The organism is Vibrio ezurae NBRC 102218, from assembly GCF_000467185.1.
GTDB lineage: Bacteria > Pseudomonadota > Gammaproteobacteria > Enterobacterales > Vibrionaceae > Vibrio > Vibrio ezurae.
This window is the reverse complement of record NZ_BATM01000053.1, coordinates 1-54309: the sequence shown is the minus strand read 5'-3', so window position 1 is coordinate 54309 and position 54309 is coordinate 1. Positions and strand designations below refer to the sequence as shown.

At 42.3% G+C, this 54309-nt stretch carries 47 protein-coding genes, 3 tRNA genes, 1 pseudogene and 1 riboswitch; of the genes and pseudogenes, 27 read left to right on the top strand and 24 right to left on the bottom strand.

The genetic code is table 11. The annotated features are described in order from the left end of the window. A protein-coding gene (locus tag VEZ01S_RS15220) for an IS3 family transposase (protein ID WP_255209334.1) occupies nucleotides 1-1078 on the top strand; the annotation gives its coding sequence in 2 pieces (ribosomal slippage) (nucleotides 1-177 and nucleotides 177-1078; 1079 coding nt annotated over the 2 pieces). This gene is flagged as partial in the annotation. A 636-nt stretch (nucleotides 1079-1714) separates the two neighbouring features. Here VEZ01S_RS15220 and VEZ01S_RS15215 read toward each other — a convergent pair. Beyond that, nucleotides 1715-2872, bottom strand: a complete 1158-nt coding sequence (locus VEZ01S_RS15215) for a lysozyme inhibitor LprI family protein (RefSeq protein ID WP_040891150.1) — start codon at nucleotides 2870-2872, stop codon at nucleotides 1715-1717. Between the two features lie 359 nt (nucleotides 2873-3231). Here VEZ01S_RS15215 and VEZ01S_RS15210 point away from each other — a divergent pair, with 359 nt between their 5' ends. The 7 genes from VEZ01S_RS15210 (at nucleotide 3232) to VEZ01S_RS15180 (ending at nucleotide 12019) form a co-directional block, all read left to right on the top strand. Beyond that, entirely contained in the window at nucleotides 3232-3528 is a 297-nt protein-coding gene (locus VEZ01S_RS15210) for a hypothetical protein (RefSeq protein WP_021714943.1), read from the top strand. A 29-nt stretch (nucleotides 3529-3557) separates the two neighbouring features. Continuing rightward, the gene (locus VEZ01S_RS16440) at nucleotides 3558-3866 is read left to right on the top strand and encodes a lysozyme inhibitor LprI family protein (RefSeq protein ID WP_369371257.1); all 309 of its coding nucleotides are present in this window, start codon (nucleotides 3558-3560) and stop codon (nucleotides 3864-3866) included. Between the two features lie 728 nt (nucleotides 3867-4594). Then, nucleotides 4595-6037: a hypothetical protein gene (locus tag VEZ01S_RS15200; protein ID WP_021714941.1), complete on the top strand. Its 1443-nt coding sequence runs from the start codon at nucleotides 4595-4597 to the stop codon at nucleotides 6035-6037. Between the two features lie 65 nt (nucleotides 6038-6102). Continuing rightward, nucleotides 6103-7206, top strand: coding sequence for a hypothetical protein (locus VEZ01S_RS16435; protein ID WP_021714940.1), 1104 nt, complete (start codon nucleotides 6103-6105; stop codon nucleotides 7204-7206). A gap of 8 nt (nucleotides 7207-7214) precedes the next feature. Next, the gene (locus tag VEZ01S_RS15190) at nucleotides 7215-9725 is read left to right on the top strand and encodes an Hsp70 family protein (protein WP_021714939.1); all 2511 of its coding nucleotides are present in this window, start codon (nucleotides 7215-7217) and stop codon (nucleotides 9723-9725) included. Continuing rightward, nucleotides 9725-11224: an ATP-binding protein gene (locus VEZ01S_RS16430; protein WP_021714938.1), complete on the top strand. Its 1500-nt coding sequence runs from the start codon at nucleotides 9725-9727 to the stop codon at nucleotides 11222-11224. The genes VEZ01S_RS15190 and VEZ01S_RS16430 overlap by 1 nt, the downstream gene beginning before the upstream one ends. 252 nt (nucleotides 11225-11476) lie before the next feature. Beyond that, nucleotides 11477-12019, top strand: a complete 543-nt coding sequence (locus tag VEZ01S_RS15180) for a hypothetical protein (protein ID WP_021714937.1) — start codon at nucleotides 11477-11479, stop codon at nucleotides 12017-12019. 38 nt (nucleotides 12020-12057) lie between these two features. On the opposite strand, the pseudogene VEZ01S_RS17015 reads toward VEZ01S_RS15180, so the two are convergent. Further along, nucleotides 12058-12331 (bottom strand): annotated as a pseudogene (locus VEZ01S_RS17015) (IS5/IS1182 family transposase); the annotation flags it as partial. A gap of 42 nt (nucleotides 12332-12373) precedes the next feature. Between VEZ01S_RS17015 and VEZ01S_RS15175 the strand changes: the two are divergent. Next, nucleotides 12374-14068 carry a DUF262 domain-containing protein gene (locus VEZ01S_RS15175; RefSeq protein ID WP_021714936.1) on the top strand — a complete coding sequence of 565 codons (1695 nt, stop codon included), beginning with the start codon at nucleotides 12374-12376 and terminating at the stop codon, nucleotides 14066-14068. A 206-nt stretch (nucleotides 14069-14274) separates the two neighbouring features. On the opposite strand, the gene VEZ01S_RS15170 is transcribed toward VEZ01S_RS15175, so the two are convergent. From VEZ01S_RS15170 to VEZ01S_RS15145, 6 genes are all read right to left on the bottom strand, one after another. Beyond that, nucleotides 14275-14931: a tyrosine-type recombinase/integrase gene (locus VEZ01S_RS15170; protein WP_021714935.1), complete on the bottom strand. Its 657-nt coding sequence runs from the start codon at nucleotides 14929-14931 to the stop codon at nucleotides 14275-14277. A gap of 119 nt (nucleotides 14932-15050) precedes the next feature. Next, nucleotides 15051-16322 (bottom strand): site-specific integrase, encoded by a 1272-nt coding sequence (locus VEZ01S_RS15165; protein WP_021714934.1) that lies wholly within the window; start codon nucleotides 16320-16322, stop codon nucleotides 15051-15053. 80 nt (nucleotides 16323-16402) lie between these two features. After that, a tRNA-Ser gene (locus VEZ01S_RS15160) sits at nucleotides 16403-16493 on the bottom strand. 316 nt (nucleotides 16494-16809) lie between these two features. After that, nucleotides 16810-16886, bottom strand: a tRNA-Pro gene (locus VEZ01S_RS15155). Next, entirely contained in the window at nucleotides 16887-18686 is a 1800-nt protein-coding gene (locus VEZ01S_RS15150) for a DUF3413 domain-containing protein (RefSeq protein ID WP_021714933.1), read from the bottom strand. Nucleotides 18687-18711: 25 nt separating this feature from the next. Then, complete coding sequence (locus VEZ01S_RS15145; RefSeq protein ID WP_021714932.1) at nucleotides 18712-18927, bottom strand: YejL family protein; 216 nt, start codon at nucleotides 18925-18927, stop codon at nucleotides 18712-18714. Nucleotides 18928-19014: 87 nt separating this feature from the next. On the opposite strand from VEZ01S_RS15145, the gene yejK reads away from it, so the two are divergent. Both yejK and asd read left to right on the top strand, forming a co-directional pair. Further along, on the top strand, nucleotides 19015-20016 hold the full coding sequence (gene yejK / locus VEZ01S_RS15140) for a nucleoid-associated protein YejK (protein WP_021714931.1): 1002 nt from the start codon (nucleotides 19015-19017) through the stop codon (nucleotides 20014-20016). Between the two features lie 180 nt (nucleotides 20017-20196). Then, nucleotides 20197-21315 carry an aspartate-semialdehyde dehydrogenase gene (asd, locus tag VEZ01S_RS15135; RefSeq protein ID WP_040891154.1) on the top strand — a complete coding sequence of 373 codons (1119 nt, stop codon included), beginning with the start codon at nucleotides 20197-20199 and terminating at the stop codon, nucleotides 21313-21315. Between the two features lie 72 nt (nucleotides 21316-21387). Here the strand turns inward: asd and VEZ01S_RS15130 are convergent, their stop codons facing one another. Next, on the bottom strand, nucleotides 21388-22269 hold the full coding sequence (locus tag VEZ01S_RS15130) for an ion transporter (RefSeq protein WP_162889474.1): 882 nt from the start codon (nucleotides 22267-22269) through the stop codon (nucleotides 21388-21390). A 159-nt stretch (nucleotides 22270-22428) separates the two neighbouring features. Next, the gene (locus tag VEZ01S_RS15125; protein WP_021714928.1) at nucleotides 22429-23070 is read right to left on the bottom strand and encodes a YchE family NAAT transporter; all 642 of its coding nucleotides are present in this window, start codon (nucleotides 23068-23070) and stop codon (nucleotides 22429-22431) included. Nucleotides 23071-23661: 591 nt separating this feature from the next. Here VEZ01S_RS15125 and adhE point away from each other — a divergent pair. Beyond that, nucleotides 23662-26334 carry a bifunctional acetaldehyde-CoA/alcohol dehydrogenase gene (adhE, locus tag VEZ01S_RS15120; protein ID WP_021714927.1) on the top strand — a complete coding sequence of 891 codons (2673 nt, stop codon included), beginning with the start codon at nucleotides 23662-23664 and terminating at the stop codon, nucleotides 26332-26334. A gap of 87 nt (nucleotides 26335-26421) precedes the next feature. On the opposite strand, the gene VEZ01S_RS15115 is transcribed toward adhE, so the two are convergent. After that, on the bottom strand, nucleotides 26422-27099 hold the full coding sequence (locus VEZ01S_RS15115) for an SDR family oxidoreductase (RefSeq protein WP_021714926.1): 678 nt from the start codon (nucleotides 27097-27099) through the stop codon (nucleotides 26422-26424). A 324-nt stretch (nucleotides 27100-27423) separates the two neighbouring features. After that, nucleotides 27424-28008, bottom strand: a complete 585-nt coding sequence (gene sodB / locus VEZ01S_RS15110) for a superoxide dismutase [Fe] (RefSeq protein ID WP_021714925.1) — start codon at nucleotides 28006-28008, stop codon at nucleotides 27424-27426. Between the two features lie 607 nt (nucleotides 28009-28615). Between sodB and grxD the strand changes: the two genes are divergently transcribed. Continuing rightward, complete coding sequence (gene grxD, locus VEZ01S_RS15105; protein ID WP_021714924.1) at nucleotides 28616-28945, top strand: Grx4 family monothiol glutaredoxin; 330 nt, start codon at nucleotides 28616-28618, stop codon at nucleotides 28943-28945. Between the two features lie 116 nt (nucleotides 28946-29061). Here grxD and VEZ01S_RS15100 read toward each other — a convergent pair whose 3' ends face one another. The 11 genes from VEZ01S_RS15100 to VEZ01S_RS15050 all read right to left on the bottom strand — a co-directional run bounded on the left by VEZ01S_RS15100 (nucleotide 29062) and on the right by VEZ01S_RS15050 (nucleotide 38764). Beyond that, complete coding sequence (locus tag VEZ01S_RS15100) at nucleotides 29062-30387, bottom strand: Na+/H+ antiporter family protein (RefSeq protein WP_040891144.1); 1326 nt, start codon at nucleotides 30385-30387, stop codon at nucleotides 29062-29064. Between the two features lie 33 nt (nucleotides 30388-30420). Continuing rightward, nucleotides 30421-31065, bottom strand: coding sequence for a ribonuclease T (gene rnt, locus VEZ01S_RS15095; protein WP_040891141.1), 645 nt, complete (start codon nucleotides 31063-31065; stop codon nucleotides 30421-30423). Nucleotides 31066-31311: 246 nt separating this feature from the next. Further along, nucleotides 31312-31728, bottom strand: coding sequence for a lactoylglutathione lyase (gloA, locus tag VEZ01S_RS15090; protein ID WP_021714921.1), 417 nt, complete (start codon nucleotides 31726-31728; stop codon nucleotides 31312-31314). A gap of 44 nt (nucleotides 31729-31772) precedes the next feature. After that, nucleotides 31773-32408, bottom strand: a complete 636-nt coding sequence (nth, locus tag VEZ01S_RS15085) for an endonuclease III (protein WP_021714920.1) — start codon at nucleotides 32406-32408, stop codon at nucleotides 31773-31775. A gap of 20 nt (nucleotides 32409-32428) precedes the next feature. After that, complete coding sequence (locus VEZ01S_RS15080; RefSeq protein ID WP_021714919.1) at nucleotides 32429-33121, bottom strand: electron transport complex subunit E; 693 nt, start codon at nucleotides 33119-33121, stop codon at nucleotides 32429-32431. Beyond that, nucleotides 33121-33750 (bottom strand): electron transport complex subunit RsxG, encoded by a 630-nt coding sequence (rsxG, locus tag VEZ01S_RS15075; RefSeq protein ID WP_021714918.1) that lies wholly within the window; start codon nucleotides 33748-33750, stop codon nucleotides 33121-33123. Before rsxG ends, VEZ01S_RS15080 begins: the two co-directional genes overlap by 1 nt. 4 nt (nucleotides 33751-33754) lie before the next feature. Further along, nucleotides 33755-34804 (bottom strand): electron transport complex subunit RsxD, encoded by a 1050-nt coding sequence (gene rsxD, locus VEZ01S_RS15070; RefSeq protein ID WP_021714917.1) that lies wholly within the window; start codon nucleotides 34802-34804, stop codon nucleotides 33755-33757. After that, a complete protein-coding gene (gene rsxC, locus VEZ01S_RS15065) occupies nucleotides 34804-37158 on the bottom strand; it encodes an electron transport complex subunit RsxC (protein ID WP_021714916.1) in 2355 nt (784 codons plus the stop codon). The genes rsxD and rsxC overlap by 1 nt, the downstream gene beginning before the upstream one ends. 5 nt (nucleotides 37159-37163) lie before the next feature. Next, nucleotides 37164-37745, bottom strand: a complete 582-nt coding sequence (rsxB, locus tag VEZ01S_RS15060) for an electron transport complex subunit RsxB (protein WP_021714915.1) — start codon at nucleotides 37743-37745, stop codon at nucleotides 37164-37166. Continuing rightward, nucleotides 37745-38326, bottom strand: a complete 582-nt coding sequence (gene rsxA, locus VEZ01S_RS15055; RefSeq protein ID WP_021714914.1) for an electron transport complex subunit RsxA — start codon at nucleotides 38324-38326, stop codon at nucleotides 37745-37747. Before rsxA ends, rsxB begins: the two co-directional genes overlap by 1 nt. Before the next feature lie 362 nt (nucleotides 38327-38688). After that, nucleotides 38689-38764 (bottom strand) — tRNA-Asn (locus VEZ01S_RS15050). A 500-nt stretch (nucleotides 38765-39264) separates the two neighbouring features. On the opposite strand from VEZ01S_RS15050, the gene uvrB reads away from it, so the two are divergent. From uvrB to VEZ01S_RS15035, 3 genes are read left to right on the top strand one after another with little or no spacing between them, the layout of a single operon-like run. Next, nucleotides 39265-41310 carry an excinuclease ABC subunit UvrB gene (gene uvrB, locus VEZ01S_RS15045; protein ID WP_021714913.1) on the top strand — a complete coding sequence of 682 codons (2046 nt, stop codon included), beginning with the start codon at nucleotides 39265-39267 and terminating at the stop codon, nucleotides 41308-41310. A 35-nt stretch (nucleotides 41311-41345) separates the two neighbouring features. Continuing rightward, entirely contained in the window at nucleotides 41346-42749 is a 1404-nt protein-coding gene (luxO, locus tag VEZ01S_RS15040) for a quorum-sensing sigma-54 dependent transcriptional regulator LuxO (RefSeq protein ID WP_021714912.1), read from the top strand. Beyond that, complete coding sequence (locus VEZ01S_RS15035) at nucleotides 42742-43101, top strand: Hpt domain-containing protein (protein ID WP_021714911.1); 360 nt, start codon at nucleotides 42742-42744, stop codon at nucleotides 43099-43101. Before luxO ends, VEZ01S_RS15035 begins: the two co-directional genes overlap by 8 nt. Nucleotides 43102-43130: 29 nt before the next feature. Here the strand turns inward: VEZ01S_RS15035 and yvcK are convergent, their stop codons facing one another. Next, a complete protein-coding gene (gene yvcK / locus VEZ01S_RS15030; RefSeq protein ID WP_040891137.1) occupies nucleotides 43131-44015 on the bottom strand; it encodes a uridine diphosphate-N-acetylglucosamine-binding protein YvcK in 885 nt (294 codons plus the stop codon). A 173-nt stretch (nucleotides 44016-44188) separates the two neighbouring features. After that, a riboswitch (molybdenum cofactor riboswitch) is annotated at nucleotides 44189-44355 on the top strand. On the opposite strand from yvcK, the gene moaA reads away from it, so the two are divergent. The 11 genes from moaA (at nucleotide 44344) to VEZ01S_RS14975 (ending at nucleotide 54236) form a co-directional block, all read left to right on the top strand. Then, the gene (gene moaA, locus VEZ01S_RS15025) at nucleotides 44344-45333 is read left to right on the top strand and encodes a GTP 3',8-cyclase MoaA (RefSeq protein ID WP_021714909.1); all 990 of its coding nucleotides are present in this window, start codon (nucleotides 44344-44346) and stop codon (nucleotides 45331-45333) included. Its footprint overlaps the riboswitch before it by 12 nt. 71 nt (nucleotides 45334-45404) lie before the next feature. Continuing rightward, nucleotides 45405-45917 (top strand): molybdenum cofactor biosynthesis protein B, encoded by a 513-nt coding sequence (moaB, locus tag VEZ01S_RS15020; protein WP_021714908.1) that lies wholly within the window; start codon nucleotides 45405-45407, stop codon nucleotides 45915-45917. 6 nt (nucleotides 45918-45923) lie between these two features. Continuing rightward, nucleotides 45924-46403, top strand: a complete 480-nt coding sequence (moaC, locus tag VEZ01S_RS15015) for a cyclic pyranopterin monophosphate synthase MoaC (RefSeq protein WP_021714907.1) — start codon at nucleotides 45924-45926, stop codon at nucleotides 46401-46403. Further along, on the top strand, nucleotides 46400-46645 hold the full coding sequence (moaD, locus tag VEZ01S_RS15010) for a molybdopterin synthase sulfur carrier subunit (protein WP_021714906.1): 246 nt from the start codon (nucleotides 46400-46402) through the stop codon (nucleotides 46643-46645). The genes moaC and moaD overlap by 4 nt, the downstream gene beginning before the upstream one ends. Nucleotide 46646: 1 nt before the next feature. Next, nucleotides 46647-47093 (top strand): molybdopterin synthase catalytic subunit MoaE, encoded by a 447-nt coding sequence (gene moaE, locus VEZ01S_RS15005; RefSeq protein WP_021714905.1) that lies wholly within the window; start codon nucleotides 46647-46649, stop codon nucleotides 47091-47093. A 531-nt stretch (nucleotides 47094-47624) separates the two neighbouring features. Beyond that, the gene (locus tag VEZ01S_RS15000) at nucleotides 47625-49256 is read left to right on the top strand and encodes an ABC transporter substrate-binding protein (RefSeq protein ID WP_021714904.1); all 1632 of its coding nucleotides are present in this window, start codon (nucleotides 47625-47627) and stop codon (nucleotides 49254-49256) included. Nucleotides 49257-49359: 103 nt separating this feature from the next. Continuing rightward, a complete protein-coding gene (gene oppB / locus VEZ01S_RS14995) occupies nucleotides 49360-50280 on the top strand; it encodes an oligopeptide ABC transporter permease OppB (RefSeq protein ID WP_021714903.1) in 921 nt (306 codons plus the stop codon). Nucleotides 50281-50294: 14 nt separating this feature from the next. Then, complete coding sequence (gene oppC / locus VEZ01S_RS14990; protein ID WP_021714902.1) at nucleotides 50295-51197, top strand: oligopeptide ABC transporter permease OppC; 903 nt, start codon at nucleotides 50295-50297, stop codon at nucleotides 51195-51197. Between the two features lie 20 nt (nucleotides 51198-51217). Next, nucleotides 51218-52192, top strand: coding sequence for an ABC transporter ATP-binding protein (locus VEZ01S_RS14985; RefSeq protein ID WP_021714901.1), 975 nt, complete (start codon nucleotides 51218-51220; stop codon nucleotides 52190-52192). Nucleotides 52193-52203: 11 nt separating this feature from the next. Beyond that, nucleotides 52204-53190, top strand: coding sequence for a murein tripeptide/oligopeptide ABC transporter ATP binding protein OppF (oppF, locus tag VEZ01S_RS14980; RefSeq protein WP_021714900.1), 987 nt, complete (start codon nucleotides 52204-52206; stop codon nucleotides 53188-53190). 101 nt (nucleotides 53191-53291) lie between these two features. Beyond that, complete coding sequence (locus VEZ01S_RS14975; protein ID WP_021714899.1) at nucleotides 53292-54236, top strand: glutathione S-transferase family protein; 945 nt, start codon at nucleotides 53292-53294, stop codon at nucleotides 54234-54236. Nucleotides 54237-54309 lie beyond the last annotated feature (73 nt).

Below are 54309 nucleotides of genomic sequence, written 5' to 3'. Positions count from 1 at the left end.
TTCCCGAAGCAGCACGCTCAATGGATGTTGGTGAAACGGTTTTACGGCGCTGGATCGAACAGCTTAAGATCGAGCGAGGTGGTATTACCCCAACGGCCAAAGCGCTGACTTCGGAGCAGATAAAAATCCAAGAGTTAGAAGCCCGGATTAATCGACTTGAGAGGGAAAAGTCGATATTAAAAAAGGCCACAGCTCTCTTAATGTCGGACGAGCTCGAACGCTCTCGTTGATTGATCACTTAAGGGAGCATGAATCAGTCAAGTTGTTGTGTGAGCTTTTTGATGTAGCTACATCTTGCTATTACGAGTTTAAACAGCGTAAACCCGATGCTAATCGTGTTCGGCTTGCTAGCAGGATAAGAGAGCTTTTTAACATTAGTCGTGGCTCTGCTGGAAGTCGCACGATTGTGTCTATGCTGCGCTCAGAAGGCATCAAAATTGGCCGATTTAAAGTACGGAAGTTAATGCATGAGGCCTGTTTAGCAAGTAAACAACCCGGCTCCCATCGATATAAATCGGCTAAAACAGAACGTCCAGACATCCCGAATTTGTTGAAAAGAGAATTCTCGGTAACCATTCCAAATCAAGTTTGGTGTGGTAATATTACTTATATTTGGTCAGGCTCAAGATGGGTATATTTGGCAGTTGTTCTAGACCTTTATAGCCGTCGAGTTGTTGGCTGGGCTCTATCCAACAAACCAGATTCGGCTCTAACAACCAAAGCTTTAGATATGGCTTGGGAACAGCGAGGGCGACCAGATGGTGTTATGTTCCACTCAGATCAAGGGGTTCAATACGGGAGTCGCAAGTTCCGTCAAAGACTCTGGCGATATCAAATGGCTCAAAGCATGAGCCGACGTGGAAACTGTTGGGACAATGCGCCGATGGAAAGGTTATTTAGAAGCCTGAAAACAGAATGGATTCCGGCAACTGGTTACATGAACCAAAACCAAGCCCAAAAAGACATCAGCTATTACCTGATGAACTATTACAATCGACAGCGGCCACATCAAGCAAATGATGGGGTTTCGCCGGTTACTGCCGAAAATCGGCTTAAAATAGTGTCCGGTATTTGTTGACCACTACACAGGCTGTAACGTTAATTCCATCAGGGGAAAAAAGCTGAGAGATAAGTTTCACCTTATGGTGGCTTAATATTCCCTCTCGCCTTATGCAGAGATATATACACTACTATGAATTGTGATACTGCACCAAATGGAGACTTTGGTCTCTTTGATTTCAGTAATTTCTTGAATAATCATATCACTTTCAATTCTGATTAGTTTGTTTGACAATGTCACTAAAGTTATATTTAAAGGTTTTCGACACTTCAAGTCTAATAAGTGCGTACCCAAATTTCTTCGCGATAGCATGTAAATAAACGTATGTGAGAGCAATGGTTGAAATCTGACTTTGTGGATAAAGGGTTGTTCTACGATACTAATGAGGGTGCCTCATAAGGTGGGATAGAGTAACCAATAAAGTTAGCTTTACACTTCTCAAGAAAGGTGTAAAGCTAACTTTATTGGTTACGCAGATGATTTGGTGGTCACCAAATCTTCAAAGAAACGGCCTAGTGAATGACATCAAACCGTTGGTCGTAGCCTTTCTAGGCTCATATTAGCCATTATTTTCTAATGTAATTTGTTTCGGAAAGGTTGAACTCTTTGTTGGTCAAACTCGTTACCTCTAGTGTCCAGTATCGGTGTTGCAGATCAGTTTACCGACATCAGTAAATAACCCTCTCCGACTAATGGTTCATCAATATAGTTATCGGCATAGAAAAATACATCATGATTAACTCCTGTTCTTATAATAATCCCACATGATGAGCTTGAATTTTGTTTGTGACTGAGCTCAAATGTTGTGTAATTCACAGCAAAGGGTAGTTGAGTGAAGTCTTGACCACTACGACCGTAATAGTTTTTTTTATAAGCGGTCTGGTAATAGACGTTTGCGTATGTGTAGTGTTGGACTTTTTCAACATAACAGCTGTTATGTATATGCACATTTTCTTTGTCATCAAGAGAGTTAGTTTGCCTATCGATTTTGACCACTCCGTTTTTTGCACTGATTGAGACTAAAAATGCATAGTTCTCATCAAAGTATGGGTAGTTTGTACTCGCATGTTTGATTTCACCATTTGGAACCCAGTTACCTTCAAGAGGGGAGTTTACTTTTGTTGTTACTAGGTGATCTAAGTTTTTATATTCAAGTGAAATTTGCTTATTAATTAACTTTATTCTTTTGTCTGTAAAGCTTTTTATGCAGTTTGTGTCGGAGTCGCACACATTCCTTTGGCGAATAAATTGAATCTGATTTCTTTTAAGTTCTTGTTGCTGTTCACCCGTAAAGAAACGTTGTGCGTTTTTGTAAACTTCATGAAGGCTTTGATCTTGAACTGATAGACTGTGGCTTTGACATATGGCAACTTCAACGCTGCTAACAGCGCTAGAGCAAGTAAAGGAAGGTAAAGCCATGGTGCTATTAATTAATACATTTGGTGTTCCATCATACTGGAAATAGAACAGCACTTTTTTGTTGATACTATTCCCAGTGAGCACAGCATTACGAGATTGGCAACATTCGAGATTAGCATCTAGGGGGGTCACATCATTAATAATTAGATTTTTAAAGATGAATGGTGCCAGAGATATGAAATCATCTTCATTTTTAATAGTTCTATTCTTTACCATACCATCAAATCGCCATCTCATATGCCCATTCGTTAATTGATATGCTTTGGAATAGTTCTTTGTTTGGATTGCCTCGGTGAATTCCATAGCTTTTTTCTTAGCGTCAACGGTGACTAAATTATTAGCAAAGCAACCACTAGTGATGAATAACAATAAGATAAATAGGATTTTTTTCATTTGGTTAATAGACAAGTAAATAGAGACTACATAATCATATCATTTTTTTAGTAGATTAAGATATGATTTTTTAAATAGTCACTGAGTAATAATATTTCCATTACATTAACTGTTGAGCCAATATACTGGTCATGATTCCTTTAATAACTTAAATCTGAGCTGTATATTAAATCTACAGTAGAGAATCGAGTGACTAGTATTTCTCATCCAATACACCGATACATTTGTAGTGGAGCCTAGTAAATAGATGTACCTAGACTCGGTATATTAAGTTATATTGAGAGTCTCATAACCCTTAGCAATAATCTCTATATTAAATTGAATGATAGTATTGCTAACAAAAAACACACTATTTATTTATGAACGCGATAATATCAGCTCTTTTTACTGTTACTTTAGCAATGCTATCTTGTCATGCTCATGCCAACACAGATCTTCTCCGCTTTGAAATATCTGCAACTATTAAGAGAATATCGGACGATGGTTATGTGGTTGTACAAATTGGCAATATCGAAGAATGGGTAAAGCCTTATGGTATAGATGAGGAGGCTTTGAATAAGCTTGTTCTGCAAGAAGAGAAGCCAGAAAAAGCGATACTGAGCTACGATGATATCCATGGTAGCGTTCTCACGATTCCCTCAATAATAAACTCCTAGGAACCTTCGAACAGCATCCTATCGAACTGGTGTTGAGTAATTGCTTTAAGCAAAATAGTAGTACCATGGGAATGAATGACTGTTACGCTAAAGAGTATCAAAGTTGGGATAGTGAACTTAACCGAGCCTATAACGCACTTGGTGGTTCGAATAATGAAGGACTTAAAATAGCTCAGAGAGATTGGATTCGATTTCGAGATTCACAACTAAACTACCTAAAGGCTGAATTTGACAATCGACAAGGAACCAAGTGGATATTGGAGTATGATGTCTTGCGTAATCGATTGATAAAAGAACAAGTTGAGCGTCTTCAAATCATATATCACACTGATAATTAACTCTGAATTTACATTTGTAGGCGCCGTATTCATCCACAAGTAATTGCATTTTTTCTAGCTCACTGATATCCCAAAATGTTTACAGAGCTAAGCTTTGGGACAGGAGTGCCTTAGAGTTGGGGCTCTAAAACATTTATGTCAGGAGGACCCTCCTCTCACGATTTCGATCCTGATTGGTCTATGACCAACCTTCGTTACACTGCTAGGCTTGCTACTTTATTCAGATCCCTAGGTTGATCTTATGATACAGATGGTTCACACATGAAGCGATGAACAACACTTCATACGACCTCACGTCGTACGCCCCTTTCCAATTTAAGGGAGTGTTCATATCAAGACTGGCGGAAGGTCTTTTGGCTTACATTTTCGAATCAGTTTGGTGTCAAATGTTCTAGATTCTCACTTATTCATATGTAAGATCAAGTTTTCATGCTATTAGTTGAATTGACGAAGTTGTAATCTTTGTTTATATTGATGTGAAACTGACCGATTCGCTCATCATACATGAACACTAGTATTAATAGTAAAGGTAGCTAAATAGTCTGAAGACTAGGGGTAGGGTAGTTCCTATTGCTAGTTGAATCGACTTCAATAGAGTCATTGTGAATCTTAAGTAATAATTTAATGGCATGAATACTACTTATGTCATTAATCAAATAATTAACAATAGCTAGGTTTTAATTAATAGATTTAATCAAAATCAGTTATAGATAAAAGTGTTTTAATAGATGAAAAGAATATTGAATAATCCATTTCGTATTTTAGGTGGGCTTGCAAACTATTCTGAAAGAGAATTAATTTCAAATGCTCGTAAGGCATCAAAATTTTTAAGTATAGGGAGAGAGTTTGACTTTGAGTATGACTTTTATTTCTTACCAAAGTTAAATCGTCAAGTAAGTGATCTTGATGATGCACAAAGAGCGCTTGAAAGACGCGAAGACCGTTTATTGTTCGGCCTATTCTGGTTCGTGAATTCAAACAGTTTTGATGAAATGGCCCTCCAATCCATGAAAGATGGAGATAAAAATACAGCACTTCAAGTTCTTAGAAAAGTAACAAAAGATCGTTCATTAAGTGTGAAAAACATTTCATCTTTTAACAATATATCTACGCTTCAATTGCTTTCCGATGATGTAAAAGAAGTAAAATTAGGCATCGCTAATAAATTTAAAGTTATCAGATCTGCCTATTTTAGTGAATTTGTTAAGAGTATCGTTGATGATGAATTTGTTATTTCAATAGAAGCCGTGGAAGGAGCGTTTATCGATAGCTTTACAGAGCGTTTAGATATTCATGACCTTTTTGAGTTAGCGCCAGAAGATATTAAAACACAATTAGCATTCGCAGCAACAGATACAGACTTTTTTAAAATTGAAAGAGAGTTGGAAGAGCTAAAAAATAATGAACTAGGTGTTTCTATTGACAGTGAAGTTGATAGCTTTATTTCTAGAATTACGGGGCATTATGACAATATAGTCACATTGCTTGGCTCTCAAAATATGAGAGTAAAAAGTATCTCAACTCAGATAGCTGAGGTAATCCTCTCAAAACACATATCTTACTATAACTACCACTTAAATAGTTCAGGTCAAAAAGAAGCTATTTTAGGGGCTAAGAGTATTTTGTTATCAGGCCAAGTTTATGCACTTTCAGATTCGATGCGGAAAAAATACATTGAAAATATAGAAGAACTTGATGAGATGCTAGAGACGGAGAAATATGAGCGTCATATACGACTGTTTAATAGTAAAATTGATGATGCTCTTAGAAATAATAGTCTTTACCAAATGGTACAGGATGCTGGTAAGGCCCTCGATATTCTAGAAGGAAAAGTGCCTCGAAGTCATGATGCATTCCAAGTAGCTTCAAATAACGCAGCTGTTGCAATGATGAATAAGTGCATTGATAAAGGTAATGCTGTCCAGAGTGGTTCATGCTCACTTGATGATATATCTTCAACAATGGGGCAGTGCATCTCTGCTATGAACGCCCTAACTAAAATAGATATGACATCAAGTAATCTTCAACATCATAATAAAAACTTGCAAGTAATGAAAGATGTGAAGTCTAGAGTGGATCAAGCAATTTCCAAACGTACGCAAGACAAATTTTTGGGATTTGTTGGTTGGATAGTTGTTATTGCAATCATTTTCTTTGTTTTTGGTAACTAACTTACCATTTTTAATTGTGCTAATTGCGTTGGTGCATCATTTTTTCATCTACTAATCAACTTATTATGAATAAACAAATTATAAAATTATTCGTTGCTTCTGCACTTTCAGTTGTGACTTTTAGTGCACTTGCTACAGGCTCTGCAACTTTTCCGGCCTCAAACACAGAGGCTTTATCCAAGCAAAACTCTGAAGCTATAGCGGGTCTTCAACAATCAGATAAGAGTCATATAGCCAAAGTTAAGGTGCTTTCATCAGAGGTTACTCAGATTCGAAATGACCTCAATAATATGAAGCCCAGAGTTAACGAAAACTATCACTACGTGACAAACATCTGGCGAGCACTTGGCGGTGAATATAATAAATCTACTGTTGAACAAGACATCAAAAGCGTTAATGAACTTGCTCAAAAATTAAATATACAAGCTGCTGAGTTAGATATGGCTTTAAAAAATGTTGCTGATAAATCAGCTGAGCTTGATAAAAAGTCACAGTTATTGGATGAGCTAATAAAATCAGTAGATGCAAAATCAACGTTTGGTTTGAGTAATTTACAGAAGGTTACCGAGAATCAAAGCACACAAGCACAAAAAGACAAAGAGGTGTTTTATTACCTTTTGATTGCCTTATCTGTGTTTGTCACGTTGCTAATCGGCTTTGTTTCTGGTCGTACGCGTAAGCGTTCAACAACTTTTGCCGAGCAGTTAAGGGAAACCAAAGATGCACAAGTGAAACTTGAAGAAGCATCGGTTGAGTTAGATGTGAAGTTAGCAGATTACTTAAATAGCCAGATGCATTTAGAGCAAGCAAAAATTGCAAATACCCAAGAGACGATAGTTGACCATACCTTTATGCTAAACGTGGCTGATGAAGTGGCGCGTATGCAGAAAAATATTGATCGCCTAACAGAAAAGGAAGTGAAGGGTACCAAACCGCTGCTTAAAGGTATTGAGCGAATGAAGGCTTCGCTAGAAGAGTCTGGTTATGAAATGGTGAAACTTCTTGGTCAACCGTTCGATGAACGTGAAAATATGGAAGTAGTTAATGTACAAGATGATGATAGCTTAGAACATGGGCAGAAAATTATTACCAAAGTAATGAGACCACAAGTTAACTACAACGGTAAATTAATCCAGCGTGCTCAAGTAGATATTTCAGTAAATGTATAGTGAAAATAATGAAAAGAACAATGATAGATTATGGTATCGATTTAGGTACTACAAACTCAGCTATTAGTCGAGCTGAAAATGGTGATTATAAAATTATTAAATCACTTGATAATCAAAAAGATACTACGCCATCTAGTGTTGCCTTTAATCGTAAAGGTGCAACGTATATCGGTGAACCGGCTTATAATATATTCCGTCAGGAATCCTTAAAAGCGATGAAAAATCCCAATGCGAAATTTAACTCATATATCGAGTACAAACGCACTATGGGAACAGATGCAAATTATACATCTTCTTTTAAAGAACAAGACTTTCGTTCTGAAGACCTATCTGCTGAAGTACTTAAGCACTTAAAAGGCTATGTGCAAGATGAAGTTGTAAACTCTGCTGTTATTACGATTCCTGCTGGTTATACAGCTAACCAAATTGACGCAGTAAAGCGTGCGGGTAAGCTTGCAGGTTTTTCATATGTAGAAACACTTCAAGAGCCAGTAGCTGCGGCGATGGCCTATGGCATAGATAATATTAAAGCTGGCTATTGGTTAGTATTTGATTTCGGTGGCGGTACGTATGATTCAGCCTTAATCAAGGTAGATGAAGGTATTGTTAAGGTAATTGATACTGAGGGTGACAATTATCTGGGAGGTAAAGATCTCGACTTTGCAATCGTAGATAAAATCATCATTCCTCATATTCAAGAAGAATTTGAAATCGATGATTTTCTTTCTGATTCAATGCAAAGGGCTGTTTTTCGTAATACGTTTAAATTTTATGCAGAAGATATCAAAAATAACTTATCTTTCAAAGATTCCTATCAATTGTATGTTGACCCTGGCGACTGTGGTGAGGATGATGATGGAGAAGAGATTGAAATCGATTTAGATATCTCACAATCTGACTTAAAAATTGCATTCGCACCGGTTTTACAGCGGGCAATTGATTTGTCGAACGACCTTCTTTCACGTAATAACCTTACGGGCGCTGCACTTGACTCTTTAATATTAGTTGGTGGTCCAACACTATCTCCAACCTTGCGTGAAATGGTAGCAGATCAAATCTGCAAGCCAGATACAAGCGTTGATCCTATGACGGTCGTCTCTCGCGGTGCGGCGATATACGCGTCAACCCGCCCTTTACCAGAAAATGTGTTAAATGAATCTCGTGATTCTGAACTAGTACAGCTTTGTATAGATTTTGAATCATCAAGTGTTGAGTTAGAAGAGTTCGTTAGCATCAAGCTTGCTAAGGATAAAATGAATTCGGACCCAGGTGCAATTACTGTTCAGTTGAGACGTAACGATGGCGCATGGATGAGTGAAAAAGTTGAGCTTTCTGAGCGTGGTGACATCTTTGATGTACACCTGATTAAGGGGAAGACAAACAGTTTTGATATAGAGGCCTTTGATAGTCGAGGAAATGTTGTTGAGGTGCAGCCTGCCTCATTTAATATCATTCAAGGCTCAGTATTAGGTAGCATGACATTGCCACATAACTTTGGTATTGAAGTGTTTGATACTAAGACTGAAAAAGCCGTGTTTGCTCCAATTCAGGGGCTTGAGAAAAACAAGTCACTGCCTGCAACAGGTGTTTATTCGAACTTAAAAACACAGCAGGATATTCGCCCAGGCAATGCTTCAGACAACATCAAAATTCCACTTTATCAAGGTGGAAGTGACGCAAAAGGTTCTCGTGCGATTTATAATGAGCATGTATATAACGCTGTCATTACCGGTGCAGATATTCCATCTATGCTACCAGCAGGCTCCATTATAAACTTGCTCGTGCGTGTAGATGAAAGTCAAACAGTTTCTTTTGAAGCTGAAATTCCTAGCCTTGATTTCACTTTTGAAGTGACGGTTCCTTCAGATAAGGTTCAATCAGTAGATACTAACTGGTTAAGTGAGCAGATAAATAAAGCACGTAATGATTTATACGAGCAAGATGATTATGACTCTGAGCTTCATGAAGAGCTTAATCGTGCAGAAGAAGCGTTAGAGTCAAATGCAAACGATGTAGATACTCAGATGCAAACGCGTAATAAACTCCGTGAAGTGATGAAACAAGTTGATAAGAATCACTCTGAAGGTGAATGGGGCTATGTTGATGGTAAGATCCGTTCAGCACTTGAGCGCTGTCACAAAGCAAACGATGACATCGGGACAGTACAAACAACCAGTGAACTGTCAGAGTTAGAGTCAGCTTATCGACAAATCAAAACGTCAGAAGATGTTAAATCCGGTCGCCATTTGGTTAAGCAATTAAATGACCTGCATTTTACGATTACAAGGTTCTATCAGTTGATTGACTTTATTCGGGCAGTGAATCAAGACTACAATTCCATTAATTGGAAAGACAGATTTGCAGCACGAAACGCAATTGATGAGGGTTTAAATGCTATTAACACAGCCCGAACAGCGGATGATTTACAACATTACGTAGGTCAGATTTTCCAATACATGCCCGACCAGGCGCAAGGTGGTAGTAGTACACAGTACGACAACAGCCTGCTTATCGGATAATGAAAGGCGCACGCTTTAGTAAAGGGCAACTGGTGGGTGAGTATACTATCCAGTTCCCATTAACCAAAGACACCTTTAGGGTAGTAAACTCTGTAGGTACTTTGTTTTACTTAAAATCTCTATCTCACCCGATAAACAACATCCCAAATGTTGCATCAAACTATCTGTCTAACTTTTCTATAGAGACGATTGATGGTTGCCCAATATCGATTGAAAATTACATACAGGGCATTAGCTTAGATAAATATTTAAATCATCACGGAGCAACAGTACAACTAATAAATAAATTATTAAAAGAGCTACTTTTACTGCTAAACGATATAGGTAGTGAAATGGATGTTGGCTTTTTAACCGAAATGACAAAGAAAGATATCATTGTCGACTTTTCAGATGATGCTAATACATCATTTAAAGTGATTAACCTTGATAGATTACTTGAGAATAATACGTCAATAAATGAGTCACAAGTGATTTATTATTTTGCGAAACTGTCCTATGAAATTCTTTTTAATCGTTCATTTGACTTATCAGCCACGAATGATTTTTGGATTGATAGCTCTGAACTTGGCTCTACTCTAAGCAAGTTTTTGAAGGTGTGTTTAGTTACGCCTTCGAATATAAGTACCGCAAATACAGCACTTGAAACTTTAGCCGGTAAGAGCGAACTACCAGTACAGATTTTACCAAGTGGTTCTAAGGTTCAATCTCAAGTGGAATCAGGTAAAGGGTTTTCTGCAATTGCAGGTATGGAGGAGCTTAAAGAGACTTTACGTGTAGATGTTATCGAAGCACTCCAAAATAAAGAACTTTATAAAAGCTATGGATTGTCCATTCCAAATGGCATTTTGTTTTATGGACCACCGGGTTGTGGTAAAACGTTTTTTGCTCAGAAACTATCAGAGGAAATAGGCGTCAGCTTTTATACTATTGCACCAAGTGATATCCAGAGTAAGTGGGTAAATGAAAGCCAAGAAAAAGTAAAAGAGCTTTTTCAAAAGGCTGAAGTTAACGCACCAGCAATCATCTTTATTGATGAGATAGATGCTATAGCTCCTGCTCGTGGTGGTGGTGGAAATGTCAGCCATATGAACTTAGCGACGGTAAATGAGCTATTAACGCAGATAAATAACTGTGGTGATAGGGGTATCTTTGTTATTGGCGCTACCAACTTACCATCCTCGATGGATAGTGCGTTATTACGTACTGGGCGATTTGATAAAAAAATTCTGATTCCTGCCCCTGATAAACAGGCAAGAAAAAGTTTATTCAAAACTATCTTATCGAAAAGACCACTTGAAGATAAAATTTCATATGCTCGGTTATCACGTTTGACGGAAAACTATGTCGCTAGTGATATCAATTACATTTGCGATGAATCTTCTCGAAAGGCTCTTGTCGGAAGAATTAAAATCACTCAAGAAATAATAGAAAGCGTCATTATGACATCAAAACCTTCAATTACACTTGAACAAATAGAAGAGTTTTCAAAAGAATTATAAGGATATAACAAGCTCAGGTATTTTAAAAAAAGAAAAACAGCTAAAAATTTTTTAAGAAATAACGAGTATATTTAAACCGGTGGATGTTCGAAAAGGGGAACACACATCTGGTGAATCCCAAATGAAGTAAACGTTAATTTTTTTCGTTGTTTACGATCAGTTTAGTGATCAGTCGAATAAAGATACAATTCGCATATGAAGTAAATGCAATTTCCAAGACTTATGCCTAGGTTATTGCTATAAGGAATAAACATGGATATTTTAGGCGGAATGGGGCGATATCTTAAGTCACAAGGCCCAGGAGGCTGGCTTTTTATTGGTTTTGGATTATTTCTAGCATATACATATTATCAAGGTGAGAATGAAAAAAAAGATCATCAAGAATATGTTGCGCGATTTGATTCTAGTATGCCTTCCCTTTTGCATAAAAAAGAGATAGGAACAGTTCATTTATCTAACTCAAGCAAAGTACTACCAGTAAATCTAAATGATAAAGCAATTGATTGGGTTTTATTTAGACTAAACGAACGTAATAAACCCGCAGACCCATCGCAAGTTACACGTGTAATTGGTTATAAAAACTGTAAAGATAATTTATTTGGTGAATATACAGATAACACAAAGGCTTACCAAGAAAGTTGCCAAATTTTTATTATCGATACAAAACATCATCGCTGGCAATATATTGGCAGGCTAAAAGGTGGAGAGCCACCAAACAGTAAAAAAGGGTCAGGCAGTCGTACCGGCCAGAGTGTGATTCGCACTTACCTTATAAAACATGGATATTTAAAGTAATTAAGCATTGATAAGTCCCTAACTAAGCGCACGATTTCCGAGATTTCTCTAATGGTACGACGGGTTTGCTGGAGTAGATTGGACAGCACTCCCATGTCTGTCATGCTAGAGAAGGTCAGTTCGATTGCAATGATCTTATGAGTATCGACTGTAAGATGGATCTTTCACCAAACTTGATACTTGCCATCGGTTCTACGCTTTTTTACCTTCCACTTGCCCTCTCCCTATACCATTGAGTTCCGTCATATCAATGGTTAGGTGTTGGATGGTACCTCTCGATACTTTGAAGCAAACCTCCACATCCTTAGTTCGGGATCTTAACAAACCAAAGTACACAGCAAAGGAGTTAATTATATGGAATCCTCTACAACTATTAGAAAAATGATGGCTGGCAACAAAATTGTTGTGCCTGCATATCAGCGCGCGTATTCGTGGGATACTCCTATGGCGGAATCTGACAGAAACACGCAGATAGACGTGTTTTTGTCAGATTTAGAGGAGTACAGCAGAAGCAATGCAATTAGTCCTTATTACTTTGGTCACTTCCTTTTCGAGGAAAAGCCAAAAGAGTTCAATGTAATTGATGGGCAGCAACGCTTAACAAGCATTGTGATATTTTTATCTGCTGTGTTTGCAAGGTTGAAATCAATAAGGGCTTTATCTGACGATGAAGAAGATTGCTATGAAGACATGGTTAAGAGGAGAAACGTAATACGCTTTGGGACAGTTGACTACGATAATCAGGTATTCATTGACTATGTAATAGAGCAAAACAGGTCTGATCATAATGGTCTTGAAACAGAATCGTCCCGTCGTATTGTCAGAGCATTCGATTTTTTCAAAAAACATCTTTCTGATAAGTCTGAAAATTATCTGACAAAAATGTTGTGTATTGTCGGTGAGGCAACCTGTACCACACACCTGGTTCAACATGAATCAGAGGCGATACAGATGTTTATCTTTCAAAATAGTCGCGGAAAACGACCATCAAATCTTGAGATAGTGAAAGCACAGTTCATGCATCATGTTCACCTACATGGGGATGGTGAAGCTGAAGTTGGTTCGTTAATTGAGGAAATAAAAGGGCGTTTTGAAAAAATTTATAAATCAATCTCATCGATAGAATACAGAATTAATGAAGATGATGTCTTATTGTATACATTGCGGGTTTACTTTAATTCGCTCTGGGAAACAAACTCTTTAGACAGAATCAGCCAGATGTTAGCTAATGAAAATCAACTTGACTTTATCAAGTCGTTCTCAAGGTCGCTTTCGTCTAGCTTTGAATATTTGTCACTGTTTTTTGGCAAACATGAGCGAGAAAATTTTGCTATCCATTCTCTTATCTCATTAGGCGGAATAGCTGTTGCGCTCCCATTTGTTATCAAAGCATACAGATATGGCTTATCTCTTAATGAAATTGAAAAACTGTGTTCATATTTAGAGTCTTTGGTACTTCGGCATCGTCTGATAGGGACGCGGGCTGATATAACTTCAAGAATTAATAATGTGTTTAAGGAATTCACCGAAAGCAACAAAGAAATTTCGCCAATAATTGAACATATTGAACGGATGAAAACCACAACGGACTGGTGGTGGGCCTATTGGAACAATGAAAGGTTGAATGAATCCCTACAGGGACGCATCAATCATTCTGTTGCAAAACACCTGCTCTGGAAGTACGAAATTCATTTGGAACGACAAGGTAAAGCTGGTTATTTACCTTGTCGGTTTGATAGAATCATCAGTCCAGAACTGGAACATATTGCACCTACAACTGAGCCCGAAAGCAAGCCTCATGGCTATGAGAATTATGATGAAGAATTCATAAATCAGTTTTTGAACTGTCTGGGAAATTATTTGTTATTGTCAAAGTCACATAATTGCGCCGTTGGTAATATATCGCTTACCCAAAAATTGGCTACGTACACCCATAATGAACAACAAAGAGAGGTAAGGAGCCTTGTCCCTGAAAATGGAATGTGGAGCAAAGAGCTAATACAACAACGGAAAGATAAGATCATTGCTGTAATAATGACAATTTTCTAACAGAAAGAATCTACCTAATAATGAACTGCCCCCCCCCCCATAATTGGTGTCTAAATATTGAGGGGCAGTTCATTATAATGGGTAGGTTTTTTGTTTTTGACGAAATATCGCTAAATCATTTCAAGACTTGAGTTAAAGTGTACTAATTAAGACCTGATCTGACAGTTACCCAATTTTCATTTGGTGTCTGTCAGATTATATCCGAGCTAGATCCCTTGAATTTTAATATCAATAGCCTGTCTAGCTCCGGTGATCTCAAACTGCTTTTTTAATAATTGCATAGCTTCGTCTGTCAGAACTAACGCACGTGTTGATTGTTTTGTTTTTGGAGCGTTGAACTCGCTGAGGGTTCGAGATCGACGAACATTGAGTTGGCGTTCTTTAAAATTGATATCGCTCCAGCAAAGAGCAATGGCTTCTTGGATACGAAGCCCTACTAATCGTTGAAGCAAAGCAAGGTTCTTGCCTGATTGACACTGTGTGTGCGTATTTTCCATTCGACGAAACTCTTCAGTAGTGAACGGCTTTTTCTCTTCTAAGGCACTATCGGGTTTTAGCCCAATAATATGTTCACAAGGATCCGAAGGTAGAAAACCATCGTTGGCCGCCATGAAGGTTAATTTTCTTAATATGGTCAGTCGGTTACTTATGGTTTTGTTTTTGTAGTGGTCCTGCCAATCGGTTATGAGGGATACAATATCGCTGTATTTTAAGTCTTTAAATACATAATTGCGTTTCAATTCATTGCAAATGATATCTAGGCTACTGATATAACCCGTTGCAGTGGATTTTTTGTGAGAGTTTTTGAACGATGCCTTTAAGATTTTATTGTATTTGTCTAACGGGCAAGTTGAATTTTTCATTGTCATCTCCGACTGCAACAGCGTTGTACTGCTGCTTCGGAGTGGTGTAGGTCAGTTCAAAAAGGCGAATTATCGTGTTACATCGAAAAAGAAACGCAACACTCACCTCTTGAATTTACTTAATCACCGATGCTGAAAACATCGATAACCGCCTTTAATTTACTCATTGAGAGCTTCTTCCCATATCGACCAAAAGTCATATTTTGATTGGCATGGCCTACAACTTCAGCCACTTGATATTCCTCAATGCCTTGTTGCTTTAAACAGTCGATAAAGGTGTGCCTAAAACCATAAGCGGTAGGTCGTTGTTTCGGTTTCATTTCAATAGAAGATTGTATTTTGCCAAACTGAATTCGGAATAACTTAGTCCAATCCTTGTCTTTCCCTGTGGGGGTCCAGTCGAATAACTGAGACTTTGCCGCCTTTTTTTGTTGTCGAACGAAGTCAATAAAACCATTTTGGAGCAAGGTCTTATGGATTGGAATTTTCCTTAAAGAATGATGATTTTTGAGTTTCTGTGATTGCCCTTCATCGGTGATGGATAGGACAAACATACCGGATTCGATGCTTATATCTCGTACTGATATTTGACATGCTTCAGTGGGGCGCAATCCCATATAGATGAGAAGAAGCACGGTCCACTGCATAGAAGGTGATGCTTGTTTAAACTGAGAGCAAGAGAGCAGGTTCTTAATCTGTTTACTAGACCATTTTTCTCTTTGTTCAGATGCAAATTTCTCAGATTTAAACGTAACAGTTAACCCCTCAAAAGGGTTTCGAGGAAGGTGCTGTTTTAGAGTGAGCCATTTTAAAAATTGTTTTGCTGCCCCCCAAAAGTCCTTCTTGGTTTTGGCGCTTTTATCCCATGACTGCAGGTTGTTCCCAAACTCCATCAAATCCGATGCGGTGATCTGAGTAATACCGATTTTTTTATTTTTGAAGTAATCAAGGAAATAAAGGGTTCGTTTGTTTAACTGATGGACGGTTAGGTGTGTGATCCGCGCTTTTTGTTTCGATGCGATGAATTCTTCTTGCCAACGATACCCTTGAGCAAAGTTTTGCTTAATTGATTTGACGGTTTGTTGCTTTGTATCTGCTTGAGATGAGAAAGAGTGAAGATCTACCCCAGAGTCGTTAAATGAATTTCGGAGTGAGTCTACAGAACTCAGTATTGCTTGTTTGGTTTCTTTAGGTGAATCCCTAGATATATCCACATTATCTAGGGATTTTAGAATTTGAGAAATAATGGGGGCACTTCGCCTGATGGCGATAGGACGAGACTTGGTTTTTAGACTGAATTTAAAGTCGAACGGATAGCCTTGCTGTACAAGTGCTTTGGGGGTACAAACGCGGACGAAATAGACGCAATGACGACTTTTATATAGATACATTGACTCACCTGATTGACTCACCAGAGCGTTTTCAGGGACTCAGAAACGGAAAAAGCCCTGATAAATCAGGGCTTTAAATGTGGCGGAGAGATAGGGATTTGAACCCTAGAACCGCTATTAACGGTTGCCGGTTTTCAAGACCGGTGCTTTCGACCACTCAGCCATCTCTCCTTGTGGGCGCTATAATATAAAGCTTCTTGGAGCTTGTAAAGAGTTGCTAAGATCGTTTGCTGAGATTTTAATCAAAATTGGCAACTTTCTGTATGTATGAGATTTATTGGCTTTGTTTGGGGTAGGGGTATTGTCTACCATCGTGCTTACTGCTGTAGGTTCAATGACTGTAAACCGCTTGGATTGGTCATTGTCGCTCATTTTGTTAATAGAGATGACATCATTGCGACAGGTGAAGGTGGATGCTTTTTACTTGCTGCTCGGTTGGATAGTTAATGGATAAAAAGCAAAAAGAGAGCCGAAGCTCTCTTTTAAATGGTCGGACTGACAGGATTTGAACCTGCGACCCTTCGCCCCCCAGGCGAATGCGCTACCAAGCTGCGCTACAGTCCGTTAATTTTGCTCGTAGAACCGTTTGGTTTCCGATAAGCCTTGCATTATAACGGACAATTTTGGTTTAGCGTCGCGTTGGCGGCGATAGTTGTGATCGTATACCTTATAGTTTCCGTAGCGATCCAATACTGTAATTTCATCATTGGATACCAGTGCAAATTCTCTGCTGTCACCAGCCATTGCCCAACGGCGCTGGCTCGGATCAAATAAGTTCTTACCGCTACTAAAATCAACAGGATTAGAGGTTACGCCCAGTAAGTCTTGCATCAAGGTCACGGATAAATCGAAGTGACTGGTGACGTGGGTGTACTCTTGCGCTGGCTTGTTTGGCCAGTGGATTACCATAGGAACTTGAATTTGGTATTGGCTGTAGTTGCTGTTCGCGCCCCAGCTGTTGGTTTTGGTTTCGTTAAATTCCCAGCCGTGATCAGAGGTGATGACAACCACAGTGTTATCCAGCAAATTTTGCTCTTTTAAGGTATCTAAAATCTGTGAAATAGACTGATCAACCTTGGTTGCTGATGTCAGGTAAGCCTTGTGTAGCACTGATTTTGCGTCTTTATTTGAGGTGCTCTCTAAGTGCTCTTCAAATTGCTGCATTTGCGTGAGGTGAACAACACTAAACCAGTTTTTATTGGTTTCGTTGCCCAGCCACTGTTGCCAGCTTTGAACTGCATTTTTATCTGATTTGGCATCAACGGTTGTCAGGGCATCTTCTTGACTGTGGAAAATAATGTCGTTGTAGATGCTAGTTGAAGAGTCGACGCCGCTAAATAACCCTAGGTCATAGTTGCGGTAGAGTAACTGCTGAATAAACAATGGCTCAGTTTCAAAGTGGCGAACACTGGCAGAGTAAGTTGCAGGAATACCATAAAATAAGCCAAATGCCGCGGTGTTGTCGTTTCCGGAACTTAGATGGTGGCTAAAGTTTTGGTTTTGTGCCGCAAAATCACTGAGCGTTGGCATGGTCTCAGGCTGCATGCTATCGGCGCGCAGGCTTTCTACCATTACCATCAGTAAGTTGTAGTCCTTACTTTTGTTTTTGCTTATTTGCAGTGTTTCTAGTGGGTACGCCAGTACTTCGCTACTCGCATCACCACGTTCAATACGCTGTTGGTACTCTTCTCGATCAAACCATCCCTGACGCTCCAAAAAGGTTTTTGCCGTCATAGGATAAGAAAGAGGGAAGTTCGCTCTTTGATTGGTTATTGGGTTGTAGAAGGTTGCATCTGCCCAGATGTAGATCAGATGACTAAAGGTAAACCCAATAAAGAAAACAACCGCAATAGGGCGACCAATGCGCTTGTGCGACAGTTTTCTTTGTTTACGCCAAACCCACTCGGCAAGAGCAAGTTGGACGAAGAAGATAATCGGCACAAGAACGAACAATGTTTGCCATTTTGCGTTAATGGCATTTTTATCATCACTTAACAATAGTTCCCAAACGATAGGGTTTAGGTGCAAGTTAAGCTCTTGATATGCTTGTGTATCCAGTAGTAATACGGTTAAGCCTATGGTGCTAGCCAGTACCCCAACAATCCTAAACAGTTTAAAGTTAGGCACAATAAAAGTGATTGGGAAGAGGCAAAGTACATATAAGCCAAATACTAAAAAGCCAAAATGACCCACCCAAGAAGAGGTGAGGTAGAGCTGACCAAGAAAAGTCTCGGGCCAAGGAGATTCGGCTATGTAACGCGTTCCGATAAGCATTGCGATGATGACATTGAAAAAACTGAACCAATGTCCCCAACTGACAAGCCTTGATACCCGTTCCGCGTAGGAATTACCGCTATTTACCATGAATAATCGTTCTTGTTATTAATTGTTAGTCATCAACTGATGCAATAAGCGCATCGGCAAACGTTTTAGCGATGATTTTACGTTGTCCCTTCGCCACGTTCTGATTTAGAACATTTGTGGCGATATTGCCAACCAACATCAAGCTAAGTTCTGGAGTCGATTCGTGCTTCTCTAGAACGGTAGCAATTTCAGCTAACATGGTTTCAACTTTCTCGTCACTGTATTTTGATGTAATAGGCATAGTTACTCTGCTAATAATGATAGTGTAAACGGCTTATGATAACCTACTCTCAATCACAACTGAAAGCACAAGAGATAGAAATCTCCCATGAGTTTACAATTATCTAATGTCATTTTGCATCAATTAGTTAAAGATTCCGAGCAACAGCTAACGGTGAACTACCGAGGATCGGCTTTATCAAACGATGCATCCACTGAAAGTTTAGTCGCAGAACTGCACCGCGTATTCAATGCTAAGGCAGGAAAGGGCTTTGGTACCTTCTCTGAAGAGAGTGAGTTTAAGAGTTGGTTAGATGAGACTCTAAACGATCAGCAGGACTTTTACACTTTCTCACAAAATAGCGCTAAGCGCCTTATTTCTGAAATCAGCAAATACTCGTTTGCTGAAGCAGGATTCTTAGTTCTGGCGCATTATCAATCATTGGCAACGGACTATTTGTTTATTGCTTTGGTGCCGTCTAACGAAAGCCTTAAAGTGACGGAAGGGCTAGAAATTAGCGCAACGGACTATTTAGACATTTCTAAAATGGACATCGCAGCGCGCATTGATTTATCGACCTACCAAACCGACAGCGATTCCAATCGTTACTTAACGTTTATTAAAGGACGAGTTGGACGCAAAGTAGCGGATTTCTTTTTGGATTTTCTACAAGCTGAAACCGGCTTAGACACTAAACAGCAGAACTTAGTGTTAATGCAGGCGGTGGATGATTTTGTGGCAGACGCCAAGCTAGAAAAAGAAGAAGCGAACTCGTATCGCAAACAGGTTGCTGATTATTGTAATGATCAAATCAAAAGCGGTGATGACGTTGAAGTCAAAGAACTTTCACAAGAGTTACCGAAAAGCGATGATGGCACTAGCTTTGTAGAATTTACTCAAGAGCAAGGTTATGAGCTGGAAGAAAGCTTCCCTGGTGACAGAACTGCAGTGCGTAAACTGACAAAGTTTGTTGGTGCGGGTGGCGGTTTAAACATTAGCTTTGATGCGATGTTGATGGATGAGCGTGTGTTCTATGATGCTGAGACCGATACATTGACCATCAAAGGCACGCCGCCAAATTTACGTGACCAATTGGTACGAAAAGGCTAGTTGCACGAGTGTAACGGGAGAGACGTAACGAAAGCGTTACGTTTTTTTGCTCTTTGCACATAAATTTCTTGTCATTCGCTTCAACTTTTTTAAAGATGACAGGGAACAATACATTTTGATTGAGCGCTGACATGAGTGTCGTCGGTTCAATCCACTTAATTTTACATGGAGTATTTGATGATGCGAGTAGGTTTAGTCGGCTGGCGCGGTATGGTTGGTTCGGTTTTAATGCAGCGTATGGTAGAAGAGCGTGATTTTGATCTGATCGAGCCTGTATTTTACAGCACCTCTCAGGTAGGAATTCCAGCTCCTGTTTATATGGGCAAAGACGCCGGAATGCTACAAGACGCTTTCGATATTGAAAGCTTAAAGCAGCTTGACGCTATTGTGACCTGTCAAGGTGGTAGCTACACCGAAAAAGTGTACCCTGCACTGAAACAAGCTGGCTGGAAAGGCTACTGGATTGATGCGGCCTCTACGCTGCGTATGGCTAACGACTCCATTATTACTTTAGACCCTGTTAACTTAGCTCAAATCCAACAAGGCATTCATTCTGGCACTTCTACCTTTGTTGGTGGTAACTGCACTGTGAGCTTGATGCTGATGGCCCTTGGTGGTCTGTATGAGAAAGGCATGGTTGAGTGGATGAGTGCCATGACCTATCAAGCCGCTTCTGGCGCAGGTGCGAAGAACATGCGTGAGCTTATCGCGCAAATGGGCACCGTGCAGCAGTCTGTGGCATCAGAGCTTGCCGATCCTGCTTCTTCTATTCTAGATATTGATCGTAAAGTCGCAGAGACGATTCGTTCAGACGCATTCCCAACCGATCAGTTTGGCGCGCCTCTGGCGGGATCTTTGATCCCTTGGATTGATGTGAAGCGTGATAACGGCCAAAGCAAAGAAGAGTGGAAAGCGGGCGTTGAAGCGAACAAGATTCTTGGTTTAGACGGCAACCCAATTGCGATTGATGGCACCTGTGTCCGTATCGGCGCAATGCGTTGTCACGCACAAGCGCTTACTATCAAGCTAAAACAAAATGTGCCTATGGATGAAATCGAAGAGATCATCGGTACGCATAATGATTGGGTTAAAGTGGTGCCAAACGAGCGCGACATTACCGCTCAAGAGCTAACGCCAGCTAAAGTAACTGGCACTATGTCAGTTCCTGTTGGCCGCTTGCGTAAAATGGCGATGGGTGATGACTTCCTAAATGCCTTTACTGTCGGTGATCAGCTTTTATGGGGCGCAGCGGAGCCACTACGTCGTACTTTACGCATCATTTTAGAAGCAAAATCATAATCGTAGACATATCGAGTCTTCTATTATTAAAAAAGCGCCGTTTGGCGCTTTTTTTGTGCGTGAAAATCACGCTCAATCATAGTCGCTGGACGCACCTGTGACTTTGACCACACGTTCTTCGTGAGACGGAAGCTCACTACCACAATGTTTGCAATGAAACGCATCTGGCTCATGATCGTTCTTCATGCAATTGGGGCACATCACTAATAAACGATGACTTTGATAGGTTTTCTTTTGCTGTTTAACCTCTTGGCTAAGTTCTGCGGTAATAATCCCTGTGGGTACGGCTAAGATAGAATAACCCAACAGCATTGTCAGAGAAGCGATAGCTCGGCCTAGCGTGGTGACAGGGGAGATGTCGCCATACCCAACAGTAGTAATGGTCACAATAGCCCAGTAGATGCTGGTGGGAATGCTAGTGAACCCGTTGTCCGGCCCTTCAATGACATATAATAGAGCCCCAAAAATGGTGACCAATATGGCTACCATACTAAAAAAGACAAAAATTTTACGGCGGGAGTTCCACAGCGAACGCATGATGATATTGGAATCTTGAATGTACTGTACCAGTTTCAAAATTCTAAAAATGCGCATGATTCTAAGCAGACGTACCACACCTAAGAAATGGGCATTGGTGACAAACAAAGCGATATAGAAAGGTAAGATGGCGATTAAATCTACAACGCCATAAAAACTTTTAGCGTAAGCCCATGGTTTGGGAGAACAATAGAGACGCAAAAGGTACTCTATAGTAAACAAAACCGTAAACAAAATTTCCAGAACATGTAAAACATAGGCGTGTTTATCGTTAACAGATTCAACCGATCCCAAAATTAAAACCAGTAAAGAACCCAAAATTGAAAGGATTAATCCAATATCAAAACCGCGCCCAAGAGGCGTATCTGTACGGAAAATAATCACGTAAAGTTTGTGTTTGAAACTATATTCATCCAGAGGCATATCAGTTCAACTTAAATCAGTAATAACAATAGGATAGCACGTAGTTTTGAGTTGATTTGAATAAAAGTGCAGTGATGAATGGTTTGGAGTAGACGAAAAAAAGCACCGCAAAGGTGCTTTTTTGTGCGCTTAATTTGTATGCAGATGTAACCGTTATAGCATTAGGCCGGGAAATAACGCGCCAATTCCGCCAGCAATAAACTCAATTCCTAATGCGCCAAGGATTAAACCCATAATACGAGTAATCACGTTGATACCGGTTTGCCCTAGAAAACGTACGATGAAGGGAGCAGAGCGAAACAGTACCCAACAGCAAAATGCAAACACCAAAACCGTCAGTGTTACTGCAATATAATCAATAGGACCGGAATGATTCGAGCCAAATACGATCGTTGAGCTGATAGCGCCGGGGCCCGCCATCAGCGGCATAGCTAGTGGCACTACACCTACCTGTTCTTTACTAATACTTTCGGCTTTTTCTTGCTTGTTCTGTTTCTGCTCACCGAGTTGTCCATTCATCATCGAAAAGGCAATGCTCACTAAAAGTAATCCGCCCGCAATGCGAAATGAATCAAGGGATATGCTAAAAACATCAAGTAGAAACTGACCTGCAAATAAAGACACAATCAAAATCACCGCCACGGCAATATTGGCCGTTGAGGCTGTTTTTATGCGCTCTTCTGGAGAGAGGTGATTCGTCAACGTGACAAAAATCGGCATGATCCCAACCGGATTTACAATGGCGAATAAGCCCACAAAAAACTGCAAATAAACAGCGATATCGATACCTTGCATCACTAAGCCTTTAACAAAAAGAGAGAGGGGTCAAAAAGTGCCGCTACTTTAATAAAGGATGCCCTTTTACGCCAGTAAAAATTGCAATATCTTGCCTGAATTAAACTAAACTGACGGATATATTTGCATTAGAAAAACTAATCCGAACCTTTGTTGCAATAATGGTATGAGAACCACTCATTTTTGAATGTCAAGACGACCTTAATATTGTAGCCACTGAACTTACTTTTAAGCGCAAATTAATAATTGTCGTATGCGAAACAATGGTTATACTAGGATCTAGCCCGTTTTTACGGTCTACAGAATGAAATAAATTACTACTGATGAGAACTCTCTATATGTAGTAAAGCGGTGCTTTCATGGATGATATCAGTGTCGTAGAAAGTCCTATTTGTCATACAATATGGCATTTAGGGTTAGCTTAGCTAATAACTATTTTGACGGTAGTTCTTTCGAACAAAGTGATCTGAGTCAATTTTTTTCGGGGAGTGAAATAATATACTCGACTGTGAAAGCTGTTTACTAAGTTGTGTTGTTTGGTTAACAAACCTTACTAAAAAGTTTTTAATTTTAAATATCTAGGAGACAATTATGCCTGTAACTAATATGGCTGAGCTAGACGCTCTGGTAGCACGTGTTAAAGCAGCTCAAGAAGAGTTCTCAACTTTCTCTCAAGAAAAAGTAGACGCAATCTTCCGTGCAGCTTCTTTAGCAGCCAACCAAGCGCGTATTCCTCTAGCACAGCAAGCTGTTGCTGAATCTGGCATGGGTATTGTGGAAGATAAGGTTATCAAAAACCACTTTGCTTCAGAGTTTATCTACAACAAATACAAGGACGAGAAGACTTGTGGCATCTTAGAAGAAGATGACAACTTAGGCACAATGACTATCGCAGAACCTGTAGGTATCATCTGTGGTATCGTTCCAACTACAAACCCAACTTCAACTGCAATCTTCAAATCACTGATTTCTCTTAAAACTCGTAACGGCATCATTTTCTCGCCACACCCACGCGCTAAAAACTCAACTAACGACGCTGCTAAGCTTGTTCTTGAAGCAGCAGTAGCAGCAGGCGCACCAAAAGACATCATTGGTTGGATTGACCAACCTTCAGTAGAACTGTCTAACGGCCTAATGAAGCACGAAGGCATCGCACTTATCCTTGCAACTGGTGGTCCAGGCATGGTTAAAGCGGCTTACTCTTCAGGTAAACCAGCAATCGGTGTTGGCGCGGGTAACGTTCCAGTAGTTATTGATGAAACTGCCGACATTAAACGTGCAGTAGCATCTATTCTTATGTCTAAAACGTTCGATAACGGCGTAGTGTGTGCTTCTGAGCAAGCGGCTATCGTAGTAAGCGAAGTGTATGACGAAGTTAAAGAACGTTTTGCTTCTCACAAAGCACACGTATTAAGCAAAGCTGACGCAAATAAAGTACGTAAAGTACTGCTTATCGACGGCAACCTAAACGCTAAAATCGTAGGTCAACCTGCACCAGCAATCGCTGAAATGGCGGGTGTTAAAGTTCCTGCTGATACGAAAGTGCTAGTGGGTGAAGGTCTAGGTAAAGTGTCTTACGATGATGAGTTCGCTCATGAGAAACTATCTCCAACTCTAGGTCTATTCCGCGCTGATAACTTTGAAGATGCGGTTGCTCAAGCTGAAACTATGGTTGAGATTGGCGGTATCGGTCACACATCTGGTCTATACACAGACCAAGATACTAACGCTGACCGTATCCGTTACTTCGGTAACAAACTGAAAACAGCACGTATTCTGGTTAACATCCCATCGACTCACGGTGGTATCGGTGACCTTTACAACTTTAACGTTGCACCTTCTCTAACTCTAGGTTGTGGTTCTTGGGGTGGTAACTCTATCTCTGAGAACGTGGGTCCTAAGCACCTTATCAACAAGAAAACTGTAGCGAAGCGAGCTGAAAATATGTTGTGGCACAAACTACCTAAGTCTATTTACTTCCGTCGTGGTAGCCTTCCAATCGCTCTTGGCGACCTAGAAGGTAAGAAACGCGCGTTCCTTGTAACTGACCGTTTCCTATTTAACAACGGTTATGCTGATAGCGTAGTTAGCCTGCTTAAAGCTCAAGGCATCGAAGTGCAAACATTCTTTGATGTAGAAGCGGATCCAACATTGTCAGTTGTTGAAAAAGGCGCAGCAGCAATGCAAAGCTTCCAACCTGATGTCATCCTAGCGCTAGGTGGTGGTTCACCAATGGATGCGGCTAAGATCATGTGGGTTATGTACGAGCACCCAGATACGCACTTTGAAGAATTGGCAATGCGCTTTATGGATATCCGTAAACGTATTTACAAGTTCCCTAAAATGGGCGAAAAAGCTGAGCTAGTATGTATTACTACAACTTCAGGTACAGGTTCTGAAGTAACACCATTTGCGGTTGTTACCGACGACCAAACGGGTGCTAAGTACCCTCTAGCGGATTACGAGCTAACGCCAAACATGGCAATCGTTGATGCTAACTTGGTCATGAACATGCCTAAGTCTCTAACCGCATTTGGTGGTTACGATGCTGTGACTCACGCACTTGAAGCATACGTTTCAGTTCTAGCGAACGAGTACTCAGATGGTCAAGCTCTACAAGCACTTAAGATGCTTAAAGAGTACCTACCATCAAGCTACAAAAATGGCGCAGCTGACCCAATCGCTCGTGAGAAAGTACACAATGCGGCAACGATTGCGGGTATCGCATTTGCACAGTCTTTCCTAGGTGTGTGTCACTCAATCGCTCACAAAATCGGTGCTGAGTTCCACTTGCCACACGGTCTTGCAAACGCATTGATGATCTCTAACGTTGTTCGTTACAACGCAAACGACAACCCAACTAAACAAACTGCATTCTCTCAATACGACCGTCCGCAAGCACGTCGTCGTTACGCTGAAGTTGCTGACCACTTAGACCTAAGTCAACCAGGTGACCGCACTGCACAGAAAATTGAGCGTCTACTAACTTGGTTGGAAGAGCTGAAGAAAGAGCTGGATATCCCACTGTCTATTCAAGAAGCGGGTGTTAACGAAGCGGACTTCATCGCGAAACTTGATGAACTGTCTGTTGAAGCGTTCGATGACCAATGTACTGGCGCGAACCCACGTTACCCTCTAATCTCTGAGCTAAAAGAAGTACTAACAACGTCTTACTACGGTAAGCCTTACGTTGAAGGTGAAACTTTTGAAGGCACTACCGTAATCAAGAAAAAAGCAGACCAAAAGCCTGCTAAAGCGAAGTAATTCGATTCTTGAACCGTGGGCTTAGACAATAAGCCCACGACGGAAAATAAAACCCCAGCGCTTACTTGCTCTGGGGTTTTTGTATATTTACCAAGACATAACCCGCCCATTAAACGAGTCATTTGAGACAATATATTCGGTATTTCGGATCACATCTTGACGGATATTGGCAAAACTGTGTTGGTAATCGTCGTACGAACAATGGTGTACGCTAGGCAAAATGGCGCCTACGCGAATATCAAACGGATTCAGCTCCTTAGCCCAGCTTTTGGTTAACCCACTGACCATAGAGCAGGTGCTTTCTGTACCCAGTATCATTTGGGCGCTGTCATTGGTCAGAATATTAATGATGACACCTTGTTTATCGTTTCTACGCATTTGCTCAGCACAAGCATGACCACAACTAAATAGTGATTGAACTATATTCGAGAACTGAGCACTGAACTCCTCAGCAGGGGCTGTGCTGACTAAAGTGGGAAGTGGAGGGTTTTGCCAATTGTTGATCAATATATCCACCCCTTGGTTGTAATAGGTTTCTATATAGTAAAACAGACTATCGACATGCTCTTGAGAGTCATCAGGTAGCGCGTAAGTACACACATTAAACCCAGCGGCTAGGCAATCTCGGTAGGTATCTTTGAGGCGTGATGCTCGTTTATCGGTGATCACCACTTTGGCACCTAATGAGGCGAAGTGCAGGGCAAGTGTTTTACCTAATATGGTTCCAGCTGAGGTGATCAGCACCACTGAATTACGAATAACCATATATTAACTTCCCCCCGATTTTTAAATAGATCGCTCATCTAACTGTATTGATAGTGGTTAATGCAGGTATTCGAGTTACGTTTATCAATCAGTTATTTATTCAATATAGTGCTTAAAAAACCATCAATGTGAGGGTTCATTGTAATTGTGGCAGGCAATTATTTGAAGTAAGGGGTAGATCACATATTGAGCGAAGAGAAATAGAAAGACATCACAATTAACGCTATCTCAATCGAGCTATGCGCTGATTAATGCTGAGGTGATGTTTATAGTTAAAAAAATAGGCCACCTAAAAGGCAGCCTATTTGTTTGATTATTAACGCATTATTTTGCTAGGTTTTCTGCTACGAAATCCCAGTTTACAAGTGCCCAGAAACCATTCATGTATTCTGGACGCACGTTGCGGTAATCGATGTAGTAAGCGTGTTCCCAAAGGTCAACAGTCAGAAGTGGCGTTACACCTGCTTCAGTTAGCGGAGTCGCTGCGTTTGACGTGTTAACGATTGCAAGTGAACCGTCTGCGTTTTTAACAAGCCAAGTCCAAGAAGAACCGAAGTTGTTGATTGCAGAATCAGTGAATTTTGCTTTGAATTCTTCGAAAGAACCAAATGCCGCGTTGATAGCCTCAGCAACTGCACCTGTTGGTTCGCCACCTGCTTTAGGCGCTAGACAGTGCCAGTAGAAAGTGTGGTTCCAAATTTGAGCTGCGTTGTTGAATACGCCACCAGTAGAAGTTTTAACGATCTCTTCTAGGGTTTTGCCTTCAAACTCAGTACCAGGAATTAGGCCATTTAGCTTTACAACGTAAGTGTTGTGGTGCTTGCCGTGGTGAAAATCTAGAGTCTCAGCTGAGATATGTGGTTCTAGTGCATCTTTTGCGTAAGGAAGAGCTGGTAATTCAAATGCCATTTGCTCGGTTCTCCATTTATTGGGGCTAAGCCCTAAGCTTTCCGTTGAGTAAGAGTCGGTGTTGAGTCACAAGAGTGCTGATACCAATCGTACTAAATAACTGGTCATTCTAGCTTGTTAAAATACTCGATAACGACGTTAGAATTTTTGATTATAGAATAACTACTTATCGAAAAATTCAGCCTTGCTCTCGAGCATTTTTCCTACGCTATTTCTGATCACTTACTTAGTGTGATTGGTATGACTCAATACCTATAACAGTATCGTTTTTAGCAACAATCACAGTGTTAATTGATTTGCATTCTAACAATTTTTTATATTATTGAAAGGTCAGGTTGCAAAATTATGAAATTTAGTGATTTCTTGATTTGAGTTTGATATTGGGTGAGACGAGTGAGAATGGGGCGTTACGAGGTGTAGTTTTCGTGCGATAAGGCAAAGTATGTATAATTTAATTTATGTATCAATTGGTATACTATGTAAACAACGCAACAAGATCGGTTCAAATGCGTAACAATAACCTTATAGAGTTTATGGTTTTTATTCTAAGCTAGTAAGGTAAAATAGCCGGATATTATCAAAGAGCACACGGATTCAGAGGTCCTTAATGGAAACCCTAGACAAAATTAAACAGCAAATCGAACAAAACACTATTCTTCTGTACATGAAGGGTTCACCTAAGCTACCAAGCTGTGGGTTTTCTTCACAAGCGTCTCAAGCTTTGATGGCATGTGGTGAGAAGTTTGCTTACGTTGATATTCTACAAAATCCAGATATCCGCGCAGAGCTTCCTGCTTACGCACAGTGGCCTACATTTCCACAACTATGGATTGAAGGTGAGCTGATCGGTGGTTGTGACATTATCATCGAGATGTTCCAAAAGGGTGAATTGCAACCGCTTATTAAAGAAGCGGCTGAGCGCGCAGCTGGCGAATAACAATTTGTAAAGTGTTCACCGCTACTACTAACGTTGTCGCTTAACATTGCCACTTCTGCATTAAAAAAGGCTTCCGATTGGAAGCCTTTTGTTTATCTAGTGTTATTCAACCGACCCTAAAGCACCATAGCCGCGATCCAGCCGAAGATGATGAGAGGGATGTTGTAGTGGATAAACGTAGGGACAACCGTTTGCCAAATATGTTCGTGTTGACCATCGGCATTAAGGCCAGACGTTGGACCTAAAGTGGAGTCTGACGCTGGAGAGCCAGCATCACCTAGTGCCGCTGCTGTACCGACCAGTGCAACTACCGCCATTGGCGAGAAACCAAATGCCAGTGCCAATGGAACATAAATCGTTGCGATGATAGGGATCGTCGAGAAAGAAGAACCAATACCCATCGTCACAAGTAGACCTACGACTAGCATCAGCAATGCAGCAAGAGGTTTGTTGTCACCAATAGAGGTCGAAAGGGCTTGTACTAGCGTTTCTACGCCACCGGTTGCTTTCATTACCGCTGCAAATCCAGCGGCTGCAATCATGATAAAGCCAATCATCGCCATCATGTGTACACCACGGGTAAATACATCGTGTGTTTCTTTCCAAGCGATAACACCACCAAAGGTGAATACCATGAAACCAGCCAAGGCACCGATGATCATAGAGCCGGTGTAGAGCTGAACCGAAAGTGCGGCAATGATGCCGACTACAGCGACTAAAATGTGTTTCTTATTGATGTGACTCGGCTCTGAATCCACATGTGTGATTTCAGTTTCTTGGTAGGTTCTTGGCTTGCGATAACTAACAAAAATAGCAATAAGCAAACCGGTAACCATTCCTAGAGCGGGGAACAGCATCGCCATTGGCACGTCTGCGGCGCTAATGTTTTGTAGACCGTTGTCTCTTAAATTCTTCAACAAGATATTGTTGAGGAAAATACCGCCGAAACCAATTGGCAGCACCATATATGGCGTCACAAGGCCAAACGTGAGCACACAGGCAATCATGCGACGATCCAGTTTTAGTTTGGCAAACACCGCGAGCAAAGGTGGAATAAGAATTGGGATAAACGCGATGTGTACAGGGATAACGTTTTGCGAAGACATGGTAATTAAAACCAGTGTCGCCAATACGCCATATTTTAGAGCGGTAGAAGCTGAGTCATTTTTTTGACCATTGATTCTCTTAATTGCACTTTGTGCCAGTAAATCAGTAATGCCTGATTTAGAGATAGCCACGGCAAACGTACCCAGCATGGCATAACTCAATGCAATTGTGGCACCGCCACCAAGGCCGCCTTCAAAGGCACTGATGGTGTCATTAATGCTCATTCCAGCGGTAAGTCCGCCAACGATGGCACTGAATGTTAACGCAACGACCACGTTAACGCGCATCAATGCCAGCAATAGCATGATGCAAACGGATATAATTATGGGATTCATTATTCTTCTCGAAGCTCTTTTAGGGTTATGTGTTTAGTCTTGTTCAATCAATGGCCAGCCGCCTAGTGCTTTCCATTTATTGACAATCTTACAAAATAATTCAGCGGTTTTTTGGGTATCGTAAAGTGCGGAATGCGCTTCTTTATTATCAAACTCTATTTGTGCTGTCTTACACGCTTTTGCCAATACCGTTTGCCCAAAAGCAAGACCACTTAAGGTTGCGGTATCAAAGGTTGCAAATGGATGAAACGGTACTCGCTTTAACTTAGAGCGCTCGCTAGCCTGAGAGACAAAACCATGATCAAAAGCCGCATTGTGCGCCACAATAATGGCACGGCTACATTCGGCTTGTTTTTGTTCTTTACGTACTAATTTATAGATTTCTTTGAGTGCTTCTGATTCAGGGATAGCACCACGTAGCGGGCTAAAAGGATCTGGCATGCCGATAAAATCGAGCGCTTCTTTTTCTAAATTCGCGCCTTCAAAAGGCTCTACTTGAAAGTGAAGAGTGCTTGCAGGGTGCAAATCTCCATTTTCATCCATCGCCAGAGTGACTGCACAAATTTCCAGCAGGGCATCAGTTTTGCAATTAAATCCCGCCGTTTCCACATCAATAACCACAGGGAAATAGCCCCTGAACCGTTTTTTTAGCGTCAAAGCTTCATTTTCTATAGTCATAACACGTTAAACATATAAATAAGGAGGGGCATTATTACAGATTCACAACTTTTTCTAAACCTAAACATGTATTTAGCGAACAGGTAACATGAAAAAGCCAAAGTGAGGCGGCGAATAGTTAGTCAGTATTTGTATGAAAAGTCAGTGATCTTAGGAGTGTTTTAAGGCAAGTATAAGGATAGAGAAGAAAAAAGGTGATAGTTATCAATTATCTATCACCTTAATATTAGTAAGGGTATTAGGGGGTTATCCGTTTAAACCCGCAGAGGCATTCGCGCGTTGAATAAGCTCAATCTTATAACCATCTGGGTCGGTAACAAAAGCGATGTGTGTAGAACCGCCTTTTACAGGACCCGGTTCGCGAGTGACGTTGCCGCCAGCGGCTTTAATTGCGTCGCAAGTGGCGTAGATATCTTCATAACCAATTGCAACGTGACCAAAGGCGTCACCGAGATCGTATTGAGTCGTACCCCAGTTATAGGTCAGTTCAATCACAGCCCCTTGAGATTCATCACCAAAGCCAACAAAGGCTAGCGTGTATTGGTACTCTTTATTTTCGTTTTTACGCAGTACTTCCATACCCATCACTTTGGTATAGAATTCGATAGATTTGTCTAAATCACCCACGCGAAGCATGGTGTGTAATACGCGACCTTGAGACATATTGTTTCCTTCGTTATTGTTATTTTGAGTTGTTGAAAATGGCTCTAATCTATGACTTTATCTTTAAACTCACATAGATCTTCAATGATACAACTACCGCAGCGTGGCTTACGGGCAACACAGGTGTAGCGACCATGTAAAATGAGCCAGTGATGGACATCGAGTTTAAATTCTTTAGGGACGACTTTAAGCAGTTTTTGTTCAACATCGTCAACGGTTTTGCCCATGGCAAACTTAGTTCGGTTGGAAACACGATAAATATGTGTGTCTACCGCAATGGTTGGCCAGCCAAAGGCCGTATTGAGTACCACATTGGCTGTTTTACGCCCTACACCGGGTAGCGCTTCTAAGGCTTCACGGTTTTCAGGGACTTCACCATTATGTTTCTCTAGCAATATTTTGCAGGTCTTGATGGTGTTTTCTGCTTTTGAGTTAAACAGACCAATGGTTTTTATGTATTGTTTCAGTTCATCAACCCCAAGATCAAACAGCGCTTGCGGGGTATTGGCAACGGGAAACAGCTTATCCGTTGCCTTATTGACGCTGACATCGGTGGCTTGAGCTGAGAGCAAAACGGCAATTAATAGCTCAAAAGGGGAGCTCCAATTTAGCTCAGTTTCTGGGTGAGGGTTTTCCTCACGTAGCTTTTCTAATATGAGTCGACGTTTATCTTTGTTCATTGAGTCCGTTTAAATAAAAATTAATTGTTAGTAACACGAGCGCGTTGAATTTCTTTCTTCTGTTGTTTTGGGGCTCTTTTAGCTTGATAACTGTCTATCCAGTTTTTGGCAGCGATCAGAAAGCCCACACCTATAAAGGCGCCTGGGGGTAACATAGCCAGTAAGAAGTTGCTGTCTACATGATAAATTTGGATTCGTAAAATGCTGGCCCACTCTCCGAGCAACAAATCGGCGCCATCAAACAATGTACCATTGCCAAGGATTTCGCGCATCGCGCCAAGTACCACCAAAACAGCGGTCATACCTAACCCCATCCAAAGTCCATCTAATACGGCAAGCAAAGGGGTATTTTTAGAAGCATACGCTTCTGCGCGACCAATAATGATGCAGTTTGTCACAATTAGCGGAATAAAAATGCCTAGCGATAGATAAAGTCCGTATGCGTATGCATTTATGAGAAGTTGCACACAGGTGACCAGTGCCGCAATAATCATGACGAAGATAGGTAAACGGATTTCTTGTGGTACGTGATGACGGATCAAAGAGATGGTCAGATTTGAACCGACCAGTACCATCAAGGTGGCAATACCTAAACCTAAGGCGTTGGTGACGGTGGCGGACACAGCCAAAAGCGGACATAGACCCAACAGTTGCACTAGGGCAGGGTTATTGTCCCACAGTCCATTTTTTAACAGTTGTTTTTTCTCTGACATTATTTCACCTCACATTGTGGTGAGTGGTTCAAGATCTGTTGCTGATTTTGAGAAAAGTATAAGCCCGTTTTGTAGACGGATTTTACCACGGCGCGCGGGGTAATGGTTGCACCAGTAAACTGGTCAAATTGACCGCCGTCTTTGCGTACGTGCCAACTGTCGTGATTTTCTGCTGTAATCTCTTTATTGGTAAAGGACAGTATCCAATCAGACACACGTAGATCAATTTTATCTCCCAATCCGGGTGTTTCATTTTGCGATAAAACCCGAGTACCTAACACTTTACCTTGTAAGTCGATACCCACCAGCAGTTTGATTGCGCCGTTATAGCCATCAGGTGCAATTGTCTCAATGGCGATCGCCGTAGGCTCACCATTGAGTGTTGCAACATAAGCCGGCATGTTGTCTTGCGTACCCAGCGCTGGGTCATTTAAGTTTAGACAATGAGTGTAGAGCTCATTGTCGTGCATGCTGGTTGGGATAACTTGATTAAGTTGCCCTTGTAATTGCGCAATTTGCTGTGCTTGTATCGTATCCTCGGTCAATAGATGCGTAATAGACACTACGCCTGTTGTAATGCAAGCGAACATGGCGAGGATTAAACCGTTTCTTTGTATGGTTTTTAACATGATATTACTTGTGACCGTAGGTTCTTGGTTTAGTGTAGTAATCAATAAGTGGTACACACATATTGGCAATAATAACCGCAAATGCGATGCCATCTGGGAAGCCACCAAAGGTGCGAATAATGATCACCAGTACGCCAATAAGCGCGCCGAAGATCAGGCGACCTTTCACTGTTGTTGCCGCTGAGACTGGGTCGGTGGCAATAAAAAACGCGCCGAGCATAGTCGCTCCAGAGAAGAGTTGAAACAGCGGAGAACCCTGCGCTCCTGGCGCTATGATAAACAGCACTAGGCTCATTCCCAACATACCGGCTAATACACCTGCCGGGATATACCATTGAATGACGCGCAGCTTAATCATGGCTAAACCACCGATTAAGAACATGATGTTAACCCATTCCCAACCAAACCCTGCAATACCTGAAAACAGAGGGCTACTCGTGATTTCAGATAAGGTTTGACCATGTCCCAGTCCGGTTTTCACGGTATCTAGCGGGGTTGCCATAGTGATGCCGTCAACGCCAGTGCGTATCTGCTGTAGTGACATGCCATCAATATTAAAACCACTGAATATCAGAGACAGGGCATCCGTTGCGCCAACGGGAGTCGATGAAATTTGCGCGGGCGTTGCCCAACTGGTCATCTGCACCGGGAAAGAGATCAGCAGAACCACATAGGCGACCATAGCCGGGTTAAATAAATTCTGCCCAATGCCACCATAAAGGTGTTTTGCAATCACAATGGCGAAAAATAGACCGATAACGGTGATCCACCAAGGGGATAAAGGAGGAATGGCGATGGCAAGTAACAATGCGGTTAATAACGCACTGTTGTCACGTAATGCATTAAAAGGGGATCGCCCTCGTAATAGCATCACGATGGATTCGAAAGACCATGCCACTAAAATAGCAAACAACACTTGTATGATTGTGCCAAAACCAAAAAAGTAGGTTTGTGCCAAAATGCCGGGAATGGCACAAATGGCAACCAATAGCATCATATTCGACAGTGAGCGACGCTTTTGAGTGTGTGGTGAGCTGGCGATAAAAAAGGCCACTAGTTTTTCTCCTTAGAGTCACTGCTATCAGCTTGTTGAGCTGCTTTTCTTGCTTTTGCCCGAGCGATAGCTGCGGCAACAGCCGCTTTCTTCGGGTCTGGATTTTGCACAGGTTTCGTGGTTTGTGAGTCAGCGTTTTTTGAATCAGTGCTTTCTGAAGCAGGATTATCTGACTCAGAGTTTTCAGGCTTAACCTCGGCAGATGCAGATTGTTGCGCGGCTTTTCTTGCTTTGGCGCGAGCGACAGCAGCGGCCACAGCGGCTTTTTTCGGATCTGGTTTTTGTGCAGGTTCAGCGGTTTGTGAGTCAGCGTTTTCTAACTCAGAGCTTTCAGGCTTAACCTCGGCAGATGCAGATTGTTGCGCGGCTTTTCTTGCTTTAGCACGAGCGACAGCGGCAGCAACCGCTGACTTTTTCGAGTCACCTTCGCTGTTGGTCTCAGTACTAGTGCTGAGTGAAGCACTTGCTTGAGCCGTTTTTTTGGCTTTTGCTCTTTCTACGGCCGCTTTTATTGCATCTTGCTTCGAAGGTTTGTCTGTTGATGCTGCATCGTTTGATGAGTTAGCAAGCTGTTCTTTCTTGGCTTTAGCGCGGGCAATAGCCGCAGCAACAGCGTCGCTCTTAGTCTTGCTGTTAGTGTTATCCACGACTTCGTTGCCGTTTTGGGCTTGCTCGGCTTTTTTCAAACGTGCTTGTTGTTTGCGCTGTTCACGCAATTGACGCATTTCTGAGTTATCAGGTTCGTTTGCATCGTCTGATTGCGCTTGTGCTTGTTTTGCCTTGGCACGAGCAATAGCAGCGGCAACGGCCGATTTTGGCCCTGCCGATTTCTGTTGTTTAACGCGTTCTATGGCGGCTGCAACTGCATCATCACCATCGGCGGTTTTCATTTGACTGCGACGTTTGTCAGCCGCTTGCTTGTATTTTTGTTCACGTTCGAGTTTATCGCGCTCTAAGCGTTGTTTGCGTTTTTCAAAGCGAACCTTGGCACGTTCAGCCGCTTCTTGTTCGGCATTACGTGATTTTATTTCAGCTTTAGATTGGCGATAGTATTGCACCAACGGAATATTACTTGGGCAAACATAGGCGCAAGCACCACATTCGATGCAATCTTTTAGGTTGTATTCTTCGAGTTTATCCAGATCTTTATCTCTGGAATACCACAACATTTGTTGAGGAAGTAACGAGGCTGGACATACTTCGGCACACTGGCCACAACGTATACAGGCCATTTCATGATCATCAAACGAGATTTCTCGTTTTCCCGGAGCTAACACGCAGTTACTGATCTTAGTCAGTGGCGCTTCGATATTCGGTAAGGCAAAGCCCATCATAGGACCACCGATAATCACGGCTTGTTTTTTAGTCGGCGTAAACTCCCCTTGTTGGAGAAGGTGCGCGACTGGTGTACCGATTGGAACCCAATAATTTTTGGCAGACTTAATGCTGTTACCCGTTAACGTCACCACACGTTCAATAAGCGGTTCGCCATCAATCACTGCGCGTTTTACCGCAAACACGGAACCGACGTTAAACATGGTCATTCCAATATCGGCAGAGTAACCGCTGCTCGGAATTTCTTTGTTGGTCAGAATTTTTATCAGTTGTTTGGACGCGCCAGAAGGATACTTAGTCGGTACTACGCGAATGACCACATCGTGATCAGCACCAGCTTCATGTAACGCGGCAATCGCTTCAGGCTTGTTATCTTCAATACCAATAATGGTCAGCTTGGGCTTTAAGATGTGCTTGAGTACTTCAATGCCTTGCATGATCTCATCAGAGTATTCACGCATTAGGGTATCGTCAGCGGTGATATAGGGTTCACATTCCGCTGCGTTGATAATTAAAATATCAACACGGCCAAGGCCCGATTGCAATTTTCGGGCGGTAGGAAAGCCTGCGCCGCCTAAGCCAGAAATGCCCGCTTGGCGAATGATGTCCAATAACTGTTCTGGGTTGCATTGGGTGTAATCAGGTACGCCTTGATGCGGAATCCAGGTGTCTTGATGGTCGGGCTTTAGCACGATAGACATTTCTGGAATCGCAGAAGGGTGACAACTTGGACGCGGTTCAATAGCAATAATTTCGCCAGACGTAGCGGCGTGAACCGGTAGGCTAAAACTGGTGCTAAATTGCGTTAACGGTTGCCCTTTTAGCACTTTATCGCCAACGCGAACGGTGATGTCGCCCTTTTTACCGATGTGTTGTCTGATTGGAATGACCAACTCATCTGCGAGACTCGAGCGCGCAATCTTTGACGATTGAGATTGAGATTTGTTCTCTGGTGGGTGAACACCCCCTGGGAATTCCCAGAGGTGACCAGAGCGAATTTTTTCGATTAAAGAGAGCATGTTCGCTACGAGTTTCCGTTAGTGCTAGATGTGGTATCAATATTGACCACAGGTATAGAATTAAGCTGCCATTGCCAGTTATCGGTGGTGGTTTTCACCGGTACCATCTCAATGCAGTCTGTTGGGCAAGGTGCGACACACAGATCGCAACCGGTACACTGATCAGATATCACGGTGTGCAGTGCTTTAGTGCCACCGACAATCGCATCAACAGGGCAGGCTTGAATACATTTAGTACAGCCAATACACATGTCTTCATGAATAAAGGCGACTTTTTTTACATTGTCTGAAAGGTCGTGCGCTGAGTCCGGGACATCAACACCTAATAAATCGGCCAGTTTTTGAATCGTCGCTTCGCCGCCAGGAGGGCATTTATTGATCTCGTCACCGTTGGCTATTGCTTCTGCATAAGGTTTACAACCTGGGTAGCCACATTGGCCACATTGAGTTTGTGGCAAAATAGAATCAATTTGCTCAACGATGGGATCGGCTTCGACTTTAAAACGAATTGAAGCAAAGCCAAGCAGTCCACCAAAGAATGCGGCGAGAACGACTAGCGCGATGACTGCGATAATAATAGCGCTCATTATATTTTCACCAATCCAGTAAAGCCCATGAACGCCAGCGCCATTAAACCTGCGGTGATCATAGCAATGGATGCGCCTTTAAAAGGGGTTGGGACATCGGAAGCGGCAATACGCTCACGCATTGAAGCAAATAAAATCAGTACCATTGAAAAACCTACCGCGGCACCAAACCCGTAAATAATGGATTCAATAAAGCTGTGGTTTTCATTCACATTTAATAGTGCTACCCCTAAAACCGCACAGTTAGTGGTAATTAAAGGAATAAAAATACCCAGTAGACGGTAGAGAGTTGGACTGGTTTTGTGTACCACCATCTCTGTAAATTGCACCACTACCGCAATCACCAAGATAAAACTCATGGTTCTTAAATATTCAATGCCCAGTGGTTCTAATAAATAGGTTTCAACTAAGTAGGCGCAGACAGAGGCCAGCGTTAAGACAAACGTTGTAGCAAGCCCCATGCCGATAGCGGCCTCTAACTTTTTAGAGACACCCATAAAAGGACATAAGCCTAAGAATTTAACTAGCACAAAGTTATTGACCAGCACAGTACCAATCAACAACAAAATATATTCGGTCATACCAATTTTTTACTCACCCAGATCGAGTTGAACATTATCCTAATTTGTTAGGTATATAACAACATAACATCTGTAGGGATTTAGAAAATATAGCGCTTATTACGCGTTTCTTTTTAATCTCGGCCTAGAAAAAGCATCACAACGAGAGAAAAAGGCGTTTATTTCGCCTGTTTAGGTATGAATTTTGAGGACTAAGGTTGCATTGGTTTTTAATGGCGTGAGGTGTATGGAGATGATTTTTGGTTAAAAGTCCATCGCGGCTAGCAATGACCCGTTATTTAGTACGATTGGAATTAGCGTGGGTGATGAAGAAAAAATAGCATAAAAAAAGCCGCATCCTAAGATGCGGCTTTTCTAAAATTTGGCTCCCCCTGCAAGACTTGAACTTGCGACATACGGATTAACAGTCCGCCGTTCTACCAACTGAACTAAGGGGGAATTGCTGTAAAGCGAGGCGAATATTACTGATATGGTTTCTGTCTGTCAATACAAAATTGAAAGAAGTTTCTAAAAAAAAGAGGAACGCTTATTTTGCAAAAGGAGTAGGCCTTGTCCGCTCTGGCTTGTCGAGAGTTATCCACTGTTTTTGTGGATAAGTATGTTAATGACTGCGGGGTAACTTTTTTCTGTTAACAGGTATGCAACTTTTGCTTATGCATTGATCTGAAGCACAACTTCAATAAAGACAAGACATTATATAGGAATTAGAGGTAAAAAGAGCATTAATATAGCAGAATGGTCAAAGCATAATAAATGAACATATATGTAACGTATCGCGAGTTTCTGGGGAAAAGCTGTGAGTTAAATTGATGTTACGAAAGAGGGGTTTTTCTGTAGGGTTGAAGAATATAACAAATGTTAAAATCGAGTGCTAGCACTATTCGTGATAAAATTGATATAAAGACACATAAAGAACTGTCAGTTGAAGGTAACTCATTGTGGAAGAAGAAAAAAACACAAAAACGTTTGATTTAGTTTCAAGCTATGAACCCGCAGGTGATCAGCCAACAGCGATCAAGCAATTATTGGAAGGATTAGATAATGGGCTTGCTCATCAAACTTTGCTTGGTGTAACGGGCTCAGGAAAAACCTTCTCACTGGCGAATGTTATCGCTAAAGCGCAGCGTCCAGCGATCATCCTTGCACCGAATAAAACCCTAGCCGCGCAATTGTACGGTGAAATGAAGGCGTTTTTCCCAAACAACGCCGTTGAATATTTTGTGTCTTACTATGATTACTACCAGCCGGAAGCGTATGTACCGACCACCGATACCTTTATCGAAAAAGACTCTTCGGTGAATGCTCATATAGAGCAAATGCGACTGTCTGCTACCAAGGCTCTGCTTGAGAGAAAAGACGCCATTATCGTGGCGTCAGTATCGGCAATTTATGGTTTAGGTGACCCTGAATCCTATTTAAAAATGATGCTACACGTCACGCGGGGAGACGTGGTTAATCAACGAGACATATTACGCCGTTTAGCCGAGCTGCAATATTCGCGCAATGATGTTGCTTTTGAACGTGGCCAATTTCGGGTGCGTGGTGAGGTGATTGATATATACCCTGCTGAATCCGAGCATGATGCCGTGCGGATTGAAATGTTTGACGATGAGATTGACTGTATCAGTGTATTCGATCCTCTTACTGGCTCAGTGACACAGCGTGACTTGCCGCGTTACACCATTTATCCGAAAACCCACTACGTGACGCCGCGCGATCGCATGCTAGAAGCGATTGAGAAAATCAAAGCAGAGCTGGTGGATCGTAAACAGCATCTTTTAGAGAACAATAAGCTATTAGAAGAGCAGCGCATTAGCCAGCGCACTCAGTTTGATATTGAAATGATGAACGAGCTAGGCTTTTGTTCTGGGGTAGAGAACTATTCAAGACACTTGAGTGGGCGCGACGAGGGCGAGCCGCCACCGACCTTATTTGATTATCTTCCGCACGATGGCTTATTGGTGATTGATGAATCTCACGTTACCGTGCCTCAAATTGGCGCGATGTACAAAGGTGACCGCTCTCGCAAAGAGACTTTGGTCGAATTTGGTTTTCGTTTGCCTTCTGCACTGGATAACCGACCGCTTAAATTTGATGAGTTTGAGGCATTGGCGCCGCAAACTATTTTTGTGTCGGCAACGCCGGGTGACTATGAAAAGGAAACCTCTGGGGGAGATATTGCTGAGCAAGTGGTGCGCCCTACAGGCTTACTGGATCCTGAATTAGAAGTGCGCCCCGTGGCTACTCAAGTGGATGATCTGTTATCTGAAATACGCATTCGTAGCGCTAAAGATGAAAGGGTATTGGTGACCACTTTAACCAAACGTATGGCGGAAGATTTAACCGAATACTTGACCGAGCACGATGTGAAGGTGCGCTATTTACACTCTGATGTGGATACAGTAGAGCGTGTTGAGATCATTCGCGATTTACGTTTAGGCGAATTTGACGTGTTAGTGGGTATTAACTTACTTCGAGAAGGTCTGGATATGCCGGAGGTATCGTTAGTAGCTATCTTAGATGCAGATAAAGAAGGCTTTTTACGCTCAGAGCGCTCACTCATTCAGAGCATAGGTCGCGCTGCGCGAAACTTAGAAGGCAAAGCTATCCTCTATGCTGATCGCATCACCAAGTCGATGGCGAAAGCGATGGGTGAAACCGAGCGTCGCCGTCTAAAACAGCAGCAATACAATGAACAGCACGGCATAGTGCCACAAGCGCTGAAGAAAAGTATCAAAGACATTATGGAGCTTGGCAACGCCACCAAATCAAGTAGCAATAGAAAGTCTAAGGCTGTACCTTTGTCTAAAGTGGCTGAAAATGATGAACAATATAAGAGTTTAACGCCGCAAGAGCTTGAGAAACTGATCCTTAAACTGGAAAATGAAATGTATCAGCATGCACAAAATCTTGAGTTTGAAGAAGCTGCGGCTAAGCGCGATCAGATGGAAGAGTATCGTCGCCAATTTATTGCCAATAGTTAACGTTTTTTAATATTGCCGTATCAGGTTTAGGTTCAATGCCAAAAAATAAAGCAGAAAATCAACAGCTAAAGTTACTAATGGTCGAGGATACGCTTTCGGTAGCCAGCTTGTATCAAACGTATCTTGGCACACTAAATTTAGACATTAGTATTGTGTCCAGCGGGGAGGCGGCGCTCGCACACCTTGCTCAGCATCCTATTGATCTTATGCTATTGGATTTGCACCTTCCTGATATGACGGGCATGGATGTTTTAAAGAAGGTGCGTACCCAAGCACCAAAAGTACCTGTGATATTTATGACGGCGTATGGCTCTATTGAAGTGGCGGTAGAGGCAATGCGAGCTGGCGCGCATGACTTTCTGATTAAACCGTGCGAAGCCGATCAGTTGCGCATTACCGTCTCAAAAGCCATTCATCAAACGCGAAATGCTCAACATGATGTGCTGGGAGATGTCAGTCAATATCAAGGGTTTGTGGGATCAAGCCCTAGTATGCAGCAAGTGTATAAAACCATTGATTCGGCAGCATCGAGTAAAGCCAGTATTTTCATTACTGGCGAAAGTGGCACCGGCAAAGAGGTATGTGCTGAGGCGATTCATTCGGTGAGTAATCGAAGCACTCAGCCTTTTATCGCCCTAAACTGTGCGGCTATTCCTAAGGATCTGATTGAAAGTGAACTATTTGGTCACGTGAAAGGTGCATTTACGGGCGCAGCGACGGATCGTAAAGGTGCTGCGGAACTGGCTGATGGAGGGACACTGTTTTTAGATGAACTGTGCGAGATGGATTTAGAGTTGCAGACTAAGTTATTGCGATTTATTCAAACCAGCACTTATCAAAAAGTGGGCTCTTCTAAGCTTAGCCAAGTAGACGTACGCTTTGTGTGTGCAACCAACAAAGACCCGTGGGAAGAAGTACGTAAAGGGCGCTTTCGTGAAGATCTGTACTACCGTTTGTATGTCATTCCTTTGCATCTACCCCCTTTGCGTGAGCGCGGTGATGACATTATAGAAATTGCCTATTCTTTGCTTAGCTTTACATCACTTGAAGAAAACAAACGCTTTGGGAAATTTCAAGAGGAGGTATTGCGTCATTTTATCTCTTACCCTTGGCCGGGCAATGTGCGTCAGTTGCAAAATGTGATACGCAATATTGTGGTGCTCAACGAAGGTGAAGAAGTCAGCTTAGACATGCTACCGTCCCCATTGGATCGTTTTAAAGTGGCGTCGTATTCCGAAGATGCCATCGATAGTTTTTTAGACCCTGAGCACAATGATGATACACGAAAAATTATTCCCTTGGCGCAGGTAGAACGTCGCGTGATAGAAAGAGCCATTCAATTGTGTGGTGGCAGTATTCCATCAGCGGCTACGGAGTTGGATGTCAGTGCGTCCACTTTGTATCGAAAATTAGAGAAGTGGGAGAAAGGGCATGGATGAGTTTAATCTTCTGCAAAATGACAAAATTGTCAGTTTAAGCGCACAAGTCGGTGAGGAGATGATGTCCGCATTACTTGATCTGTTTAAGCAAGAGCTGCAACAGTATATCGGGCAAGTAGAGTCCATTGACATTAACTCGCAAACCCGAGAACAAATCGCGCGTACTTGCCATGCAATAAAAGGCAGTGCTCCAAGTTTTGGCGCAATATTGCTGACTGAAAAAGCCGCGGAAATGGATGGGTTTTATAAACAGCAGCGTTTTTCTGAGTTTGATCAACAATGCGCTGGTTTGCTCTCAATATTGCGACGCACCGTGTATAAATTAGAGCAGCTACAACAGCAGCTGCGTTGATGCTTGATAGAGCGTTTTGAAGGAGTGCGTTAAAGCTGCTCTACAATAGCTAAGTGCAATTTATCGCGATCGTGACGCCACTCTCTGTTTAGCGAGGCGAGATCGCGAGTCACGATATTCCAGCGCTCCTCTAATTCAGGATGGGCTTCCCCGCCTAATACCACATCGATTTCTCTACCTTGGCAAGCCCGTTCAATCCAGGCGAGTTTTTGGTGGAGATTCATTCGCCCTGCTGGGCCATATTCGGGGCTGAGATTTTCCACAACAATCAGTTTTGCTGTTTTATTGGCGTTAATTGCGCGGCCTATTTCAGGTAACAACAGTGGAGGCATTATACTGGTGAGAAAGCTGCCCGGGCCCAAGATAATGGCGTTCGCCACTTTGATCGCTTCTATGCCTTCGCGAGTTGCTGGCACTTCAGGATCAAGATCCAATCGCAATAAATCTTCATCCATTTCGTCGACGCTGGTTTCGCCTTTTACCCATTGTCCTTTGGTCGATAGTGCTCGAAGATCGGATGGGTGTTCGGTCATAGGTAAAATATTGACCTCTACTTTGAGCATCTCGCGAACCAAATTAATGGCATCTAGAGGTCGAATCGAAAGGTTGTCCATGGCCGTTAAAATAAGGTTGCCAAGGTTATGTCCGTCGAGCTCGCCTAAGCCACGAAAGCGATATTCAAATATCATTGAGCTTATCGAAGGTTCGGTGATTAACTGATTGAGACAATTGCGAGTATCGCCCCATGCTATCCCACCTTGGCAATTGCGAATGCGTCCTGTCGAGCCGCCGTTATCAGTCGTGGTCACAATCCCCGTCGCGTTCTCTCCAAAGTCTTTAAGAGCCGCTAACATACGTCCTAAACCGTGTCCGCCACCAATAGCCACGATTTTGTTTTCTGAGAATATATCCACACTGATCACTTATTCTTGTATGAGGTTTTTTAGTCAATGTATCTGAAATTGATAAATAGACCAAATAAATTAGATATGAAGTTGATTGAACGCTCTTTTTGCAACATTCAGCTTGGTAAAAGTGAGTGCATTCCTTTAGGCTTTACGCTTGCCTACGTAAAATGGTTTATACTGTAGGTGAAAAACTCCGAGTCTTCTTCACTAAGTTTGTCGTAAAACCTCACGTTTGGGGGTTTAAGAGACACAATATGTGGTTTAGGCCGTGACATAGTGTCACCAGGGCTGCACTAGAAATGGCGTTGCCTCCCGTATTTAGGAAAGGTGTTTTGTGACGCAACAATTTGAAGATAGTTTCCACCGTAAGTTTTACTACTTGCGGCTTTCAGTTACTGATGTCTGTAACTTTAAGTGTAATTATTGCTTACCTGATGGCTATCGTCCTGAAGCGAGTAAGCGCCCCCCTTTTATCACTCTACCCGAGATCCAGCGAGTAGTGCGAGCTTTCGCGCATTGCGGTACGACTAAAGTGCGTATCACCGGTGGTGAGCCAACACTGCGTCGAGATTTTACCGATATTGTCCATAGCGTCGCCCAAACCCCAGGCATTGAGAAAATAGCCACCACCACCAATGGTTACCGCATGCAAAAGCAAGTGTCTGACTGGCAGCAAGCGGGTTTAACTCATATCAATGTCAGCCTAGACAGCTTAGACCCAAAACAATTTTATCAGATCACCGGACAAAACCGTTTTCACGATGTGATGTCGGGGATCGACCGCGCTTTCGAAATAGGGTATGAGCAAGTTAAAGTCAATGTCGTGCTATTAAAAGACTTAAATAGCCAGCAACTTCCGCAGTTTCTGCACTGGATAAAAGACAGACCTATTCAGCTACGTTTCATTGAGCTAATGAAAACCGGTGAGATGGACGAATTGTTTGAGAAACGACATGTGTCTGGCGTATCGATACGTAATCACCTTATTGCCAATGGTTGGTTGTTAAAGCTAAGAGAAGCCAATGATGGGCCTGCACAAGTGTTCGTACATCCAGAGTATGAAGGTGAAATTGGGCTTATCATGCCGTATGAAAAAGGCTTCTGCTCCACTTGTAACCGTTTACGGGTTTCGGCGATGGGTAAATTGCATTTATGTCTTTTTGGTGAAGAAGGCTTAGAGCTTCGCGATCTTATGCAAGAAGACCAACAAGAAGAAGAGCTTATTGCTCGCATTTCACAAGGTTTAAAAATTAAAGATGTCAGTCATCATCTTGACCAGAACAACTCTGGGGCGACTCCGCATCTGGCATCGATTGGTGGCTAAGTCAGTTACCTCTAATTGATAAACGCCATGTCATTTAAATTATTATAAATAGAACAAAGGAATTGAGATTTATGGGACACGCTCATAACGATTTTACACCGGCTAGTATTGCGGTATTAACCGTATCTGACACGCGCACCGAAGAGACAGACACCAGTGGTGGCTATTTAGTGGATCAAGTTAAAGCTGCTGGACATAGATTGGCGGATAAGCAGATTGTTATCGATGACGTGTATAAAATTCGCGCCATTGTGTCAAAGTGGATTGCTGATGAGTCCGTGGACGCCATTTTACTTACGGGTGGCACTGGCTTTACCGCTCGCGACTTTACCCCTGAAGCACTTACTCCGTTGTTTGATAAGCAAGTGGAGGGCTTTGGTGAATTGTTCCGCGCTGTTTCTTACGAAGAAATCGGCACATCGACCATTCAATCACGCGCGTTAGGTGGATTTGCCAATCGCACGGTTATCTTAGCGATGCCAGGTTCAACTGGTGCATGTCGCACGGCGTGGACTCGCATTATTAAAGAACAACTGGATTCGCGTCATAAGCCGTGTAATTTCATGCCGCATATTGGGAAGTAATATTCTATGAGTGAATTAACCCATATCAATCAAAATGGCGAAGCGAATATGGTGGACGTATCGGCAAAAGCGGACACGGTTCGTGAAGCGCGAGCTGAAGCTATTGTGAGTATGTCTGCGAACACTCTATCTTTGATATTAAGCGGCGAGCACCATAAAGGTGATGTGTTTGCGACCGCTCGCATCGCGGGTATTCAAGCGGCTAAGAAAACGTGGGACTTAATTCCCCTTTGCCATCCACTGCTGTTGTCTAAAGTAGAAGTGCAACTCACACCACTACCAGAAAGTAACCAGGTAAGAATTGAATCTGTGTGTAAACTTGCTGGCAAAACTGGCGTCGAAATGGAAGCGTTAACTGCCGCCTCAGTGGCGGCGCTGACCATTTATGACATGTGCAAAGCGGTACAAAAAGATATTGTAATTTCACAAGTTAGGTTGCTAGAGAAGCGTGGTGGAAAATCGGGGCATTTTGAGGCGAGCTTATGATAAAAGTCGTATTTTTTGCGCAGGTGCGTGAGCTGGTGGGGCAAGACGAATTAATAATAGAGAGTCAGCACTCAACCGTTGATGAGATCCGTCAACAGTTAATCGGCCGTGGGGACAAATGGGCGTTAGCGCTTGAGTCTGGAAAATTGTTAGCGGCCGTAAATCACACCATGTCACCTCTAGAGGCAAGTGTAAAATCCGGCGATGAAGTGGCATTCTTTCCTCCAGTTACAGGGGGATAATATGGATAGAGTCGTCGTTCAAGAAGAAGATTTTGACTTATCAAAAGAATACGCTCGATTAGGTGAGTCTCCGTCTATTGGCGCAGTAGTGACATTTGTCGGAAAAGTACGTGACTTCAATTTAGGGGATAATGTGCTTGGGTTACATCTACAGCATTATCCGCAGATGACGGAAAAGGCGTTGCATGAAATCTGTACTTTAGCTCGTAGTCGCTGGCCTTTAGATAAGGTGACGGTGATCCACCGAGTGGGGGATTTAGATATTGCAGATCAAATCGTCTTAGTGGGGGTATCAAGCGCGCATAGAGAGGCGGCATTTTCTGCTTGTGAATTCATTATGGATTACTTAAAAACGAAGGCGCCGTTTTGGAAAAAAGAGCGTCTAAGCAATGCATCTCGTTGGATAGAGTCTCGTGAGTCTGATCAGGAATCCATGCAACGCTGGTAGTGGTATGGTATTACAAGTAGTGTGATTTATATCACAGTTTTTTCAAATACTAAAAAGCCCCATTATTTATGGGGCTTTTTTGATCTGCATCAAAAAAGCTAATTTATTTTTATATTTTCTTGTCAAAATTCATCTTTTTTATTTGTGATTAAGTCGAGATCTTTGTTTTTAAACTTATGATCTACTGTTAATAAGGTGTTGTTTTTGGCTTTATTTTTCGTGATGGTGATCACGCTATAGTGAATGGTGATGTAATTTTTGAGTTTGGTTTTGATTTTTGCAGTCTAGATCACTGACATTATTGTTTGGGTTGAAATTTAGTTCTAAAATGTTGACCCGTGCAGGAGTTTAAGGGCTGTGTTGTGACATTTTTATGGCAAAAACTTTCAAGGATTGGTAACTTTGTTTCCATTCTTTATGTCCTATAGCCTTTTACATAATTTTACGGATACCAAAATAGATAACAATAATGGCTATCGCTCGGCGTAAAGAACTCATGGATGCAACATTAAAAAACTGGAGTTTATTTGCATGTATAAAAACAAAATCACCCAAGCTCTTCTTCTTGGTGCTAGCCTAGCCGTGGCTGCAACTTCTTTTTCTTCAATTGCTGCACAAGTACCTGAAGGCACTAAGCTTGCTAAAGTTCAAGAATTGGTTCGAGGTAACGGAACAGAAGTTGCTTCAATTGACCCTCACAAAACAGAAGGTGTGCCTGAGTCGCACGTTATTCGTGATTTGTTAGAAGGTCTTGTAAACCAAGATGCAGATGGTAATACCGTTCCTGGTGTCGCAACAAGCTGGGAAACTACCGACAATAAAACATTTACTTTCCACCTACGTAAAGAAGCCGTTTGGTCAAATGGCGAGCCTGTAACAGCACAAGACTTTGTATATAGCTGGCAACGTGCGGTTGATCCGGCAACAGCATCACCGTACTCGTGGTATATCGAAATGACCACCATGACTAACGCTGCTGACATCGTTGCAGGGAAAAAAGACAAATCTACTTTGGGTGTTAAGGCCATTGATGACCATACACTTGAAGTACACCTAGATACGCCTGTTCCTTACTTCGTGATGATGACAGGTCATACAACGATGAAACCGGTTAACAAAGCGGTTGTAGAAAAGTATGGTGATCAATGGACTCGCCCTGCAAACTTCGTTGGTAATGGCGCATTTACAGTAAGTAACTGGGTTGTGAACGAGCGTCTAGAGCTGAAACGCAATGAGAAATACTGGGACAACGCACATACTGTTCTTAATAAGGTGACATACTTACCGATTGAGAACCAAGTATCTGAAATGAACCGTTTCTTATCTGGTGAGATTCAAATCACTAACGAATTACCAGTAGAGCACTTCCGTCGTCTACAGAAAGAGCACCCAGAAGCGGTGAACGTGAAAGGTAACTTGTGTTCTTACTACTACGGATTTAATAACGCTAAAGCACCATTTGATGATGTCCGTGTTCGTAAAGCGCTTTCTTACGCTATCGACCGTGACGTGATCGCCAATGCCATCCTTGGTCAAGGTCAAAAGCCAGCTTACTTCCTAACACCTGAAATCACAGCAGGCTTCCACCCAGATCTACCTGCTTACGGTAAGATGACTCAAAAAGAGCGTATTGCCGCAGCGAAAGAGCTACTGGCAGAAGCTGGCTTTAATAAGAGCCACCCTCTAGAGTTTACTCTGCTTTACAACACCTCTGAGAACCACAAGAAAATTGCAACCGCAATTCAATCTATGTGGAGAAAAGATCTTGGCGTGAAGATTAAGCTTGAAAACCAAGAGTGGAAAACGTACCTAGATACGCGCCGTGAAGGTAACTTCGATGTGACTCGTGCGGGTTGGTGTGGTGACTACAACGAAGCCTCTAGCTTCTTGTCACTAATGCAATCGAACAACAGCTCAAACGATCCTAAGTACCACAGCGATACTTACGATGCATTGATGGCGAAAGCGATGCTAGCGACGAGTGACGCTGAGCGTGAAGATATCTACAACAAAGCTGAGAAGCAATTGGCAACTGACATGCCAATCGCGCCAATCTATCAGTACGTTACTTCTCGTCTTGTTTCTCCTACAGTAGGCGGATACCCAGCAAATAACGCTGAAGACAAGATGTTCTCGAAAGATATGTACATTATCGCTAAGTAACTTTTTGCTTTAAAAAAAAACAATAATATGACCGGCCTGCATGTGCACGAGCGCATGCAGGACCTTTTTTACTTTTTATTTTTTGTCACAGACTGGAAGAATCATGTTTAAATTTATTGCTAAACGGATATTCGAAGCAATCCCAACATTACTGGTTCTCATTACGATATCCTTTTTCTTGATGCGCTTCGCACCAGGTAACCCTTTCTCAAGTGAACGACCATTACCCCCTGAGGTTATGGCAAATATTAATGCGAAGTACGGCCTAGACAAGCCTGTGCTTGAGCAGTACACCACTTATCTGACCAACATCTTACAGGGTGATTTTGGCCCTTCATTTAAATATAAAGATTACACAGTAAATGAGTTGGTTGCTGACGCGCTGCCTGTGTCGGCTAAGATCGGCTTTTTCGCTTTTATCTTTACTGTAATCATGGGGGTCACGGTCGGCACTATAGCTGCACTGCGGCAAAATACTTGGCTCGACTACTCGATAATGGCGACCGCCATGCTCGGGGTGGTGATGCCCTCATTTGTACTCGCACCGGTATTGATTTACCTATTCTCAATTAATTTAGGTTGGTTCCCAGCAGGTGGCTGGCACAACGGAGGTTGGGAGTACATTGTATTGCCTGTTATTGGCATGTCACTGCTATACGTTGCGACGTTTGCGCGTATTACCCGTGGCTCTATGATCGAAACTCTAAACAGTAACTTCATCCGTACCGCTCGCGCGAAAGGGCTTAGCTACCGTTATATCGTTTTCAAACATGCACTGAAACCTGCAATGCTACCGGTTGTTTCTTATATGGGGCCTGCGTTTGTTGGCATCATTACCGGTTCAGTTGTTATTGAAACTATCTTTGGTTTACCAGGCATTGGTAAGCTGTTCGTTAACGCCGCTTTTAACCGTGATTACTCATTGGTTATGGGGATCACCATCTTAATCGGGTTCTTGTTTATCCTGTTTAACGCTGTGGTGGATATTCTGCTGGCCGCTATCGATCCTAAGATTCGCTTCTAAGAAAGGAAATATGCATGTTATCTAAAAAAGAAAATCTAGAAGCGATTGAAAAGTTCTCTGAGAACCTTGAAATTGAAGGTCGCTCGTTATGGCAAGACGCCCGCATTCGTTTTATGCGCAATAAAGCGGCGATGGTGAGCTTGTTTATTCTCGCCCTAATCACCTTGGCCGTTATCTTCCTACCTATGGTGTCTCAGTACGCGTATGACGATACTGACTGGTATGCCATGCATGCTGCACCTTCTATGGAGCATTGGTTTGGTACTGATAGCCTTGGGCGCGATTTGTTTGTGCGTACCTTAGTCGGCGGTCGAATCTCATTGATGGTGGGCGTATTGGGCGCACTGGTTGCGGTATTGATTGGTACTTTGTACGGCGCGGCGTCAGGCTTCATTGGCGGACGTACTGACCGTATTATGATGCGTATCCTAGAAATCCTATACGCGGTTCCTTTCATGTTCTTGGTGATCGTATTGGTGACCTTCTTTGGCCGAAATATCGTGTTGATATTCGTGGCTATCGGCGCGATTGCATGGCTTGATATGGCACGTATTGTGCGTGGTCAAACCTTGAGCTTGCGCAGTAAAGAGTTCATCGAAGCGGCGCACGTTTGTGGCGTAAGTAAGTGGCGCATTATTACTCGCCACATTGTGCCAAACGTACTGGGTATTGTAGCGGTTTACTCGACCCTGCTTGTACCAAGTATGATTTTGACTGAATCATTCCTATCTTTCCTTGGTCTAGGCGTTCAAGAGCCAATGACAAGTTGGGGGGCATTGCTACAAGAAGGTGCTCAAACAATGGAAGTGGCTATTTGGCAGCTGACATTCCCAGCTTTGTTTATGGTCGTAACCCTATTTTGTTTCAACTACGTGGGCGATGGCTTACGTGATGCACTTGATCCAAAAGACAGATAAGAACAATAAGGAATTCAGTGATGAGCAATTTATTAGATGTAAAAGACCTGAGAGTAGAGTTTTCTACTCAAGACGGCACAGTAACCGCGGTAAACGATTTAAACTTCTCGCTTAAAGCGGGCGAGACTTTAGGTATCGTGGGTGAGTCAGGCTCTGGTAAATCACAAACCGTGTTTGCGATTATGGGTCTGCTGGCAAAAAACGGCATTATCAAAGGCAGTGCGAAGTTTGAAGGTAAGGAAATCCTAAACCTTCCAGAAAAAGAGCTAAATAAGGTTCGCGCAGAACAAATCGCCATGATCTTCCAAGATCCAATGACCTCACTTAACCCTTACATGAAGGTGAGTGACCAGTTGATGGAAGTGTTGATGTTGCATAAAAACATGGGTAAGTCAGAAGCGTTTGAAGAATCTGTACGCATGTTAGAAGCGGTAAAAATCCCTGAGGCGCGTAAGCGTATTACCATGTATCCGCATGAGTTCTCAGGCGGTATGCGTCAGCGTGTGATGATTGCGATGGCGTTGCTATGTCGTCCAAAACTTTTGATTGCCGATGAGCCAACCACCGCACTGGATGTTACCGTTCAGGCGCAGATCATGGATTTGCTGAACGAGCTAAAATCGGAGTTCAATACCTCAATTATCATGATCACACACGATCTGGGTGTTGTGGCAGGTTCTTGTGACAAAGTATTGGTGATGTACGCTGGCCGAACTATGGAATATGGCACAGTAGACGAAATCTTCTACTCACCAAGTCATCCATACGCGGAAGGTCTGTTAAGAGCGATTCCTCGCTTAGATACCGAAGGTGAGATACTGCCAACGATCCCGGGTAACCCGCCAAACTTATTGCGTTTGCCACCAGGTTGTCCGTATCAAGAGCGCTGTCACCGCGTAACTGATCGCTGTAAGAGCGAGTCACCGATCCTCACTCCATTTGGAGAGGGGCGTCAACGCGCATGTTTTTCTGATCACGAGGCTTGGACACGATGAGCACATCACCAATGAATGATAAAAATTTACTACTGGATGTGAAATCATTAAAGGTTCATTTTCAGATTGCGTCTAAATCGGCTTGGCCTTGGAGCAAACCGACACCACTTAAAGCGGTAGATGGCGTTAATGTTCGCCTTTACGAAGGGGAAACTCTGGGTGTGGTTGGTGAGTCTGGTTGTGGTAAGTCTACGTTTGCTCGCGCGATTGTAGGCTTAGTTGAAGCAACCGATGGTGAGATTGTTTGGCTTGGTCAAGATCTGACTAAAATGCAAGACGTACAGCGCCGCGAAACGCGTAAAGACATTCAAATGATCTTCCAAGATCCGTTGGCATCTCTTAACCCACGTATGACGGTAGGCGACATTATTGCTGAGCCTCTGAAAACATTTTATCCAAATCTAAGCAAGGATGAAGTGAAGCAAGAAGTGAAAAAGATGATGGACAGAGTAGGCTTGTTGCCTAACGTGATCAACCGTTATCCGCATGAGTTCTCTGGTGGTCAGTGTCAACGTATTGGTATTGCCCGTGCCTTGATTCTAAAGCCTAAGATGATCATCTGTGATGAACCTGTATCGGCGCTAGACGTATCGATTCAGGCACAGGTAGTGAACCTTCTTAAAGAGCTGCAAAAAGAATTTGGTTTAAGCCTAGTGTTTATTGCGCACGATTTGTCGGTGGTTAAACACATTTCAGACCGCGTATTGGTGATGTATTTGGGTAATGCGGTTGAGCTTGGTGAATCAAAAGAGTTGTTTGCTCAACCTAAGCATCCGTACACTCGCGCTTTGATGTCTGCGGTACCTATTCCTGATCCTAAGCTTGAGCGCGCGAAGAAGATTGAGATGCTAGAAGGTGATTTACCGTCACCAATGAATCCGCCTTCTGGTTGTGTATTTAGAACGCGCTGTCCGGTTGCAACCGAAGCATGTGCGAAAACTAAGCCTACCTTAGAAGGTGATGATATTCACGCAGTGTCTTGTTTTCACTCCTATTAATCTTTTTTAGCTGTGACAAGCTAGAGCGTGTTGCGTAAGCAGCACGCTCTTTTTTATGTTTACTGCTTATACTGTATAAATACCAGTTAAGGGAGTAAATAATGGGTAAATTAGTGGAAGGAAAATGGCACGATACTTGGTATGACACCAAAGCCAGTAGTGGAAAGTTTGTGCGTGAAGATGCTGGCTTTCGCCAGTGGATACAAAATGCTGAGGATGCCCCTTTTAAGCCCGAATCAGGTCGTTACCATTTATACGTCTCTCTAGCCTGTCCTTGGGCACATAGAACCTTAATTTTTAGAGCCCTTAAAGGGCTAGAAGAACACATTTCTGCCAGTATCGTCAGTCCTGATATGCTCAATGAAGGGTGGGAGTTTGATGTGCCTGATCCCTTATATGGTTTTGATAAACTTCATCAAATTTACACTAAAGCGAAACCTGATTATACGGGGCGTGTAACGGTACCTGTTTTGTGGGACAAGCAGCGACACACCATTGTCAGCAATGAATCCTCTGAAATCATCCGCATGTTTAACAGCGAATTTAATGCGCTGACAGGCAATACAGTGGATTTTTATCCGCAAGCATTACGCCAGCAAATAGAGGAGTGGAATGACTACATCTATCCCAATATCAACAATGGGGTCTATCGCTGCGGCTTTGCTACTACGCAGCAAGCGTATGCCGAAGCTTATGACGCATTGTTTGCCGCATTAGATAGAATTGACGAGCATCTCGCTACGCACCGTTATTTAACCGGTGCTCAATTAACTGAAGCTGATTGGCGATTGTTTACTACATTGGTGCGCTTTGATGCGGTGTATGTAGGGCATTTTAAGTGCAATAAAAAACGCATTAGCGATTATCGCCGCTTGCAAGGTTATTTGAAAGAGTTGTACCAAGTGAGTGGGGTGGCAAAAACCACCAATATTGCCGAGATCAAACGTCACTATTACTTTAGCCATACTGGGATAAACCCAACTCAAGTGATACCGCAAGGGCCAGATTTAGATTTTGAATCCGAGCATAATCGAGATTTGGTTTAAATGGTTTTTGGGCTTAACTGATTTGTAGGGGCGCATACAAAAACACCCGCTCACTGAGCGGGTGTTTTCATTG

What these genes read in the sequence shown, in the direction of transcription:
- oppB (WP_021714903.1), top strand. Translation starts at nt 49,360, where the DNA reads ATGTTTAAATTTATTGCTAAACGGATATTCGAAGCAATCCCAACATTA.
- VEZ01S_RS15215 (WP_040891150.1), bottom strand. Translation starts at nt 2,872, where the DNA reads ATGAAAAAAATCCTATTTATCTTATTGTTATTCATCACTAGTGGTTGC.
- rsxG (WP_021714918.1), bottom strand. Translation starts at nt 33,750, where the DNA reads ATGTTAAAAACCATACAAAGAAACGGTTTAATCCTCGCCATGTTCGCT.
- oppF (WP_021714900.1), top strand. Translation starts at nt 52,204, where the DNA reads ATGAATGATAAAAATTTACTACTGGATGTGAAATCATTAAAGGTTCAT.
- sodB (WP_021714925.1), bottom strand. Translation starts at nt 28,008, where the DNA reads ATGGCATTTGAATTACCAGCTCTTCCTTACGCAAAAGATGCACTAGAA.
- VEZ01S_RS14975 (WP_021714899.1), top strand. Translation starts at nt 53,292, where the DNA reads ATGGGTAAATTAGTGGAAGGAAAATGGCACGATACTTGGTATGACACC.
- VEZ01S_RS15200 (WP_021714941.1), top strand. Translation starts at nt 4,595, where the DNA reads ATGAAAAGAATATTGAATAATCCATTTCGTATTTTAGGTGGGCTTGCA.
- moaE (WP_021714905.1), top strand. Translation starts at nt 46,647, where the DNA reads ATGGATAGAGTCGTCGTTCAAGAAGAAGATTTTGACTTATCAAAAGAA.
- rnt (WP_040891141.1), bottom strand. Translation starts at nt 31,065, where the DNA reads ATGACTATAGAAAATGAAGCTTTGACGCTAAAAAAACGGTTCAGGGGC.
- VEZ01S_RS15180 (WP_021714937.1), top strand. Translation starts at nt 11,477, where the DNA reads ATGGATATTTTAGGCGGAATGGGGCGATATCTTAAGTCACAAGGCCCA.
- gloA (WP_021714921.1), bottom strand. Translation starts at nt 31,728, where the DNA reads ATGTCTCAAGGTCGCGTATTACACACCATGCTTCGCGTGGGTGATTTA.
- VEZ01S_RS15145 (WP_021714932.1), bottom strand. Translation starts at nt 18,927, where the DNA reads ATGCCTATTACATCAAAATACAGTGACGAGAAAGTTGAAACCATGTTA.
- moaD (WP_021714906.1), top strand. Translation starts at nt 46,400, where the DNA reads ATGATAAAAGTCGTATTTTTTGCGCAGGTGCGTGAGCTGGTGGGGCAA.
- oppC (WP_021714902.1), top strand. Translation starts at nt 50,295, where the DNA reads ATGTTATCTAAAAAAGAAAATCTAGAAGCGATTGAAAAGTTCTCTGAG.
- rsxB (WP_021714915.1), bottom strand. Translation starts at nt 37,745, where the DNA reads ATGAGCGCTATTATTATCGCAGTCATCGCGCTAGTCGTTCTCGCCGCA.
- moaB (WP_021714908.1), top strand. Translation starts at nt 45,405, where the DNA reads ATGGGACACGCTCATAACGATTTTACACCGGCTAGTATTGCGGTATTA.
- VEZ01S_RS16435 (WP_021714940.1), top strand. Translation starts at nt 6,103, where the DNA reads ATGAATAAACAAATTATAAAATTATTCGTTGCTTCTGCACTTTCAGTT.
- VEZ01S_RS15035 (WP_021714911.1), top strand. Translation starts at nt 42,742, where the DNA reads ATGGATGAGTTTAATCTTCTGCAAAATGACAAAATTGTCAGTTTAAGC.
- VEZ01S_RS15100 (WP_040891144.1), bottom strand. Translation starts at nt 30,387, where the DNA reads ATGAATCCCATAATTATATCCGTTTGCATCATGCTATTGCTGGCATTG.
- rsxC (WP_021714916.1), bottom strand. Translation starts at nt 37,158, where the DNA reads ATGCTCTCTTTAATCGAAAAAATTCGCTCTGGTCACCTCTGGGAATTC.
- VEZ01S_RS15125 (WP_021714928.1), bottom strand. Translation starts at nt 23,070, where the DNA reads ATGCAAGGTATCGATATCGCTGTTTATTTGCAGTTTTTTGTGGGCTTA.
- moaC (WP_021714907.1), top strand. Translation starts at nt 45,924, where the DNA reads ATGAGTGAATTAACCCATATCAATCAAAATGGCGAAGCGAATATGGTG.
- grxD (WP_021714924.1), top strand. Translation starts at nt 28,616, where the DNA reads ATGGAAACCCTAGACAAAATTAAACAGCAAATCGAACAAAACACTATT.
- luxO (WP_021714912.1), top strand. Translation starts at nt 41,346, where the DNA reads ATGCCAAAAAATAAAGCAGAAAATCAACAGCTAAAGTTACTAATGGTC.
- VEZ01S_RS16430 (WP_021714938.1), top strand. Translation starts at nt 9,725, where the DNA reads ATGAAAGGCGCACGCTTTAGTAAAGGGCAACTGGTGGGTGAGTATACT.
- VEZ01S_RS15080 (WP_021714919.1), bottom strand. Translation starts at nt 33,121, where the DNA reads ATGTCAGAGAAAAAACAACTGTTAAAAAATGGACTGTGGGACAATAAC.
- asd (WP_040891154.1), top strand. Translation starts at nt 20,197, where the DNA reads ATGCGAGTAGGTTTAGTCGGCTGGCGCGGTATGGTTGGTTCGGTTTTA.
- VEZ01S_RS15165 (WP_021714934.1), bottom strand. Translation starts at nt 16,322, where the DNA reads ATGTATCTATATAAAAGTCGTCATTGCGTCTATTTCGTCCGCGTTTGT.
- VEZ01S_RS15210 (WP_021714943.1), top strand. Translation starts at nt 3,232, where the DNA reads ATGAACGCGATAATATCAGCTCTTTTTACTGTTACTTTAGCAATGCTA.
- VEZ01S_RS15170 (WP_021714935.1), bottom strand. Translation starts at nt 14,931, where the DNA reads ATGAAAAATTCAACTTGCCCGTTAGACAAATACAATAAAATCTTAAAG.
- VEZ01S_RS15000 (WP_021714904.1), top strand. Translation starts at nt 47,625, where the DNA reads ATGTATAAAAACAAAATCACCCAAGCTCTTCTTCTTGGTGCTAGCCTA.
- yejK (WP_021714931.1), top strand. Translation starts at nt 19,015, where the DNA reads ATGAGTTTACAATTATCTAATGTCATTTTGCATCAATTAGTTAAAGAT.
- VEZ01S_RS15150 (WP_021714933.1), bottom strand. Translation starts at nt 18,686, where the DNA reads ATGGTAAATAGCGGTAATTCCTACGCGGAACGGGTATCAAGGCTTGTC.
- VEZ01S_RS14985 (WP_021714901.1), top strand. Translation starts at nt 51,218, where the DNA reads ATGAGCAATTTATTAGATGTAAAAGACCTGAGAGTAGAGTTTTCTACT.
- rsxA (WP_021714914.1), bottom strand. Translation starts at nt 38,326, where the DNA reads ATGACCGAATATATTTTGTTGTTGATTGGTACTGTGCTGGTCAATAAC.
- adhE (WP_021714927.1), top strand. Translation starts at nt 23,662, where the DNA reads ATGCCTGTAACTAATATGGCTGAGCTAGACGCTCTGGTAGCACGTGTT.
- VEZ01S_RS15190 (WP_021714939.1), top strand. Translation starts at nt 7,215, where the DNA reads ATGAAAAGAACAATGATAGATTATGGTATCGATTTAGGTACTACAAAC.
- VEZ01S_RS15175 (WP_021714936.1), top strand. Translation starts at nt 12,374, where the DNA reads ATGGAATCCTCTACAACTATTAGAAAAATGATGGCTGGCAACAAAATT.
- VEZ01S_RS15115 (WP_021714926.1), bottom strand. Translation starts at nt 27,099, where the DNA reads ATGGTTATTCGTAATTCAGTGGTGCTGATCACCTCAGCTGGAACCATA.
- nth (WP_021714920.1), bottom strand. Translation starts at nt 32,408, where the DNA reads ATGAACAAAGATAAACGTCGACTCATATTAGAAAAGCTACGTGAGGAA.